Genomic DNA, 56126 nt, shown 5'->3' with positions numbered 1-56126 from the left:
GCGCGCTGTCGCGCAGCACTGCGTTGAAGCGTTCGCCGGCCTCGCCATGCCTCGCTACCATCGCGGAAGGATCGTGGCCGGCCAGCGTCGGGATGACCTGGCCATTATTGCGCCCGGATGCACCCCAGCCGGGTTCGGCCGCTTCCAGGACGGTGACGCCGACTCCGCTCTCGCGCAGATGGATCGCGGTCGAAAGCCCGGTGAAGCCGGCGCCGATCACCACGACATCGCTCTCGATTGCGCCTTCAAGCGTCCCGAGCACAGGGCCGGCTTGAGCCGTCGCAGCCCAGAGCGAGGGCGGCCAGGTGACGGGGGAGGGGGCAGTCATCGGCGACGTCTTTCGGCTGGGCATGAATGAGTGAGGACCCGCATGGCGGGCCAGCCTTATCCTTGCCGCCATGTCCGCCGAGCTGCAAGCAGGCTATTCCCAGCCGTTCATCCGAGGGAGAACAGTTTTCTATATTTCTTGGCTGAAACGAACTGATTCTACCAAATTTTGGCTTCTCCGCTCGTCTCCTTGAAAAGACTATTCTCCCGACGCTATGTCTGCCGTGCAGCGGGGGCTGCTGGAAACGTCATCCCGAAACGGTTGCGCCCTAACTTCCGTTCGGATGAACTCTCCTCCCGTTGGGTTCTGGTCAAAAGGGGCGTCATGCCGCTGAAGCACATTCTCGGTCTCGATCATGTCGTGGTGACGGTTCGCGATCTCGACGCGTCGGCCCGGCAATGGCAGAGCCTCGGCTTCACTGTCTCGCCGCGCGGCACGCATTCGCCCATTCTCGGCAGCGGCAACTACACGATCATGTTCGGCGACGACTATGTCGAGCTGCTCGGCATCCTGGCCGAGACCGAGCACAACAAGCCGACCCGCGACTTTCTTCGGGAGCGCGAGGGCATCGAGCGGGCGGCCTTCACCACCGATGACGCAGCCGCCGGCGCGGCCGAGCTCAAGAGCCGCGGGCTCGAGCCGCTCGGCCCGGTGCATTTCGGCCGCCCGGTTGACCTGCCCAATGGCGGCAAGGGCGAGGCCAAATTCAACGTCTTCCGCTGGCCGCTCGACGAGACTCCCGGCAGCCTGCGCATCTTCGCCTGTCAGCACCTGACCCGTGATACGGTCTGGATTCCCGAGCTGCAGAGCCATGCCAACGGCGCAAGTCGCATCATCCGCGTCGAGGTGCTCGCCGCCGATCCCAAGGCCGCTGCCGAACATCTGAGCCGGCTGATCGACGAGCCGGTGAAGCAGCAGGACGATGCCTGGCTGGTGCCGTCAGGCGGCAAGCGCGCCGATTTCCTGTTCTACGATGCCGCCGGCCTCGCCCAGCGCTATCCCGAAGCAGTGCGGGTCGGCGCCGGACCCGCCGGAGCGGTGGCGATCGTGCTGGCGAGCGCGGATCTCGATGGCGCTGCCAAGGCGCTCGGCTCCGTCGGCATCCGCCATGGCGCGACGCTCAGCGTCCCCGCCGCCTCGGCCAATGGCCTGATCGTGAGCTTCCTGCCGCAATAGGCCGGTTTCACCCTTTCGCGAACGGCCCCGTCGCATTGACGGGGCCTCATGACGACCGCATCGTGCCTGATATGCACGCCGGCCCAGGAGATCATCCATGGATATGACCCGCCGCGCCGCGCTGAAGACCAGCGCCGCCATCGCCTCCAGCGTGCTGTTCCCGATGCGCTCTTTCGCCCAGGAAACGCCGCGCAAGGGCGGTGTCTTCACCGTCCATTACGGCGCCGAGCAGCGCCAGCTGAACCCGAGCCTGCAGGCCTCGACCGGCGTCTACATCATCGGCGGCAAGATCCAGGAGCAACTGGTCGACCTCGACGCCAAGGGCCAGCCCGTCGGCGTGCTCGCCGAAAGCTGGGAAGCCGCCCCCGACGGCAAGACCATCACCTTCAAGCTCCGCCCCGGCGTGACCTGGCATGACGGCAAGCCCTTCACCTCCGCCGACGTGCAGTTCACGGCGATGGAGATGTGGAAGAAGATCCTGAACTACGGCACCACGCTGCAGCTCTTCCTCACCGCGGTCGATACGCCCGACCCGCTGACGGCAGTGTTCCGCTACGAGCGCCCGATGCCGCTCAACCTCCTGCTGCGGGCGCTGCCGGACCTCGGCTATGTCTCGCCGCGTCATCTCTACGAAGGCAAGGGCGACATCCGTCAGAACCCGGTCAATCTCGCGCCGGTCGGCACCGGCCCGTTCAAGTTCGTGCAATACGAGCGCGGCCAACACGTCATCGCCGAGCGCAACCCGAATTACTGGCGCCAGAACGCGCCGTATCTCGACCGGATCGTCTGGCGCGTGGTGACCGACCGCGCCGCGGCGGCCGCCCAGATGGAGGCCGGGCAGATCCATTACAGCCCGTTCTCGGGCCTGACGATCTCTGACTCGGCTCGCCTCGGCAAGGATCCGCGCTTCATCGTCTCGACCAAGGGCAATGAGGGCAACGCCCGCACCAACACGATCGAGTTCAATTTCCGCCGCAAGGAGCTCGCCGATATCCGCGTCAGGCGTGCCATCGCGCACGCGCTCGACATTCCGTTCTTCATCGAGAACTTCCTCGGCGACTTCGCCAAGCGCGGCACCGGGCCGGTCCCCTCGGTTTCGACCGATTTCTATCCGGCCGACAACGGCCCGCAGTACCCGTTCGACAAGAAGCTGGCCGCCAAGCTGCTCGACGAGGCCGGCTTCAAGCCCAGCACTGGGGGAACGCGCTTCTCGCTGCGGCTGCTGCCGGCGCCCTGGGGCGAGGACATCACCCTCTTCGCCACCTTCATCCAGCAATCGCTCGCCGATGTCGGCATCAAGATCGAGATCGTCCGCACCGATGGCGGCGGCTATCTGAAGCAGGTCTATGACGACCACGCCTTCGATCTCGCCACCGGCTGGCACCAGTATCGCAACGATCCGGCCGTCTCGACCACGGTGTGGTACCGCTCCGGTCAGCCCAAGGGCGCGCCCTGGACCAATCAGTGGGACTGGACCGACCCGACCATCGACAAGATCATCGACGATGCGGCGACCGAGGTCGATGCGGCCAGGCGCAAGTCGCTCTATGGCGATTTCGTGCGGCGCGCCAATACGGAGCTGCCGATCTGGACGCCGATCGAGCAGATCTTCCTGACCGCGATCAGCGCCAAGGCCCGCAACCACTCCAACACGCCGCGCTGGGGCTCGTCCTCCTGGCACGATCTTTGGTTGGCGGAGTGATCCCTTCGCTCACCCCAGCAGCCGGATCCGGCCAGTACCCATGCGTGTCCTAGTCCTCGCGGGGCGGCGTCTAGCCGCCTCGATACCGACGCTGATCCTGATCCTGATCGGGGTCTTCCTGCTGCTCCAGCTCGCGCCAGGCGACACCGTCGATGCGATGATGGCGCAGATGGGTGGCGGCGATGCCGCGACCGCCAAGCAGCTGCGCGAATTCTACGGACTCGACCTCTCGGTCTGGGCCCAGCTCGGCAATTATCTCTGGCGGCTGGTCAGGCTCGATCTCGGCTTCTCCGCGATCTACGGCAAGCCGGTGGCGACGGTGATCGCCGAGCGGCTGCCGGCGACCATCCTTTTGATGACCGCCTCGCTCTCCTTCGCCTTCTTCTTCGGGCTGATCCTCGGCGTCGCCGCGGCGCGCGGCGTCAACAAATGGCCGGATACGCTGATCTCTACGCTCGGCCTGATGTTCTATGCGATGCCCACCTTCTGGTTCGGGCTGATGGCGATCGTCGTCTTCTCGATCTACCTGCAATGGCTGCCGGCCGGCGGTTTCGAGGACATCACTGTCAGCTACACAGGCTTACGGCGGACGCTCGACATCGCCCTGCACCTCGTCCTGCCGACGCTGACGCTCGGCCTGTTCTACATGGCGATCTATCTGCGCATCATGCGCGGCTCGATGCTCGAGGTGCTGAACCTCGACTTCGTCCGCACCGCGCGCTCGAAGGGCATGGACGAGACGCGCGTCGTGGTGCGGCATGTGCTGCGCAACGCGCTCCTGCCGATGGTGACGCTGATCGGCCTGCAGGCCGGCACGATGCTCGGCGGCTCGGTCGTGGTCGAAAGCGTGTTCTCCCTGCCGGGGCTCGGGCGCCTCGCCTATGAATCGGTGATCCAGCGCGACCTCAACACGCTGCTCGGCATCGTCTTCGTCTCGGCGCTCCTGGTGATCGCGGTCAACTTCATCGTCGACCTGCTCTATGCCCGGCTCGATCCGCGCATCACGGCGGGGAACTGAGCCATGGACCTGGTGAAGCTTTACTTCCGCAGTCCGGCTGCCGTCATCGGCCTGGTACTGCTCATCCTTGTGCTCGCCATGGCCGCGAGCGCCGACTGGTTCTATCCGCGCGATCCGCTGGCGCTCGCCGGGCGGCCGCTAATCTGGCCGTTCAGCAATCCGCGCTTCCTGCTCGGCACCGACAATTCCGGCCGCGACATCGCCGCCCAGATCTTCCATGGCGCGCGCATCTCGCTGCTGATCGGCGGCGTCGCGACGGTGATCTCGGTCATGATCGGCATTACGATCGGCGCCCTCGCCGGCTATTACGGCGCTTATGTCGATACCGCGCTGATGCGCGTCACCGAGGCGTTCCAGACCCTGCCGAACTTCCTGCTGCTGCTGGTGCTGGTCGCGGTTTTCGGCTCGACCATCACCACCGTGACGGTCGCCATCGGCATCGTCTCATGGCCGGCCTCGGCCCGACTGACGCGGGCCGAGTTCCTCTCGCTGCGCAACCGCGAGTTCGTGCAGGCCGGCCGCACGCTCGGCCTCAAGGATGCCAGGCTGATCTTCGGCGAAATCCTGCCGAACGCGCTGCCGCCGGTGATCGTCTATGCCAGCGTCGTGATGGCGATCGCGATCCTGCTCGAAAGCGCGCTCGCCTTCCTCAAGCTCTCCGACCCGAACGTCGCCTCCTGGGGCAATCTGATCGGCGCCGGCCGCGACGTGCTGCGCGTGCAATGGTATGTCTCGGCCATTCCCGGCATCGCCATCCTCGTCACCGTGCTCGCCGTTTCGCTGGTTGGGCAGGGGCTCAACGACGCCCTCAATCCGAGGCTGAAGAGCCGATGAGCCCGATCCTCGTCCTCGACGATGTCAGCGTGAAGCTGCCGGCTGGCGGCGACCGCTCGCATGCGATGGCGGAGGTCTCGCTCTCGCTCGCGGCGAACGAGATCCTCTGCGTCGTCGGCGAATCCGGCTCCGGCAAGTCGATGACCGCCAACGCCATCATGCGGCTCCTGCCCGGCGGCGTCACGATCGACGGCGGCCGCATCCTGTTTGAGGGACGTGATCTCTGCGGCCTCGGCGAGGCCGAAATGCGCAAGGTGCGCGGCGCCGGCATCGCCATGATCTTCCAGGAACCGATGACGGCGCTGAACCCGCTGCGCAGCATCGGCGACCAGATCGGCGAGATGTTCGAGCTGCATACGGAGCTGTCGGCGGCCGAGATCAAGGCCCGCACGCTCGCTTTGCTCGAGGAAGTCCGCATTCCCGATCCGGCGCTCGCCTTCAAGGCCTACCCGCACGAGCTCTCAGGCGGCCAGCGCCAGCGCGCGATGATCGCGATGGCGCTGGCGCTCGATCCCAAGGTGCTGATCGCCGACGAGCCGACGACAGCGCTCGACGTCACCACCCAGGCACAGATCCTCAAGCTCATCCGCGACCTGCAGCGCCGCAAGGGCACGGCCGTCCTGTTCATCACCCATGATTTCGGCGTGGTCGCCGAGATCGCCGACCGGGTTGCGGTGATGAGCAAGGGCCATGTCGTCGAACAGGGCGAGACCGCTGCCGTGCTCGGCAACCCGCAGCACGCCTATACCCGCCAGTTGATCGCCGCGGTGCCGCCGCTCAAGGCGCCGCCGGCGCGGGTGCTGTCCGACGAGCCGATCATGACGATCGCGCACGTCTCGAAGACCTATCGCACCGGCGGCTTCCTCGGACGCGGCCAGCGCGTCACCCATGCTGTCAAGGACGTCTCGCTGGTGCTGCCCAAAGGCGCGACGCTGGGCATCGTTGGCGAATCCGGCTCGGGCAAGTCGACATTGGCGCGCTGCCTGGTGCGCTTGATCGATCCCGAGAGCGGCGAAATCCACCTGAACGGCATCGACCTCGCCAGCCTCAGCCGCGAGGAGATGCGCTCGGCGACGCGCCATATCCAGATGGTGTTCCAGGACCCATTCGCCTCGCTGAACCCGCGCCGCAAGGCCGGCGAAGCGGTGGCGCAGGGGTTGATCGTGCACGGCATGGCGCGGCCTGACGCCTTGGCCCGAGCGAAAGAGCTGTTTGGGCTGGTCGGGCTCGACCCGGCTTCGACCGAACGCTATCCGCACGAATTCTCGGGCGGCCAGCGCCAGCGCATCGGCCTCGCTCGGGCGCTGGCGCTGGAGCCGGATGTCCTCGTCGCCGACGAGCCGGTTTCGGCGCTCGACGTCTCCGTGCAGGCGCAGGTCCTGAAGCTCCTGGCCGAGCTGCGCCAGCGCCTCGGCCTGTCTATCGTCTTCATCACCCATGATCTGCGTGTCGCGGCACAAGTCTGCGACCTCGTCGCGGTGATGAAGAGTGGCGAAGTGGTTGAGAGCGGCCCGATCGGCACGGTCTTCGGCGAGCCGCAGCACCCCTATACGAAAGCGCTGCTCGCCTCGATTCCAGGCCGCGAGTTCGGCGACGGGCAAAAGTTCGCCGAAGAGGCGATGACCTGATTCAGGAACGCTTGGTGGCCAAGCTTCCTGCTATCGCGATCTCGGCATCCACCCGCTACGCAAGGCGTGGGCCCAGTCGCCCCGGCCATTGGCTTCGGCACGCCGCGCCGCGCTGTCCCAGTCATAGGCGACGGCGTGATGCTCGACCTCGATCGCATTAGCCATCGTGACGACGGCGAGACGGGCATGCGGAGCGCCGCTTTCCGAGACATGAACGCTTGGCTCGGTGGCGTGATAGGCCGGGTTGCCGACGCTGCCGGGATTGACGGCAATGGGCCCGTTGCCGAGCCGCAGCAGGCGCGGCTGATGGCTGTGTCCGCACAGCACCACGGCATGACCGGTTGCGCCGAGGAGCGTCTCGACCGCCTGCGGGCGAGCTGCGACCAGGCGCCCGCCTTCGACCTCGTCGAGCAGATAGGTCTCGTCGTCGATCGGGCTGGCATGGAAGCAGCGCGCCTTGCCGATCTCGACCTCAAATGGAAGAGCCGCCAGCCAGTTGCGCGCCTCGGCGTCGAGGTCTCGCCAGGCGAAGCTGTCGGACGCGCCGAGCCCCTCCGGAGAGGCCGCGCCCAGCGCCCTGTCATGGTTGCCACGGACGTGGCTCATCGTGCTGGCGCGCAGCAACCGCACAGTCTCTGCCGGCCAGAGCGGGCCCGAGGCGCAGTCGCCGAGATTGACCACCGCATCGACGGCCAACCCGGCGAGTCTGGAGAGCACGGCCTCCAAAGCCGGCAAATTGCCGTGTACATCGGCGATGACGCCTAGCCGCATGTCGCTGGTCCCGAATCTGGAGCTGGCTCCATCGCCAGCCTATCCCGTGATGACGCGTCCCGGGGCTCGCGCCAAGCTCCGGGATGCCGTTCGGGAGCTAGCTTGCCGTCACGCGTTCCAAGGCGTCGACCATGTTTTGACGTTTGTGAAGGACTTCATGGCTTCGACGACGCCTTCCTTGTAGCCGAGGCCGGAATCCTTGATGCCGCCGAAGGGGGACATCTCGATGCGGTAGCCCGGGACCTCCCAGAGGTTGACGGTGCCGACCTCCAGTTCCGCGACGAAGCGCTGGAGGTAGTCGAAGCGGTTGGTGCAGATGCCCGAGGACAGGCCGTAGGCGGTCGAGTTCGAGATCCGGATGACCTCGGCGATGTCGTCGGGCACCCGGATGATCGGGATGACCGGGCCGAAGGTCTCTTCGTGGACGAGCTCGCAATCATAGGGGATGTGGTCGACCACGGTCGGGTGGAACAGCGCGCCCTCCGCCCGCTTGCCGTGGAGCACCTTTGCGCCCTTGGCGACGGCGTCGTCGACCCTGGCCTGGAAGAGCGCGGCCGAGCGGGCGTTGATGACGGTGCCGACATCGGTGGCCGGATCCATCGGATCGCCGCAGGTCAGCTTTTTGGCCTTCTCGACGACGAGCTTGGCGAAGGCCTCGGCGACGCTCTCGACCACCAGGATGCGCTTGACCGCGGTGCAGCGCTGGCCGGAGTTCTTGGTCGCGCCGGTGACGGCAAGCTCGGCCGCCTTGTCGAGATCGGCATCCTCCATCACGATCAGCGGGTCGTTGCCGCCGAGCTCGAGCACGATGCGCTTGTAGCCGGCGGTCGCTGCGATGTGCTTGCCGACCCGGACCGAGCCGGTGAAGGTCACGAGATCCGCATCGGGATCGGTGATCATCGCATCGCCCATGGTCGAGGGGTTGCCGGTGACGACCGAGAGCATCTCCGGCGGCAGGCCGGCCTCGTAGAGCACGTCGGCCAGCGCCAGCGCGGTCAGCGGCGTCAGCTCGGTCGGCTTGAGGACGAGGCGGTTATTGGTCGCGATCGCCGGCGCCAGCTTGTGGCTGACCATGTTGAGCGGGTGGTTGAACGGGGTGATCGCCGAGATCACCCCGAGCAGCGGCTGGCGCGTGGTGAAGATCTTGCGGGCCTTGCCGTTCGGCGAGATGTCGCAGGAGAACATCTCGCCATCGTCCTTGATGGTGAGCTGCGCCGCGAACGACCAGACGTCGTAGGCGCGGCTGGCCTCGTAGAGCGAATCCTTCCAGCACAGACCGGCCTCGGCGGTGATCAGCCGGGCGAAGTCTTCCTTGCGCGCGAACAGCAGCTCGGCCGTCTTCTGGAGGATCTTCTGGCGCTCATAGCGGGTCAGCACCGGCTTGAACGCTTTGGCCCTGGCGAAGGCCTCGCGGACATGCTCGGGCCGGGCGGCGGGAACGAGGCCGACCACGCTGCCGTCATAGGGGTTCTTGACCTCGACCATGTCGTCGGTCGTGGTGAGCTTGCCGGCGATGCGCATCGTCTCGCGGCGCAGGGGCGGCTTCACAGTCGCGTTCACGGCGGTACTCCTCAAGCCAGGACGCAGTTCAGGGCGACGTCGAAGACGTCGAAATTGCGCAAGATCCGCCCTTCGGGGACCGAGATCGGCCGGTTGGCGATCATCGGCACGCGCTGCTCGGTGATGCCGCCATGCGAGCGCAAGGGCTCGGTCAGGCCGGAGAGATCGTGCCGGTCCGGCGAGGTGCCGATCACCTTCTGCCGCGTCGAGATCACGACGACATCGCCGATCCGGTCGGCCGGCAGCTCGAAGCGCTCGCAGGCCTCGGCCGCGGTCACCGCCAGCGCGATGCCGTCAAGGCCGGAGATGCGGGCGGCGACCTCTTGCTGGCTGGCGCCATCAGGCAGATAGACCGTGGCGAAGGAGCCGAGCGCGCCATGGTGGACGACGTAAGGGTCGGTGATCGGCAAGATCACCCGCATCGTGCCCTTGCCATACCAGTCGTCCATCAGGCTCTGCAGATAGACGACATCCGGCTCGCCGTTCGGCAAATGCTTGTCGTTCATGCCGTGGTCGGCGGTGATCACCAGCGTACAGCCCAGCGCATCGAGTTTGCCGACATACCCGTCGAACATGGCGTAGAACGAGTCCGCCATCTCCGAACCCGGCGCCGCCTTGTGCTGCACATAGTCGGTGGTCGAGAGATACATCAGGTCGGGCTTGAAGGTCTCGAGCAGCTTGACGCCGGCAGCGAAGACGAACTCGGAGAGATCGGCCGAATAGACCGAGGGCACCGGCATGCCGACGAAATCGACGACGTTCTGGATGCCGTTCTCAGCCATATCGGCCTTGTCGGCCTTCTCCGAGGAGAAGGCGATCGCGGTGCCTGACGAGAAGTCGAGGCCCTTGCCGAGCAGGGTCCTGAGCTTGTCCTTGGCGGTGACCATCGCGACCTTGAGACCGGCCTTCTGGAACTCGGCGAGGATGGTCGGGGCGCGCAGGAAGCGGGCATCGTTCATCATCACCTCCTCCTTCGCCTCGCGGTCGTAGAAGAAGTTGCCGGCGATGCCATGCACCGCCGGCGGGCGGCCGGTGATGATCGAGAGGTTGTTCGGGTTGGTGAAGCTCGGGATCACCGAATAGGCGTAGGTGCTGGCCCCCGTCCGCATGATCCTGTCGAGGTTCGGCGTCAGCCCCTTGGCGCTCGCCGCCTCGACATAAGCCGGCTCCGACCCGTCCATGCAGATCACCACCACCGGCCGAACCGGACGACGATAACCACGCCCATTGGCAACAACCGCACCACCAATCTTCGTATGAACCGTCATCATAGAGTTCCTTGTGGCGAGGCCGATGAGAGGATCAGCGGATCAGCGCCCGGACACGGGACGAAACCAGATCGGCGATCAGCACCATCGCGAGGATGACGAGAATGCAGGTCGCGGTGTCCTGGTACTTGAAGAGCTTCATCGAGGAGACCAGCTCGAAGCCGATGCCGCCGGCGCCGACCATGCCGAGCACCGTCGCCTGGCGGACATTGGTCTCGAGCCGGTAGAAGATTGTCCCGAGCCAGGTCGGCAGGACCTGCGGCAGCACGCCGAAGAAGAAGGTCTTGAACGGACCGACACCAGCCGAGCGGAAGGCCTCGAGCGGCCCCTCGTCGATGTCCTCCATCGCCTCGGCGAAGAACTTGCCGAGCATGCCGGCACCATGGATGGCGAGCGCCAGCACGCCGGCGAAGGGGCCGAGCCCGATGGCAGCGACGAAGATCAGCGCCAGGATGATCTCGTTGATGCCGCGCATGCAGTTGAGCACCTGCCGCGTCGCGTGGAAGATGACCGGATTCGGGCTGAGGTTCCGCGCCGCGAAGAAGCAGACGGGCAGGGCGATCACGACGCCGAGCAGGGTACCCCAGACCGCGACCTGCAGGCTTTCCAGCGCCGGCTTCCACAGCCGCTCGAGGAATTCGGGGTTCGGCGGCATCATCCGGACGAGGAAGTCCCACATATAGGGGAGGCCGTTCCAGAGATTGCTGGCGTTGATCTGGGAGCCGATCGCGGCCCACCACAGGAAGACCAGCGTGCCGAGTGCGATGGCGCTGACGCCCCACCAGCCGAAGCGGCCTTGCGGCGGACGCAGGACGAGTTGCAGAGTTCCGAACGACATTGGTTTTGCTCCCCGTCAGGCGGTTGCGGTGGCGATGATCGGCGCCAGCACGGGCTGGCTGGCCGGGCGCGGCTTGAGCACGCGGCTGATGCCGGGGTCCTCGAGGCCGGGATAGATCTGGTGGACGATCTCGGAGGTGAGGTGATCAGGCGTATCGTCGAAGACGACGCGGCCGCCACTTAAGCCCACGATGCGCTCGCCGAACTCGACGGCATAGTCGACCTGATGGAGGTTGCAGATCACGGCGATCCCTTCCTCCTTGCAGATCGCCTTGAGGTAGCCGAGCACGATGCGCGAGGTCTTCGGATCGAGGCTCGCCACCGGCTCGTCGCAGAGGATCACCGCCGGCTGTTGTGCCAATGCCCGGGCGATGCCGACGCGCTGCTGCTCGCCGCCGGAAAGCTGATCGCCGCGCGAGTTCGCCTTGTGGGGCAGCTCGACCCGCGCCAGGCACTCCATGGCGATCTCGACGTCGCGCCTGGGGAAGAGCTGCAGCATGCTCAGGAAGGACGACAGGCCGGCCATGCGGCCGACGAGCACGTTCTTCAGCACCGACAGGCGCTTCACCAGATTGTGGTGCTGGAAGATCATCGCGACAGGCCGTTCGCCGCGCGCTTTGCTCTTCGTGTCGAACACCTTGCCGTCGATCAGCGTCCGCCCTGCATCGGGCTGCGCCAGCCCGTTGATGCAGCGCAGCAGCGTCGACTTGCCGGCCCCGCTCGGGCCGAGCACGACGAGGAACTCGCCGGCTCTGACGCTGAGGTCGATGCCTTGCAGGACGGGGCGTCCGGCATAGGACTTCTTCAGGCCTTCGATCTTGATCATCGGAAATCCTCCGCCGGTCGCGTGCCGCGACTACTTCATCTTGGTCAGGTCGAGCTTCAGCACCTTCGCCGTCTCCCGAATGATGTCGTAGGCTTGGTCGTTGGTCTCGACGAAGCGGTTGAGCTTGCCCTGGTCGGCCCAGGTGATGTCCCGGATGTTGAGGAAGGCCGATTTGATGTTGGCCTTCAGATCCTCGGGCAGGTTCTTGCGCCAGCAGGTCGGCGATTCCGGGATCGGGTCCGACTCCCAGACGACGTGGATGTCGGCGCGATCAACGAGCTTCTTCTGCACCGCCGCGTCGAAGATGCGGTCGGCGATCGTCGCGGCGTCGACGCGCTTGTTGGCGACGGCGAGCGCATTGGCGTCATGCGAACCGGTGAAGAGGACCCGGCCAAAATCCTTCTCGGGATCGAAGCCGAGCTTCATCAGCCCGGCCTTCGGAAAGAGATGGCCGGAGGTCGAAGACGGATCGACGAAAGCGAAGGTGCGACCCTTCAGGTCCTTCCAATCGTTGATGCCGCTATCCTTCCGCGCAATGATCTGGCTGCGATAGAAGCTGCGGCTCGACTTGGCCGTCTCGGCGGTCGCGAATGCCTCGATGGCCGCAACCGTGGTGCCGAGCACATAGGAGAATGGGCCAAGATAGGCAACGTCGACGTGGTTCGAGCGCATTGCCTCGATCACGCCGTTATAGTCAGAGGCGACGAAGCCCTGGACCTGAATCCCGAGATTCTTCTGGAGCGCGGCGAGAAGCTGCGCGCTCGATTCCAGCATCGCCCGCGAATCCTCCGACGGGATCAGCCCGACGCGGATCAGCTTGGTCTGGGCCCGGACCAGGGCCGGCGTCGCCAGCAGCGCGCCTGCGGCCAGTGAGCTTTTCAGAATCGTCCGACGCGAAATGGTCATGTCATCCTCCCAAGATGATCCGGCGATCTTTTGATCTGCCGGTGAGCCGGTGTGGGCGTCGTTGCCCGTCTTGATCTCAGGCGGCCATCGCCGCCTGTCTTCCAATGAAGTTGCGCCCGCGTTCGCCTTCGAGCGCCTTGCCGACGAGACGGTCCCATTCAGCGGCCGAGACGCCATACGCCGCGGGGTCGGTTGCGACGCCGAGGTCCCTGAGAAAGGCGCCGAGCCGCTCGGCCCCCCGCTTCGAGATCGGGGCCGAAGACGCGGCGTAGCGCCGCGTCGCATTGCGGCTGCGCACCCATCGCCCAGCGCATCACGATCGGCAGGGAGAAAGAGCAGGCGATGCCGTGGATCGTGCCGCTCTTCAGCGTGATGTCGTAGGAGATGTTATGGGCGAGCGCCGTCTTGGTATTGGAGAAGGCGAGGCCCGCCAGCAGGCTGGCGCGCATCTGCCGGGCCCGGAGCTCGACATCGCCCGGCCGCTCCAGCAGGCGCGGCAACGTATCGATGATCTCTCTGGCAGCCTCGACCGCATAATTAGCCGAAACCGGGTTGCCGTTGACGTTCCAGATGCTTTCGAGCGCATGGGACAAGGCGTCGAGCCCGGTCGCCAGCGTGAGACCACGCGGCGCGCCGATCGTCAGGGCAGGGTCGAGGACCGCCGTCTCCGGATAGAGCCTGGGATGGGCGAGCGAGTACTTGCTGCCATTGACCGAATCCCAGACCGTCGCCCAGGAGGTGACTTCGCTGCCGGTGCCGGCCGTGGTCGGCACGGCGATGATCGGGATGATCGTCCCCTCGTCGAGCGGCCTCTTCTCGACGAGATGCCGGCGCACCGTCTCGAAGTCGCCGTCGCTGGCCGCCAGGACCTTTGCGGCATCGATCATCGAGCCGCCACCGAGTGCGACGATGACCTCCGGCGGCTCGGTCACCGCGGCGCCGAACTGCCGGCAGGATTCGACCAGATCTGCGCAGTCCGGATTGGTCTCGATATTGTTGATCGTGACGACCGGAGCGCCAGCGGCCTTTGCCAGGCGCTCGGATAACTCCCGGAAGATCGGCTGATCATAGGTGACCAGGGCCCAGCGGCGCTTGCCGATCAGGCCGGCGACCTCGTCGAGAACGCCAGTCCCGAACCGGATCTTGACGGGATTCCAGTACGCCCAGTTCATGCGTTTCACCCTCGCAATGCGCCTTACCGGCTCTATTGGGAGGGATGCTCACAGAGCTCGATCACGATAACAAATTGATTTTTTGATCCAAATGGATAGCAATTATCTATGCGTTATACTCAGCTCAGATCGTTCCATCACGTCGCAAGCGCGGGCGGTTTCAACGCCGCTGCCGACGCCTTCAACATCAGCCAGCCGACCTTGACGGCGCAGGTCGGCGCGCTGGAGGAGGAGTTCGGCGTCGAGCTCTTCGTCAAGCGCGGCCGGCGGCGCGAGTTGAGCGACACCGGGCGCCAGTTTCTCGCGATCACCACCCGCCTCTTCGCCGAGGAGGCCGAAGCGCTCGCCTTCCTGACGGAGTCGCGCGAGCTGCGGACCGGCCGGCTCTCGATCGGCGCGGTCGGGCCGGTTCACGTCACCGAGATGCTCGCGGCCTTCAACCTGGCCTATCCGAACATCGAACTAGCCGTGAAGATCGGCAACTCGACCGAGGTGCTCGATGACCTTGCCGCCTACAGATGCGATGTTGCGATCCTCGCCTATATAGATGAGGACGACAGGCTCCTGACCATTCCCTATCGCCGCCATCCGGTGGCGATCTTCGTGCGGCGCGATCATCGCTTCGCCGGACGTCGCAGCATCCGGCTCCCGGAGCTCGAAGGCGAGCCGATGATCGTGCGCGAACAGGGCTCGACGACGCGGCGCGCTTTGGAGAGCTCTCTGGCCGAGACCGGCACCAAACCCAGGCTGGTCATGGAAATCGGCAGCCGCGAAGCCATCCGCGAGGCGGTGATCCGCGGGCTCGGGATCAGCTATGTCTCAGAGGCCGAGTTCGTTCCGGACGAGACCTTGAAGCTGATCCCGATCGATGGGGCCGAGGTCTATACCTATGCGCATGTGGTGGTGATGAAGCAGCGGGAGACCAGCCGGATCATCAAGGCCTTTCTCGAGGTCGTTCATCGCACGCGCGATGCTTTCGAGGCCGGCACATGAGGATCGTGACATAGCGGCCGGGCATCCTTGGACGCTGGCCGAGCCGGCGGCGGCTGGGACCAGGTGCCGGGTTTAGGAAAATCCAAATCACCACAGCAAGAATTCGTATTTTTACGACGCTGATGCCGCCGGTAGACCAAGGCCGGGGTGGGAATTCCTCGCAGGGAATTCCGCCGGATTCGGCAAGAGGCGAATAATGTCAGTTGAGCAGATCGACACGCTCGTCGTCGGTGGCGGCCAGGCGGGGGGTCGCGATGAGCGAGCATCTCGGCCGGGCCGGCGTGCCCCATGTCGTGCTCGAGAGGAGCCGCATCGCCGAACGCTGGCGCTCCGAGCGCTGGGACTCGCTGGCCGCGAACGGGCCGGCCTGGCACGACCGCTTTCCGGGCCTCGAATTTTCCGATGTGGATGGGGAGGTCGGCCCCAACGACTTCCCGTCGAAGGAAACGGTTGCCGACTATTTCGTCGCCTATGCCGAGAGGATCGCGGCTCCGATCCGCTGCGGCGTCGAGGTCCGGCATGTCGAGCGGCTTGCTGGCCGGCCGGGCTTCCGTGTCGAGACATCGGCAGGGACGATGGAGGCCAACCGGATCGTGGTCGCGACCGGGCCCTTCCAGTGCCCGATCGTCCCCGCGCTGGTTCCGCCGGAAGCCGGCGCGCTGCAGATGCATTCCACCGCTTACCGCAATCCCAGCCAGCTTCCGGAGGGTGCGGTCCTGGTCGTCGGATCGGGCTCCTCGGGAACACAGATCGCCGAGGAATTGCTGGACTCAGGGCGGCGGGTCTATCTGTCCGTCGGCCCGCATGATCGTCCGCCGCGGGCCTATCGCGGCCGCGACTTCTGCTGGTGGCTGGGCGTTCTCGGCAAGTGGGATGCCGCTGCGCGGGAGCCGGGCACGGAGCATGTCACGATCGCGGTGAGCGGGGCGAATGGCGGTCACACGATCGACTTCAGGCGCCTGGCGGCGCGGGGACTGCTCCTCGTCGGGCGGACGCAAGCTTGCGAGAACGGCGTGGTCAGCTTTGCCCCCGACCTCGTCGAGAATCTCCGGCGCGGCGATGCGAATCTTCACGCCTTGCTGGATGAGGCCGATGCCTACATCGCCCGCAACGGCCTCGACCTGCCGGAAGAACCGGAGGCGCGCACTATCGTCGCGGATTCCGATTGCGTGGCAAATCCCATCGCCTCGCTCGATCTGGCCAAGGCTGGGATCGGCACGATCATCTGGGCGACGGGTTTCACCGCGGACTACAGCTGGATGAAGGTCGACGCCTTCGATGCCAATGGTCGCCCGCAGCACCAGCGCGGCGTCTCGTCCGAGCCCGGCATCTACTTCCTGGGCCTGCCCTGGCAGTCGCGGCGCGGCTCGACCTTCATCTGGGGCGTCTGGCACGACGCCAGGTATCTTGCGGACCAGATCACGATCCAGCGCAGCTACTCAGCCTATCACGATGCCATGCGGCGCGAACTCGAGAGCGCATGACTGTCGAACAGGAACTCGAGTTCGGCGCGCGGGCCCCGGGGCCGCTCGCGTCGAGCATGGTCTGACCAAGGAGGCCGAGATGGCACATACCCGCATCCGCAAGTTCAACACCAAGGACACCTATCCGGAGCAGAAGCTCGACAACGACCTGGCCCAGGCCGTCGTGACCCGGGGCGGCCGGATCGTCTGGCTGCGCGGCCAGTGCCCGCAGAACCTCGACGACGCCGTCAACCTCGACAGCCATGATCCGGTCGAGCAGACCCACAAGGTCATGCAGAACATCAAGCAGCTGATCGAGGAAGCCGGCGGCGAGATGGCTCATCTGGTCAAGGTCGTCGTCTACCTGACGGATGTGCGCCACCGCGAGGCCGTGTACCGCACCATGGGCGAGTACCTCAAAGGCGTGCATCCGGTTTCGACCGGGCTCGTAGTGCAGGCACTGGCCCGGCCGGAATGGCTGGTCGAGATCGACGGCACGGCCGTCATTCCGGATTGAGCCGATGACCTTCTCCCTCGTCGCCCGCTGCGCCCGGACCGGCATGTTCGGCGTCGCGATCTCGTCCTCCTCGCCGGCGGTCGCGGCCCGCTGCTCCTATGCGCGCGCTGGCGTCGGTGCGGTCGCGTCGCAGAATGTCACGGACCCGACCCTGGGTCCGTTGACGCTCGACCTGATGGAAGAGGGCCGGAGCGCGGCGGAAGCCATCGCCGAGATCCAGAAGCGCGGCCGGTTCATCGAATACCGGCAGGTGCTGGCGGTCGACCGGAACGGGCTGACGGCGATCCATTCCGGGCCGAACTCGCTGGGAATCTGGACATCGGCGCAGGCGCAGGACGTCGCATCTGGAGGCAATCTCCTCGCGAATGACGGCGTTCCCCAGGCGATCGTCGACGGCTTCCTCGCAAGCTTCGGTCATCTCGGCGACCGGCTGATCGCCGCGATGCGTGCAGGCCTCGCCGCAGGCGGCGAGGCGGGGCCGGTCCGCTCGGCAGGCCTCAAGATCGTCGACAAGGTCAGCTGGCCCGTCGCCGACCTGCGCTGCGACTGGACGGAAGACTGCCCGATCGAGACGATCGCGACGGCCTGGGACGTCTACAAGCCGCAGCTCGATGCCTATATCCAGCGCGCGCTCGATCCGCGCGCGGCGCCGTCCTACGGCGTTCCCGGAGACGAGTGAGAGGGCAACAGCCGTCTACGGGTCGATCCTCGTGCGCTCGGTCATGGCGGGGGCGACCATGCCGGGGATGTAGGAGCGCGAGATGCGCGCCTGGCAGTGCGCCTGGAATGCCGCGATCAGCCTGGACTTGGCCAATGTGCGCAGCGTCGCGACCCCGATCGTCATCGGACGATGCTGCCCCGCCAGCCGGATCGAGACCAGCTTGCGGCCGTCGAGTGCCTGGTCGGAGCGCGGGCGGACATTGAACAGCGCATAGCCGGCGCCGTTGGCCACCATTGCCCGCACGACGTCGGGATAGGCTGATCGCGCCGCGATCGTTGGCGTGATGCCGGCGGACATGAACAGGGCGACGAAATACTCCCGGCTCAGCGGCAGGTCGAGCAGCACCAGCGGCTGGTCGGACAGCTCGTCCAGCGTCACGGCGCTCTGGCTCGCGAGCGGATGCGTCTCGGCGACGACGATATAGGGCGGCAGGCTGACGAGCTGCGAGAACTCGATGTCCTCGGGAATCTGCAGGTCATAGGTCAGGGCGAGATCGATCTCGGAGCGTCGCAGCCCCCTGAGCAAGTCCTCCTGATGGCCCTCGATATGCAGGATCTTCGTGTCGGGAAAAGCAGAGACGAAGCCCTGGGACAATTCCGGGACGAGCATCGGAGCCAGCGTCACCATGCAGCCCAGGGAGAGCGTGCCGCGCACCAGGCCGCTGGTCTCGTCGGCGACGGTGTAGAGGCTCTCGGCCTGGGCGACGACGCGCTTGGCCTCGGCGAGGAGTGCCCGGCCGACCGGCGTCAGCGACAGCCCCTGGGCGTGATGGCGAATGAAGAGCTGGGCTTTCAGCTCGCGTTCGAGATGCGAGATCGCCGTCGAGATCGAGGGCTGGGAAATGTGGATTCGTTCGGAGGCGAGGGTGATGCTGCCCGTTTCGCCGGCCGCGATGAAATATTCCAACTGACGTAGGGAAAAGCGCATGCGGCAGCATAAAGCACGCGGATAGCCCGCGGCAAAGCGTGGTCATGCCGGAGCCGCACAGCTTGAGCGCCTCAGGCCGCGATCCTGTCGAGCAGCCGCTCCATGAACCGGTCGCAGGCGGCGAGCTGGTCGAGCGTGATGAATTCGTCGGGCTTGTGACCCTGATCCATCGAGCCCGGGCCGCAGACCAGCGCCGGCACGCCGAGGCGGCTGGAGAACAGGCCGCCCTCCGTTCCGAACGCGACCTTGTGCGTCGCCCCGTCGTCGAGCAGCGCAGCGACGAAGCGGACCGCCTCGGATTCGGCCGGCGTCGCAAGGCCCGGATAGTCGTTCAGGCGCTCGATCCTGATCGCCGCCTCGGGATGCGTCGTCTGCCGAGCGGCCGCCAGCGCCGCCGCCTCGTCCATCAGGCCATTGAGGATCGCGGCCGGATCGTCGGCGGCGATGTTGCGGATCTCGAAATCGACGGTGCAGAGCGAGGGCACGATGTTCAGTGCCGTGCCGCCCGCGATCACGCCGGCATGGAGCGTCGTGTAGGGAATGTCGTAGTCGTCGTCGCGCGCTCCGTTCTGCGCCAGTTCGTCTTGCCGCTGCCGCAAGGTCGCGACGAAATCGCAGGCCAGATGGATGGCGTTGAGCGCTTTCGGGGCCAGTGCGGAATGGCCGGAGACGCCGCAGCAGATGGCCCGGGCGGCGAGCTTGCCCTTGTGTCCGGTCGCGATGCGCATCTGCGTGGGTTCGCCGATGACCGCGAGCCGCGCCGCAAAGCCCCGGGCGGCAAGGAGGTCGATCAGCGAGCGGACGCCGACGCAGCCGATCTCCTCGTCATGACTCAAGGCGAGGTGCAGCGGCGTTTCAAGCTCGCGCGACGCGGCCCGCGCGGCCAGCGCCAGTGCCGAGGCGACGAAGCCCTTCATGTCGGCCGTGCCGCGCCCGAAGGCGCGGCCGTCGGCGACCCGGAGTTGGAACGGGTCGGAGCTCCAGGGCTGGCCCTCCACCGGCACCACATCGGTGTGGCCGGAGAGCATGATGCCCGGCCGGTCGCGCGGGCCGATGGTCGCGAAGAGATTGGCCTTGTGCCCGCCCTCTGCCTCGACGAGCTCACTCTCGATGCCGTGCCCGGCGAGGAAAGCACGCACGAAATCGATCAGCGGGCGGTTGGGATCCCTGCTGACGGTTGAGAAGGACACCAGCTTTTCGAGGATCGCCAGCGTGTTCATGTCGGCAGCATCGCGGCGGACATCAGAGGTAGAGATGGCGAACCGCGTCGCTGCCCAGAAGCTCGGCTGCGGTGCCGGAGGCGACGACACGGCCCTTGACCAGCATGATGCCGCGATTGGCGATCGATAGCGCCGTCTCGGCGTTCTGCTCGATCAGGACGACAGTCGTGCCGCGGCGGTTCACCTCGGCGACCGTGTCGAAGTACTCGTCGATCAGCTTGGGCGAGAGGCCGAGCGAGGGCTCGTCCATGATCACGAGCTTCGGCTTGCCGACGAGCGCGCGCGCCAGCGCCACCATCGCCTGCTCGCCGCCGGAAAGCGTGCCGGCGCGCTGGCCGATGCGGTCGCGCACCCGCGGGAAGAGCGTCAGCATCTCGTCCAGCCGGTCGGCGAAATCCGCCTTCAGGCCCTGCGCCTCGTAGCCGAGGCGGATGTTGTCGCGCACCGTGATATCGGCGAAGAGGCGCCGCCCTTCCGGCACGAAGCCGATGCCAAGCCCGCTCAGCGCCTCGGTACGCAGACTCGAGAGCTCCCGGCCCATGATCTCGATGCGCCCCTTCGCCAGGGGCAGGAGCGCCGAGATCGCGCGGAAGGTCGTGGTCTTGCCGGCGCCGTTGGGGCCGAGGATGCAGACCAGCTCGCCTTCGCCGACATGGAAGGAGACGTCGCGCAGCATCGCGACGACGCCGTAATTGGTGTCGACCTTGTCAAGCTTGAGCATTCTGCGCCGCCTTTCTGCCGAGATAGGCTTCCTGCACCCGCGGAATGAGACGCACCTCCTCATAGGAGCCCTCGGCCAGCTTCTGGCCGTAGTCGAGCACGAGCACGCGGTGCGGCAACGAGGCGACGAGGCGCATGTCATGCTCGATGATCATGATCGCGAGTTCCGGCCGCTCGGCGCAGAGCGCGCGGATGTCGTCCATCAGCGCGTCGGTGTCGGCGTCGTCCATGCCGGAGGACGGCTCGTCGAGCAGCAGCACCTTGGGCTCGCTCGCCAGCGCGCGGGCGATCTCGAGGCGCCTGCGGTCGGCCTGCGGCAGCTCGGCGGCAGGGCGATGGCGCTGCTCGTAGAGCCCGCGCGAGACGGCCTTCAGAAGCCCTTCGGCGATGGCGGCCGCCTCGGCGAGCTCGGCCTCGGCCTTGGACCGCCGCAGGATCGCGTCGAATATCCCGGTCTTCATATGGGTGTGCCGGCCGATGATCACGTTGTCGAGCACCGACAGGTCGCCGAACAGCCGGCTCGACTGGAAGGTACGGGCAATGCCCTTGCCGACGATGCGATGCGCCGGCTGGCCGTTGAGCCGTTCGCCGGAAAGACGCACCTCGCCGGAGGAAGGGACATAAATGCCGGTGATGATGTTGAGCAGCGTCGACTTGCCGGCGCCGTTGGGACCGATGATGCCGAGGATCTCGCCCTTGCGCAGGGTGAAGTCGACCTCGGCCATGGCGACAAGGCCGCCGAAGCGCATCGTCAGGCCGGAGCCTTCGAGGATGACGGGAGCGGACATGAGCTCAGCCTCCGTAGCGCCGCAGCCGCTGCGGGAAGATGCCCTGCGGGCGGATCATCAGGAAGGCGATCACGGTCACGCCGAAGAACAGGATGCGGTAATCGGAAAAGGCGCGCAGCTTCTCGGGCAGCATCGTCAGCAGGAAGGCACCGACGATGACGCCGAGCGTGTTGTCCATGCCGCCGGCGATCACCATCGTCATGATCGTCACCGAGACGAGAAAGGTGAAATTGTCCGGCGAGATGAAGCCGACATAGAAGGCGTAGATCGTGCCGGCGAAGCCTGCGAGGAAGGCGTCGACCACGAAGGCGAGGACCTTGTACCAGGTCGCGTTGATGCCCTGGCAGCGCGCCGCCAGCTCGTCTGCCCGCAGCGCGTTCCAGGCGAGCCCGATCCGCGAATGATGCAGCCTTGCGGCAAATAGGATCGAGACCCCGACGAGCGCGGCCGAGAGATAGTAGAAATTGGCCTGCGACGGCAGCGAGTGGCCGAAGATGACGAGCGGCGAGGCGAAGGAATGCCCGAACAGCTCCGGCGCCGGAATGCCGACCAATCCGTTCGGGCCGCCGGTGAATTCGAGATTGTTGAGGAGCTGGTGGACCACGACGCCGAAGGCGATGGTGACCAGCGCCAGATAGCTGTCGCGCGTGCGCATCGAGGGCACGCCGAGCACGAAGCCGAAGATCGTCGCGACCACCGCCGCCGCCGGCAGCGCCAGCCAAAAGCTGACATCCCAGTTCAGGGCCAATAGCGCCGAGGCATAGGCACCGATGCCATAGGAGGCGCCGGTCGCGAAGTTCGGGATGTTGGCGCTGCCGAGCTGGAAGTTCAGCGCCAGCGCCAGCACCGCATAGAGCTGCGCGATGATCAGCAGGTGCAACGCATAGGTGCTCTTCTCCAGCAGGAAGGGGAACAGCAGCACGATCGCGATGCCGAGTAGCGTCGCAAAGCGGCTCTGGGCCGAGAATGCGCCTTCGATCCTGGCTTCGACCGTGGGCAGGCGTTGCAGCCCGACCAGCACGATGGCGAAGAAGCCGAGCAGCCCGACGACCACGCGCCAGTCTTCGGCGAGCAGGAACTGCCTGAGGAAGGCGGCGCTGCCGATCTCTGTGAGCGCAACGATGGAGAGAGCGGTGGCGGCGCCGGAGGTTCCGCGCGTCGCTGTCACGGACACGGACATCGGCTCAGACCTTTTCCACGATTGTGCGGCCGAGCAGGCCGGCCGGCCGGAAGACGAGGACGCAGATGACGAGCAGGAACACGAAGACCAGCCGGTACGAGGCGCCGTTCGGGACCGTGGCCTGCACCAGTGTGTCGAGACCCGCGATGAGCAGGCTGCCGATGATCGCGCCCGGCATGGAGCCGAGCCCGCCGACCACCGCGGCCGAAAAGCCGATCAGGCCGACATCGACGCTGAAGTCGAAGCGGACGATGCCGGCATAGCCCGCGAAGAACAGGCCGCCGATGGCGCCGATGGCCGAGGCGATGAAGAAGGTGATCTGGAAGATCCGCGCCGGCGAGATCGAGATAAGGCGCGCCGCATCCCGGTCCTGCGACACGGCCTTGATGTGCAGGCCGAGCCGTGTCCGCTCGAGCATGTAGAACAGCAGGCCGACCGAGAGAACCGAGACCAAGATCGCGACGAGATTGAAGGCCGGGATGGTGACGCCGAGCACCTCGATGCTGCCCGGCACGAGCCTCGGTACGGCATGGGGGTTCGACCCTTGCGGGTAAAGATGGCGGATCAGCTCGCGCAGGACGATGCCGAGCGCGACGGTGGCGACCAGCGCCATCATCGCGGGCGCATTCTGGAAGCGCTTGATCACGAGATAGTAGAGCACCACACCGAGCAGGCCGGTGACGATGACGGCCAGCAACACCGAAAGCACGATGGCCACCACTGCAGGCGAGCCGCCGACGGATGCGCTCACTGTCTGCACGGCCGCAAGCGCCAGGAACGGGGCCAGCAGCGACACGTCGCCATGCGAGAAATGGATGATGTTGAGGACACCGAAAAGCAGGCTGAATCCGACCGCGACCAGTGCATAGATCGAGCCGAGAGTGATCCAGTTCAGGAGCTGCTGAACCAGTTGCTCTGTCATTCACGTCCCCTCGCGTTTGCGCAGCCCCAGCCGGGACGTGCCGCAACTGATTTTCGCTGTGCACCAGAACCGAAGCCGGCAAGAGTCGCAATTTCGGAATCCCTGCTTTGCTTGTCTTGAGGCAAGTCAGACTCGCCCGTCATTCGCCGGGCTGTGAGGCTCCGGCGGCCTGCTTCGGCAAAACCGAAGCTCTGGGCGCAAAATATCCGATTTGCTTCGGCTTTCCTGAAGGGCAGATGGTCGAGCCACGATGTCGTCGGTGACGCTCACGGCGCCGGACACATCCAATTCCTTGAGGAGGGGATCATGCCTTTCAACCCGAATACCGGAGAGAAGTCCCTGGGCGCGTTCATCCGCGTGGCCATCGTGGGGACGGCGCTCGCCTTCGCCTCGACCACCGCCATGGCGCAGGAAACGATCAAGCTTGGCTTCATCGGCCCGCTGAGCGGCGGCAACGCCCAGCAGGGCCTGTCGGCCCGCAACGGCTTCCAGCTCGCCATCGACCAGGCCAATGCGTCCGGCCTGCCGTTCAAGATCGAGCCGGTGATCCTCGATGACGCCGCCAACCCGCAGACCGGCGTCTCGGCCGCGATCAAGCTCACCAACGACCCGCAGGTCATCGCCGCGACAGGCCACTGGAACAGCGGCGTCGCGCTGGCGACGATCCCGGTGTTCCAGCGCGCCGGCGTGCCCTTCATCGTCTGGGGTGCGATCTCGCCGAAGATCACCGAGCGCAATAACCCGATGGTCTCGCGCGTCGCGACGACGCTGGTGAACACCAACGAGCCGCTGGCCAAATGGGCGGCCGAGAAGGTCGGCAAGAAGATCGCGATCGTCTCCGATACCAGCGACTACGGCGCCGCCAATACCCAGAACTTCGAGAAGTTCTACAAGGCTGCCGGCGGCAGCATCATCGCCACGGAGGCTGCTCCCGTCGGCACCACGGACTTCCGCGCGCTGCTGACGAAGATCAAGGCCGCATCCCCCGATGCGATCTATTTCGGCGGCGTCGTGACGGAAGCCGGGCTGGTGCGCCAGCAGATGGTCGAGCTCGGCATGAAGCAGCCGATGATCGGCGTCGACGGCTTCCACGATCCGGCCTTCATCAAGATCGCCGCCGCCGCTGCCGAGGGCACGGTCGTCGGCATCGCCAAGGAGAAGGACAATGCGCAGGTCGCGAAGCTGAAGGACGACTATGCGGCCGCGAAGTTCGCCGAGCCTTCGACGACCTACACCAAGAACGCCTACGACACGGCGAACATCCTGATCGCCGCGATCAAGAAGGCTGGCACCAAGGACAAGGCCGCGATCGCGAAGGCCATCCGCGAAACCCAGCATGACGGCGCGCTCGGTCACACCAGCTTCGACGAGAACGGCCAGACCAAGCTGCCGGTCGAGCTCGAACTGCGCACGGTGAAGAACGGCGCCTGGGCGGCCTACTGATCCTGGCCGCAGCCGGGGCGTTTCCCAGGCCGCGCAGAATGATCATTGCCGACTTCGGAAAGGGCTCGCGGACAACGCGAGCCCTTTTCTTTGATCGCCCTAAGCCTGCTCAACCGGCGTTCGCGCCGGGTCGAAAAGCGCTGTATCTGATATGGCATTGTGAGATTCGGCAGATCCCCAGGCAGGTTTGATGATCCGGTTCGACGAAATCGGTGAGCGCCTGAAAGCCTACCGCCTGGGGCGGGGGCTTTTGGCCGAAGACGTTGCCGAGCGGCTCGGCATCTCGCGGGCGGCGGTCTACCGGATCGAAGGTGGCGGCGTCGTCAAGATCGAAACCCTGGAACGGCTTGCGGTCCTGCTGGAGACGACCGTCGCCTCGCTGCTCGGGGCCGGCGTTGAATATTATTCCAGCCCGATCAGCTATTTCGAGCGGATGCGGCAGATCGAGGAGCAGGCGGACCAGGTCATCGCCCACTTCCCGCCGCTGTCCTATCTGCTGACCTCGGACGATTACTCCGGTTATTTGCGGCAGACCCTCATCGAAGCGCTTCCGTCTCACATAACGGAGCGCGAGCAGGCCATCGGGGAAATCGACGCGATCATTGCGATCCTCGATGATCGCAAGCGGGCGCGTAAACGGCGCCGGCTGAGTGTCGTCAATTTCGTCAATGTCCTCGAGATCGAGCGCTGGCTCAAGCTCGGCGTCGTCGGCCGGTTCAACCTGCCCGATAGCGAGCTGACCCGGCGACGCCTCGCTGCACGAACCGAGATCGAGCACCTGATCGGCTTGATCGAGAGCGAGCCGATGGGGGTCCAGATCGGTCTGATCGAGGAGACGCTGCCGAACATCACGTTCCAGCTGTTCCGCACCTCGGAGAAAACGCTGCTTGGACTGAGCCCGTTTCGCCTGGGCGGCGAGTTGCCGAATATCCGATCGGGCATCGCGATGCTGACCGCGGACGAGGAACCAGTGCGCCTCTACGAGGAGATTGCCAACGATCTCTGGCGGCGCGCCTTGAAGGGCAGCGAGGCCGGAGCGGTGCTGCGGGCCGCTATCGAGCGCTCGGGGATCGCGCGGCCGGCGCGACATCAAACGTCAGAGATCGCCTGACGGCGACTGGCTAAGGACCGCACTAGCACGCGATCGAGCTCGCGAACCGCCCGGTCATTCTCTTTGTCGCAAAATTGAGATCAGTATTGCAATTGAGATTTTGTCGTGGCATGAGGTAATCGAGCGATGGCGTTGGGCTTGCCCAGCGCGCACAGGATTTTCCGTGGCCGAGCCTGATCCCTCGGCCGCCAAGAGACGCATTCAAGCGTCCTGAACAGTGGGCGGACGCCCAAACTCCAATGGTTTTGACCGGGCCGGCAGCGGCGCGCGGAATGCGCGCGCCGATCTATTTGCGTTTCAGCACGCAACGAAAAAAGCAAAACGGGGGAATTCGCCGTGAGTGACAATCAGGCAGCCATGACCGGCTCCATCGCCATCTCCTCTCCGGCCGAGGTCGACAGCAAGGCCCGCAAGGCGCTGTGGGGCGCCGCCATCGGCTATGCCATGGACGGCTTCGACCTGCTGATCCTCGGCTTCATGCTTCGGACGATCTCGGCCGACCTGCAGCTCACCCAGGGCCAGGCCGCCTCGCTCGTCACCGCCACGCTGATCGGCGCCGTGCTCGGTGGCATCGGCTTCGGCATGCTCTCGGACCGCATCGGCCGCGTCCGCGTGCTGACCTGGACGATCGTCCTCTTCGCCGTCTTCACTGGCATGTGCGCGCTGGCGCAGGGCTATTGGGACCTCCTGATCTACCGCACCATCGCCGGCCTTGGACTCGGCGGCGAATTCGGCATCGGCATGGCCCTGGTCGCGGAGGCCTGGCCGGCCTCGAAGCGGGCGCGCGCCTCGTCCTATGTCGGCCTCGGCTGGCAGGTCGGCGTGTTGGCGGCGGCGATCGCCACCCCGATCCTGCTGCCGACGATCGGCTGGCGCGGCATGTTCGCCATCGGCATCCTGCCGGCGGTGGCGGCCTACTTCATCCGCCACTCGCTGCACGAACCGGAGGTCTTCGTCGCCCGCTCCAAGGATCGGCCGAAGGAGTCGGCGCTGCGCCTGCTGGTCAAGGATTGGAACACGACCAAGCTGAGCCTCGGCATGGTCGTCCTCTGCTCGGTCCAGAACTTCGGCTATTACGGCGTGATGATCTGGTTGCCGAACTATCTGGCGACCCGTTTCGGCTTCGCCCTGACGCAGTCTGCGGTGTGGACTTCGGTCACCATCGCCGGCATGGCGGTCGGCATCTACGCCTTCGGCCATATCGCTGACCGCATCGGGCGCCGCCCCGCCTTCTTCGGCTACATGCTCGGCGCCGCGGTGATGGTCATCGTCTATTCGCGGCTGACCGACCCGTTCCAGCTCCTGGTCGCGGGCGCGGTAATGGGCTTCTTCGTCAACGGCATGCTCGGCGGCTATGGCGCGCTGATCAGCGAGCTCTTCCCGACGACGGCGCGGGCGACGGCACAGAACGTCCTGTTCAACATCGGGCGCGGCGTCGGCGGCTTCCGGTCCGCTCGTCGTCGGGACGATCGCGGCGGCCTACAGCTTCGAGATGGCGATCGCGCTGCTGGCGACGCTCTATCTGCTCGATATCCTGGCCATGTGGTTCCTGATTCCGGAGCGACGCGGCGCCGAGCTCGCCTGACGGCAAGGGCATCGTCATGTCGATCCAGCTCGATCAGTCTCAGGCCGCGCGATCCGGCGCGGCCATGGGCGGCAGCGCCTGTTCTGCCGCACCGTGGAAGGCGAGCATCGTCGCCGAGCTCGCCGAGGTCGTCCGCAACGACGCGGTCAACGCCGAATATCGGCACCTCGTGGTCAATTGCAGTGAGGAGGCCGCCGCTGCCCAGCCGGGGCAGTTCTTCCAGCTGCTCTGCCCGCAGCCGGCAGGCGAGCAGCCCTTCCTGCGCCGGCCGATGAGCCTCTACGGCGCCGATCCCGCCAAGCGCCGGGTCGAGTTCCTCTACAAGGTGACGGGTGCCGGCACGCGCGGGCTCGACACGCTGCGGCCGGGCGACCGGCTCGACATCATGGGGCCGCTCGGCGTCGGCTTCACACTGGATCCGAGCTGGCGCCACATCGTCGCCGTCGGGCGCGGGGCGGGGCTGGCGACGCTCGCCCCGCTTGCCAAGGCCGCGAAGGCCAACGGTACGCAGGTGACGGCGGTCTTCAGCGCAAGACGGCCCGAGCTGCTCGTCTCCGTCGACCTCTTCCATCGCCATGGTGCCGACGTCATCGCCGTCACCGATTCCGAGCAGACCAGCGGCCCTGCCAATGTCGAACGCATCCTGCGCCGTCTCATCGCCGACGGCCGCTGCGATGGCTTCTTCACCTGCGGCTCGAGCCGCCTGATGCGGGTGCAGCAGCGTCTCGCGCGCGAGTTCGGCCTGCCCGGCCAGGTGGCGATGGAGCAGCAAATGGCCTGCGGAATCGGGCTTTGCTACTGCTGTGTGCGCGACTTCAACGTCAATGGCGAGATCGTCAACCGGCGCGTCTGCTGGGACGGCCCGGTCTTCGACCTGATGGAGGCGCTGCCATGAGCGTGACGTCCGATGTCGATCTCTCCGTCGCAATTGGCGGGCTCACCCTGCGCAATCCGGTGATGCCGGCGTCCGGCACCTTCGCCGAGGGGCTGGAGAAGGTGATGGACTTCAACCGGCTCGGCGCCTTCGTCACCAAGACGATCACGCGAGAACTACGCGCCGGAAATCCGCTGCCGCGTGTGGTCGAGCGGCCGGGCGGGTTGATCAACGCCATTGGCATCCCGTCGAAGGGTGTGCGCTACTTCGTTGAGGAGACGATGCCGCACTATGCGGCCTATGACACGCCTCTGGTGGTCAGCATCTCGGCACCGACGGCCGAAGGCTTCGCCAGCCTTGCGGCGGAACTCTCGATCCCCGGCGTCGCCGCGATCGAGGCCAACATCTCCTGCCCGAACATCGAGGAGGACGGCAAGGCCTTCGCGATGCGGGCGCAATCGACCGAGAAGGTGACACGCCTGCTGCGAGAGGCGACCGACCTGCCGCTCTGGGTCAAGCTCACGCCGAACACCGGCGACGTGCCCGAAGTGGCGCGCGCTGCAGAGGCCGCAGGTGCGGATGCGATCGTGGTCGCCAACACCATCCTGTCGATGGCGATCGACCTGAAGAGCTTCAAGCCCTGCCTCGGCAACATCATGGGCGGTTTGTCGGGGCCCGCGATCAAGCCGATCGTGCTGCGCCAGGTCTTCCAATGCGCCAAGGCGGTGAAGATCCCGGTGATCGGTTGCGGCGGCATCTCCACCGCCGAGGACGCGGTCGAGTACATGCTTGCCGGCGCCAGCGCGGTGCAGGTCGGCACCGCGACCTTCCTGCAGCCGGCGGCGATGACAACGATCATCGACGGGCTCAGGAGCTTTTGCCTGCATCACGAGATCGCGCGCGTCACCGATCTGATCGGCGGCGTCGTGATCGAGGAGGCCGACGAGCCCGATCTCGCCTGGCTGGATCCGATCTCGTGAGCACGCAGCCTGCCGAGATGCGCAACGTCTTCAGTGGAGATGAGCGCGACCGCGCCCTTTCCGAAGCGCTGTTCGACGCCCTGCGCGAGGCGACGAGCGACGGCGTCGGCATCACCCGTGAAGCCTATAGCGAGCGCGAGTCGCTGGCGCTCGACATCGTCGCGACGAAGGCGCGCGAGCTGGAGCTTGGCGACGGAGCGGGATGCCGGCGCAAACCTGGTCGTCGCGTTGGAGGGCAGCGAGCCGGAGCTGCCCTTCCTTGCCTGCGGCTCGCACCTCGATTCCGTGCCGCAAGGCGGGAATTTTGATGGCGCGGCCGGTGTCATCGCCGGCCTTGCCATCCTCGCCCGTTTCAAGGACGAAGGCTTCGTTCCGCGCCGGACCATCAAGGTCTACGGTCTGCGCGGCGAGGAGAGCGCCCGCTTCGGCAAGGCCTATATGGGCTCCAGCGCCTTGTTCGGGAAACTCTCGGCCGCCGATCTGTCGGTGCGCGACCATGCGAGCGGGCAGAGCCTGGCGGAATGCATGGCCTCCGTCGGCGTCGACATGGTCCGCGTCGAGAAAGGCGAGCCGCTGCTCGACCCCGCCACCGTCGCGGTCTGGATCGAATTGCATATCGAACAGGGGCCGGTTCTGGTCGCCCGGGATCTGCCGATTGGCATCGTCACCGGCATCAGGGGCAATATCCGTCATCGCGAGGTCGAATGCCTCGGCGAGGCCGGCCATTCCGGCGCGGTGCCGCGCTGGCTCCGTCGCGATGCGGTCTTCGCCACGGCGGAGCTGATCACCCATCTCGACCGGCACTGGCGCACGCTGCTGGAGCGCGGTCGCGACGTCGTCATAACGGCGGGCGTGCTCGGCACCGATCCGCGGGAGCACGCCATCGCGCGTATTCCCGGCACGGTACGCTTCTCCTTCGAGATACGCAGCCAGAACCGCGAGACGCTGGAGGCCTTCTACGACCTCTTCCTCTCGGAATGCGGCCTGATCGGCGAGGAGCGAGGGGTTGAGTTCCGCGTCGACCGCCGGCTCGAATCCGCTCCTGCCGTGATGGACGCCGGCTGGATCACACGGCTCAAGACCGCCGCCCGCGATCTCGGCCTGCCCGATGAGGACATCCCGAGCGGGGCTGGACATGATGCGGCTGTTTTCGCCAATGCCGGCATCCCCAGCGCGATGATCTTCGTGCGCAACCAGCACGGATCGCATAATCCGCATGAGGCGATGGCGATCGATGATTTCCTCGCCGGGGTCGCGGTGATGCGCGATGCCATCAAGGAGGCTGTGCGATGACGGCGAACGAGACCGGCCGCGAGGTTGCTGAGCTCCTGTTCAGGGCCGGCGCCATCCATGTCAGCCGCCAGCAGCCCTTTATTCTGGCCGCCGGCTGGGCGAGCCCCGTCTATGTCGATGTCCGCCTGCTGCTTGGCGATCCCACCTTGCGCCAGGCGATTACCGAACTCGCCGCCCGCTATGCCGGCGCGGCCTTTCCGGCAGACAGCTTTGACGCCATCGCCGGCGCCGAGACGGCCGGCATCCCCTTTGCCGCCTGGCTCGCCGACAGGCTGGCCCTGAAGCTGCGCTATGTCCGCAAGCGCCCGCTCGGCATCGGGCGCAACGCCCAGGTGGAGGGTGGATCGGTCGAGGGCTTGCGCGTGTTGCTGATGGACGACCTGACGACCGATGGCGGCAGCAAGCTCAACTTCGCCCGCGGCCTGCGGGCGGCAGGGGCTGAGGTCGAGCATGTGATGACGATCTTCTATCACGATGTCTTTCCAGGCGCCGGCGCCCGGCTGCAGGAGGCCGGCCTGACCCTCCACGCTCTGGCGAACTGGAGCGACGTGCTGCGCACTGATGCCAGCCAGGATCTTGCGCCGGCGGATCGCGCCGAGATCGAACGTTTCCTCGCCGACCCGGTGGCCTGGTCGACCCGTCATGGCGGCCGCGCCGGCTTGTCGCCGCGGCTCTGAGCCGGGAACCACTATGACGCTGAAATCGCGAATGGCCGCCGCCATGCGCGATGGCGCGCATGCCCCGCGCGAGTTGGGCAACAGGCTCTGTCACAGCCCCATCCCGGCTGCGCCAGGCGACCTAACGTAATGTCACCACCACCTCCTCGAGCCGCGCCGAAAGGCGGGCTGGGCCTCGGGGCGATGGCTGGATTTCCGGTGAGAAGGCGGGCGTCCCTGCGAGGCGCGGCTGACAGACCACCCGCGACGGCGGAACCGGATGCAGCTGAGGGGGTTTGCTGACGGGTGCCGCTTCAACGCGACGCCGATCGACCTATCGAAGACTACCGCGCTCGCGCGATCGGAGACCGCCTATGCCTGCTGCCTTGCCTGTCGTCGCTCAGATCAGGCGGCTTGTGGAGGACCTGCAGCGATGGCCCTTTCCAAAAACGGCACGCCGGATTTCCTCGCTGACCGAGCGAGCAGGAGCCGACTGCCCGCGTCTTGCGCCCTATCTAGGGGACGTCGATCTCGCCGCCCGCCGGCTACTCGCAGATGGCAGCGGCATGACCCGGCTTTCCTTGGCCGCGCCGTCGGCATGTTGGAGATGATCGCAGGTCGGCAAGCCGAGACGATCACACAAGCAGACAACCCAGCCCCGGCCGCGACAATTCCTGGCGCGACGGCGAGATGATGGAGCAACAGCCGATGTCCGACGCAGAAACAGTTCTCGACGAACGGGTCGCGCTTGTCCGGCGCAACATATCGGATCTGATGCAGCAGGCAGCGGCCGTATCGGGTGCCGCCGCGGAAGAGAATCTGGCCGCTCGGCTGAACGACCAGCAAGAACTACTCGACAGGCTGCTGCTCGAACGCGAAGCGCTTGGCGGGCGAGGCGCTCAGCCCACTGCGGGCAAATGAACTGGATCGCATGGGCCGGGGGCGCTGCCGCCGTTTGCTCGATGGTGAGCTTCGTTCCCCAAGCCTGGCGAATCCTGAAGACGCGCGACACGAGTTCGATCTCGCCGGTGATGTACAGCTTGACGACCATAGGATTCGGGCTGTGGACCGCCTATGGCATCGGCCTTGGCGAATGGCCGCTCATCGTGACCAATAGTGTCTGCTTTGTTCTCGCAGCCTTTATCCTGGTGATGACGCTGCTTCCGCAACGAACCAAAGACCGTGTCGCCGAGGCTGTTGGCGATGCTCCCGACTAGCCGGCTAGATCTGGCGGGCTCGTCGGCGTCAGGGTCGACAAGGCGGTCGTAAAGCTCGAGGATCAAAGCGCCTCGATCGGCGCCCCGCCGCGATAGCGCTCGTGGCAAAGCTCCGCTGCGCCGACCGATGACGCGTTCCGAGGTCAGGTCGAAAAGGTCACCGCGGATATCGCCTGATGCGATTGCGCCGGTTGCCAGTGCCTGGGCGATCTCACCCGCCTCACTCGTGGCGCCCGCTCGCGTATCGACAAAAATGCTGGCTTGCCGCAATGCGTCGTCGTCCGCCTCGCGCGTAAACGCGCCGACAAGATCGAGATGGCAGCCAGGCCGGAGCCATTTCCCGCGGACGAGCGGCTCTTCGCTAAGCGTGGCGCAGGAAACGATATCGCGGCGACCGCCTCGTCGTCGAGATGGAGCATCGCCCGGCCTCACACAGCCAATCGGAAGGCCGGCAGCGGGTAGCGCCGTGCCTCGTCGGGCGGCAGCAGCTCCAACCTCGCCCCGCTCGTGATCGACGCCGCATCGGCGCCGATGATCCGGCCGAGGAGGCTCGCGCCTTCGTCCAGCGCGATCTCGGCGAGGATGATCGGAACCTCCTCGTTGAACGAGGGATGGTTGGGGCGGGTGATGAGCGAGAAGGACACGATCCGGCCGCGCCCCGTCACCTCCGTCCAGACGAGGTCGGCCGAGCCGGTATAGGGGCAGATCGGCCGGGGATAGAAGAACAGGGGGCCGCCGTCGCGGCTCTGCTGGAGCAGCAGCCGGCCCTCGCGCCAGCCGGCCAGGAAGGGCGCATTGTCCTCGTCTTCATAGGGTTGCGGATAGGCGATCTCAGCGCTCATGACACGGCCTCCAGGATGATGCTGCTGGCGGAAAGACCATGGCCGTAGCCGACCATGCCATAGCCTGCGACGAGGCCACGTCTGGCGTTGGCAACCTGCCGGTTGCCGGCTTCGCCGCGCAATTGCCGCACCGCTTCGGTGACGCTCAGCAGGCCGCCCGCGATGCCGGCCTGCCCGCAGGACAGCTGGCCACCACCCGTGTTCAAGGGCAGGCTGCCGTCCCAGGAGAAGCTGTTGGCGGCCAGGAAGGCGCTTACTTCGCCCTTCTTGCAGAAGCCGAGATCCTCGAGCTGGATCGCCACCATGATCGGGTAATCGTCATAGAGCTGGACGAAATCCATGTCCTTGGGGCCGAAACCCGCCTTGTCGTAGAGCTTTCCCGCAAAGGTCTCCCAGCCGCCGCGCAGCGGAGCGATCTCCATCGGCGGATGGTTGTGGCGTTCGAAGCCCGAGAGGATGCGGACAGCCTTTCCCGCCGGTGCGCGGTCCAGCGTGGTGACGACCACGGCCTCGGCGCCGGCGCAGGGCAGTACGCAATCATAAAGGCAGATCGGATCCGCGATGACGCGGGCGTTCATGTAGTCGTCGATCGTCATCGGGCCGCGCAGCAGCGCGTGCTCGTTGCGCTGTGCACTGCGGCGCTGGTCGACGGAGATGCGGCCGAGATCCTCGCGGCGCGTACCATAGGTCTCCGCATGCTTGCGCTGGATGATGCCGAACAGGCCGTTGGCCCCGCCGAAGCCGAGCGGCGTGCCGTAATTGCGCAGGCCCCGGCTGAAATTGTCCATCAGCTTGAAATGGCCGCCGACATCGTAATTGTCGCCGGCAATGCACAGGACGGTCGTGGCCTGGCCACTCTCGATGGCGTGCCTGGCGTTGATGATGCTGGCGACCGGGCCGGCACTCCCGGCCGTGCCCAGATAGGCCCACGACACGGAGATGCCGAGCTGCTCTGCCGCCGTCACCGTGTTGTCCGGTGGCAGTTCGAAGGAACAGATCGCGAGACCGTCGACATCCTTGAAGGCGAGGCCGGCCGAAGCCAGCGCCTTGCCCCCTGCTTCCGCGAGGAAGGAAAAGAGCGAGCGTGTTGTCCGCTTCTCGTAGGCGGTGTGGCCGTAGCCGGCGATTCCGATACTGCTTGTCATGACCGCCTCAGATGATGTGGTTGCGTCGGAGGTCTTCGATCTCGGCCTGCGAAAGGCCGAGCCAGTCACCGAAGACCTCGTCATTGGATGCGCCGGGATCGCGCCCCGACCAGCGGATGTCGCCCGGCGTCTCGCTGAGTTTCGGTACCGGCGCTGGCATGCGCATCGGTCCCAACGTGTCGTCGACAAGCGTGCGGACGGCTTCGCGCGCGGCAACATGGGCGTCGCTCAACACATCGGCGATATCGTGGATCTTGCCGGCTACGACCTTGTTTGCGACGAGCTTCTCCAGAGCGAGCGCCGTGGGCTGCGTCTTCAGCCAGGCCGCGACTTCGTCATCGATCGCAACGCGATGCGTGACGCGGTCGGCCATGGTTGCGAAGCGCGGATCGTGCTTGAGATCCGGGCGTCCCATCGCATCGACGAGACCTTCGTAGATGCGCTGGGAGCCGCAGCTGATCGCAATCGCGCCACCATCGGCCGTGGCGTAGACGTTGCGCGGAACGTCCTCCTCCATCTGGTTTCCGAGCAAGGGCTTCTTCTGGCCGGTCTGGTCGTAGCGCACGATCACGGATTCGATGATGCGCAGCAGCGGCTCGTAGAGCGCGACGTCGACCACCTGACCGCGGCCGCTGCTCTCGCGTCGATGGATTGCCGCCATAGCACCGAAAGCCCCGAAGACGCCGGCGAGATAATCGCCCATCGGGAATGCCGAGACGGTCGGCCCCTTGTCGGGATGGCCGGTGAAGGATGCCAGGCCGGAAAAGGCCTCGGCGATGGTGGCATAGCCGCCCTGTTCCCGGTTGGGTCCGGTCTGCCCCCAGCCGCTGACGCGTACCCAGACGATACGCGGAAAGCGCTTCGACAGCTCAGCGGGATCAAAACCCCAGCGCTCGAGCGTGCCCGGGCGGAAGTTCTCGATGACGATGTCGCTTTCGCCGATCAGTCGCAGCGCGATCTCACGCGCTTCCGGTCTTGAGATATCGAGGGTGATGACGTGCTTGTTGCGCGCCATCGTCTTCCACCACAATGCCACACCGTCCTTGTGCGGCGGCCATTCGCGCAGGGCGTCCGGCTTGCCCGGCTTCTCCACCTTGATGACGCGGGCGCCGAAATCCCCCAGCATCGAGCCGACGAATGGGCCGGCCAGCATTGAGCCGAGTTCGAGAACCTTGAGGTCCGACAGGGCACCTTCAGGCATAGTTCGGGCGTGCGCTTCCATGATGGCTCGCTTTCTGCAGGGATGAGAAGCGGCGGTTGCCGCCTATTTCGAGGGTGTCGCGACCCGGTCGATGCCGACGAAGATATCGAGCAACACCACCGCTACGATGGCGACGTAGATCGTTCCGGCGGAGATCGCCGCAACCATGGGGTCGATGGCGTACTGGACGTAGTTGAAGAGCTTGACCGGGATGGGCATCAGCGTCGCAGTCGCATTGAAAATGCTCAGCTCGACGTTGATCCAGGAGATGATGAGCGCAAACAGAGCGCCAGCGACGAGCCCTGGCTTGATGATCGGCAGTGTCACCAGGAAAAAGGTCGAGAAGGCGGAGGCACCGAGATCGAGGCTCGCTTCCTCCAGCGTCTGGTCGAAGCGGGCGAGCGAGGCCAGCACCGTCCGCAGGATGTAGGGAACGACGATGACGACATGGCCTACGAGCAGCGCGGTGTAGCTGCGCGCGAAGCCGAGCATGCTGGCATATTGCAGAAGCGCGGCACCGATCACGATCGTCGGCAGGATCAGGGGCGCCAGGAAGATCGCGTTGATGATCTTGACGCCGGGCAGGTTGCTTCGCGTGATCGCCAGAGCCGCCGGTATCCCAAGCAGGACTGCAATCACTGTGGAAGCAACCGCGAGCGACACGCTGAGCCCGATCGCATCCAGATAGGAGGTGTCGGCGAGGAAGCGCTGATACCAGCGCAGGGTGAAGCCCACCGGGGGAAAGGTCAGATACTCGGTCTCCGTGAAGGAGACCGCGACGATGATCGCGAGCGGGATCGTCAGGAACGCCAAGCCCGCCCAGACGAAAATCAGCAGGAAAACACGGCCGATTCGTTCCGAGAGCGTCATCATGCGCGCACTGCCTGGCGGCCAGTTGGCTGCCGTTCGATGAAGAACAGATAAAGTGCGATCAATACGAGCGTGACGACGAGCAACCCGACCGCGAGCGCAGCTCCGAAGTTGAAGTCGAAGAGCGAGCCGTATTGCTCGAAGATCGACATCGCCATCACGACGGTGCGACCGCCGCTCATGATGCTCGGAACGACATAGGCGCTGACGGCGAGGGTGAAGACGATCAGCGATCCCGCGACCACGCCCGGCAAGCTGAGCGGGAAGGTGACCTTGACGAAGGTGACAAACCGGCTCGCTCCCAAATCCAGTCCGGCTTCCACCAGCGATTTGTCGATGGTCTGGAGGACCCCGGCGACTGTCAGCACCATGAAGGGCACGAGGATGTAGGTCAGCCCGATGATGATGCTGAGTTCCGTGAACAGGATCGGGATCGGCCTGTCGGTGAGGCCGAATGCCATCAGCGTCGTGTTCACCAGCCCCTGGCGCCCGAGCAGGATCATCCAGCCGAAGGAGCGCACGATGTTGCTCGTGAACAGCGGCATGAGGACCAGAACGTAGCAGATGCGCCTGGCCCCGCGGCTGCGGACCACGTTCACGATGTAATAGGCGATGGGATAGCCGATCGCGAAGGAGACCAGCGTCGCGATCAGCGAGAGCTTGAAAGTCACGTAGAGGACGCCGGGATAGTAGCTGTCGCCGAGAATGCGGGTGTAGTTAGCCAGGCTCCAGACGCCATCCTTGGTCTGGAAGCTCGCGATCACGACGACAAAGAAGGGCACGAGGAAGAAGGCTGCCATGAAGGCCAGCGGTAGGCCGATCAAAAGGGCGGCCCAGCCATTGCGGATTCTCATCGCACAGCCCCTCTCGGTCTATGGTGGGCGGCGAGCGCGCTCATTTCGTCAGCACTCGACCACTGTCACGATGCCAGGACAGCACCACGTCGTCGCCGACCGTGATCGGTGTATCTCCAGCGAGCGATGCCTGCTGAGCGACGATCTCTTGCCCCTCGGCCGTGACGGCGTAGATTCGAACGATCCCACCGGCAAAGACGATCTCCCTGACGCGCGCTGACGTCGAGATCAGGTTTCCAGAAGGGGCGGGCGGGTGTTGGACGCTGACGGCTTCCGGACGCAAAAGATAAGTCGCCGGCGTGCCGGGCCTGGCATCGTGATGCGCCGCAATCGAGAGCGCCCCCACGGACAGCGAGCCATCCGTCGCGACGGTCGCGGCCAGCAGGTTGGCGTCCCCGATGAAGTCGGCGACATAGCGCTCGGCGGGCGCGTGATAGATGTCGCGGCCCGAGCCGATCTGGGCGATGCGGCCGGCATCCATCACGGCGATGCGGTCGGCCATCACCAAGGCTTCCTCCTGGTCGTGCGTGACGAAGATGAAGGTGATGCCGAGTTTCTGCTGCAAGGCCTTGAGTTCGATCTGCATCTGCTTGCGCAGCTTGAGATCGAGCGCGCCGAGTGGCTCGTCGAGCAGCAGGACCTTGGGCCGGTTTGCGATGGCGCGAGCCAGGGCGACGCGCTGCTGTTGCCCGCCCGAGAGCTGCGACGGGAAGCGCCCAGCATAGGCGGCCATGCCTACGGTCGAGAGGCAATCCTCGATGATCGAGGAAACCTCGCGGGCGGCCTTGCCCGCGCGCCGCGGGCCGAAGCCCACATTCTGGGCGACGGTCAGATGCGGGAAGAGCGCGTAATTCTGGAAGACCGTATTCACGGGCCGACGGTTGGGCGGCAGGCGCTTCATCGACCGGCCATCGATCATGATGTCGCCATCGCTGAACTCGACGAAGCCGGCGATGGTGCGCAACAGGGTCGTCTTTCCACAGCCGCTGGGGCCCAGCAAGGCCAGGAATTCGCCTTCCGCCACATCCAGCGAGATGTCGTTCAGCACCACGAGATCGCTGTAGCGTTTCGTCAGGTGCTCGACTCTGATGTAGCTGTTGTTCATCGATGTTCCGGGCCGCTCGCGCGCCATCTCAAGCTACGGGGATCGGCATGTTCATCAGCGGAACATGCTGCTGGCAGCCATACATGTCGCCCTCGCCAGCCGATCCCTGCGCGCGGGGGCGTTTGATCGTGATCTTGATGGCGTTCGCCATGTCGATCTCGAAAAAGGAGGAAATATCCGAGACTGAAAGGCCGTACGCCTTCGCGACCGTTTCGGGAGTGATCGCGCCGGAGGAGCGGATCACCTCGTAGTTCGCCTTCTCCTTGCACAGGATGTCGAAGGTGATGCGATAGGGACCGGCGTTCTTGCTGCGGACGATGTCCGCGATTTCGCGGAGGGGACGGGCGCTCATCTCACAGCTCCTCGATGCTGACGGGGAAAAGCTCAGTCGGCGAATCCACCTTCATCAGGTGATAGGCGCTGAACTCGTAGACGGGGCCGACGTCGAGGTCGGACGGCGAATAGGGGAAGGCCAGATTGCCCGACGGATTGATGATGCCCTCGTAGTGATGGTGCAGCATTGCTCCGCTGAGCTGATGGCAGGCTGCGTGGGCAAGCTCCTGGCTGGCCGCGGTAACCTCGATCACAAGCCCGACCTCGCGTTGCAAGGCCTTGTCCCGTTCCAGCTCCTTCATCACGCCGTCGCGCCCGTAGACATGGAATTGGATAGCGATCGGAGATGGCGCAAAGTAATCCATCGCCTTGTATTTGAGCTGGTCCAGAATACCGTCGAGTGCAGCGATCGTTGTGGGACAACGAATGCCTGCGATCGAGATGGAACGGTAGCCTGCCAGCCGCGCACCTTCCAGCTTGACGTAATAATCTTCAGTTTCTGTCAGTTTCGCGCCTTTGACACGGACCTGCCTGTCGCCGAGCTGCTCGAACGAGCAGGCAGTCAGGTCGATCTCGTGGCCGGGGCCCCCCTGCTTGAAGGGGTTCTCGCGCTCATAGAGCGAATGCGCGGAGACTGACTTGACCGAGGCGCGCCGACCGGTGCTGCCGGGCTCGAGCACGAAGCTGTCTTCGTGAATGGTTCCGAGCATCACGTCCATGGCGAAGGGCTCGGCGGAGAACGCGCCGCATTCCAGGATTTTGCCCATATGGATCGCCAGCGCGGGATCGGCGCCTTTCCAGATCGGATAAGCGGCGATCACCGAGTCATCGCAGGCGCGGCCGGCGATGATGACGTTTGCACCGGCGTCGAGCGCTTCGCAGATCGGCTCGTGCCCCATCTGGGCCACAAGGGTGACCGTCTGGTCGAGCGCTTCCTGCGTCAGTGGATGCCCGGCCTCGAAGTCGATCACCTCGCCCGCTGCGACCGCGCGCTTGGCCCGCTCGATCGGGATATCGGAGCGAATGGTCGCAAGCTTGAGCTTTAAGCCAGTCTCTTTGGCGATCTCGCGAACCAGAGCGGCAGTCCGATCGACCTGAACCCCGGAACCGGCTCCGCCCACGCTACCGACGATGACGGGGATGCCAGCCTTCTGCCCCGCGCGGATCAAGGCCGTCAGCTCTCGCTTTATGCTGACATCCGAGACCAGCGGCTTGCCTGAGCCAAGGTAGTGAGGCCCGGGATCGGTCGAGCCGGCATCGACTGCAATGACCGCGGGATTAAGGGACATGCCCCGCGCCAGGGCTTCATCACCGAAGCCGTAGCCCAGAGTTCCCGTGGGGGTGAGCACGGTAATGGCAGACATCTTTGACATCGATCTTTCGCTCGGCCGGAACTGTCGAATTCGCCGATTTGTGGCGAAATCATCGGCTTCTATTGAGCGAGCGACCTCCGCAGCGGTCAAATTGCTTCTGGCGGGTCAGCCATAACCGCTGGATATGCCCCAGCGGAGATGCCCGGACTATCGCGTTGCTCGACGTCAGATCTCGTCGCCGATTGCAGCCGACATCGCCGCAATCTTCGTCGTCAAATTCGATCGGACATGCTCCGTGAGCGCCTTCGTTGCGAGGGAAGGTTCGCGGAAGCTCGGCATCACGACCCACACGTTGAAATTCACCGCCGGACGAAACGGCCTGACGACCAACTGATCTCTTGTGAACCCTTCCGTGCTGAGCGGGTCCACGATCGAGACGCCCACGCCAGCCGCGACAAACGAACAGCACGCTTCGGTGAGCTGGACCTTGATGACGATGTTTCGCTCGGAGCCACTTTCGGCGAACACCCGGTCGATTTCCAATTGTGCCCGGTCTTCGTCGACCATGCCGATAAATCGCTCGCCATGCAGGTCGCGGGCATGGATCACCTCGCGCGATGCCAGGGGATGGTCAGGCGCCATCGCACAGACGGCCCTCATCGAGCACAATATCTCGAAGTTCACACCAGCGCGGTCCGGGGCGAACATCCCGAAGCCCAGATCGAACCCTTGCGTGGCGACAGCCTCCACAAGGAGCCAGGAATTCCGGCTGGACATCTCGATCCGCAGACCGGGTCTGGTTGTCAGAAAACCGCCCAGGATAGGAGGCAGGACTCTCGCCGCCAGCGATGGATAGGAAACGAGGTTGATCTCGCCGTAATCGAACTGCTTGATCGCTCGTGCCCGTGCGGAAACGGATTCCACGCTCAGAAAAACCCGTTCGACCTCGGAATAGAGCATCTGCCCTTCCGATGTGGGCACAACCCCGTTTTTCTGCCGATGAAACAGCGAGAAGCCGCATTTTCGCTCGAGCAGGAAGATCAATTTGCTGACGGCAGGCTGCGACAGGCTGAGCTTCTCCGCCGCTCTGGTGAAGCTGCCCAATTCCATGATGGTTTTGAAGGCTTCGAGCTGTCGGATGTTCATAGCGAAAAGTTATCTCAGAGCCTTCGATTTCAATTTGATGCCGAACTCAAGCCGAGTCCTCATACCTCTCTCAGGGGAAATAAGCCAAACGGCGAAGGAGAGGCCATGACGCATTTCAAGGCAAAGCTGCTTGCGGGCACGATTGCGTTCGCCGCGCTTGGCGGCCTGGCAACCGTTGCCGCTGCGGAGGATTCCATCACGGTCGCCACCTATGGCGGGGAATGGGGCGCTGCCATGCAGGCTTGCATCATCGATCCTTTCACGCGCGACACCGGCGTGCGCGTCACGCCCGAGCCCGGGGTCTCGGGTGTGACGCTCAGCAAGCTTCGCCAACAGAAGGAAGCCCCATCGCTGGATGCCGTCTGGATCGACGGCGGCGTGTCCGAAATCGCGGCTGCCGATGGCGTGCTTGCAGCGGTCGATCCCGCGAAAGTCACTGCCGTGGCTGGGATGGTGCCCGAGGGCGTCTACAAAGGCGCCGACGGCAAGATTTTCGCGCTGAGCACGGGCTTCTACTCGCTTGGGCTTGCCTACAACACCCGCGACATCAAGCAGGCACCGGCCTCCTGGCTCGACCTGTGGAAGCCTGAATTCGCCGGCGCGGTCACGTTCCCGAGCCCATCGAATGCCATGGGCGTGCCCTTCATCGTTCATCTCGCCGGGCTGCTCGGCGGCAATGCGGATAACGTCGCCCCGGCTTTCGAGAAGCTTAAACAGCTCAAGGTTTCCGCCTATTTCGACACTGCAGGAGCGGGAACCAATTTGTTCCAGAGCGGCGAGGCCATCATCGGCGCACACTATGCCAGCTCGGCCTATGCGATGCGCGACCAGAAGCTTCCGATCGAATTCGTCGTGCCGAAAGAAGGAGCGATCGGTGGCGATATCCGTCTGCATCTGGTCGCCAACAGCAAGAAGCAGGCTCTGGCGGAGAAGTTCATGAACTACGCGATCGGCAAGGCGCCGGCGCAATGCATGGCGGAGAAAATCTACGTCGGACCGGCAACGTCCGGGGTGGACCTGACAGACAATGCCAAGCAGCGCATGCCATGGGGCCCCAACGGCTCCATCAAGAGCCTTGCGCTGCCCGATTGGAACAAGATCAACACAAACCGAGCAGCTATCATCGAGGCCTTCAACAAGACGGTGGTCGCCAAGAAATAGTCGGGAGGGGCGCCAGAACCTTCAAGCGTCGAGGTAAAGGCGGGCGACCTGATCGCCCGCCTTCAACAGTCCCTGCCAAGCTCGTCTGCGAAACGCTGCAGTTGTGCCAGGGCATGCTCGACGAAGCGATCAACCAGGTTGAACGAGCGCGCCGCCTTCGGCCGAATGAGCCAGATGTCGAATTCCACCGCCGGCTCGAATGGTCTGGCCGTGATGCGTGCGTCGGTATTGTTGTAAGCGCTGATCGGGTCGACGACCGCGATGCCCGCCCCAGCGGCGACGAACGAGAAAGCTGTCTCCGACTGGCCCACTTCGAGCCGCAACCTGCGTGAGATTTTTCGCTCCTCAAAGAGCCGGTCGATCATGAAGCGGGAATGGTCTTGCGGGCCCAGCGAGATGAAGTCTTCTTCGACAAGATCTTCTGCCCGGACGCACGTGCCTCCTGCAAGCCGATGTCCGCTCGGCATGATGCAGAGGCCGCGCAGCCGATGCAGACGGGTGCTCTCAACCTCGGGACGGTCACCGGGAAGAATGCTGAATCCAACATCGACATGCTGAGTAGCTACAGCATCGATCAAGCTGCGCGAGCGCATGCTTTCAAACCGGAAGCGTGTGTCGGGCCGGCTTTCGCAAAAAGACCAGATGATCTCCGGCAGAACGCGGCGCGCGATGGCGGGAAAGGCCGCGATGCTGAGCGCACCCCAGGATTGGTCGCGCAGCGCTGTCGCCACCCGGGCGATCTGGCCGACGCCAACGAACATGCGCTCGACCTCGGAGAACAGCGCCTGTGCCTCCCGGGTTGGTGCCAGCTTATTGCCTTGCCGCTCGAAGAGGCGAAAACCGCAATGGCGTTCGAAATGGGCGATGAGCTGGCTGACGGCCGGCTGTGAGATGCTCAATCTCTCCCCGGCGCGCGTCACGCTGCCAGTCGTCATGACGGCACGGAAAGCCTCGATTTGGCGGACATTCATGCGAGCAGCATAAGTTTGAGTTATTCTGTGACGATAATTTTCTATTAGATTATTATATTCTGCAAGAGGATGATCACCTCAAGGACGCGCGAGGATGTCTGCAGGGCATTCCGGGCAAGCGTCCGGACAATGGGGATCGTCATGTTCGAAATCGCTCAGCTACGTGTCCGCTCCATGGTGTTCGCTGCAGCCGGCATGGTCCGCGGTGCGCGCCTCCTGACCGGCGCCTCGCTCCTGGCGCTAGGCCTCGCAGCTTCGCTCGGAGCTGCGCAGGCCGACCAGCTCGACCGCGTGAAGCAGCGCGGCAAGCTCATCGTCGGCATTCGCAACGACTACGTGCCCTTCGGCTACCTGGATCCCAAGGGGCAGAACACCGGCTTCGAGGTCGATCTGGCACGGGCCGTCGCCAAGGATGTCCTGGGTTCCGAGACGGCGATCGAGTTCGTGCCCGTGGTCGCCTCCAACCGGATCGAGTTCCTCAATGCCGGCCGCATCGACGTGATCTTCGCGACGCTCGGCGTCAATGCCGATCGCGGCAAGGTCATCGATTTCACGCAGCACTATTATTCCATGGCTGGCATCGTGCTGCTCGCGCCGAAGGAAGCGACCTACAAGAGCTGGGACGACATCCGCGGTAAGAAGATCTGCGGCAGCCAGGGCAATCTCTATAACCGGACGCTGAGCGAGAAGATGGGGGCTGAGCTGGCGCTGTTCACCGGCACCGCCGAGATCTTCAGCGCTTTCCAGGGCGGCCGTTGCGACGCCATCGCCTATGACGGCCCAAACCTGAACATGAAGGTCACGGAGGACGGCTGGAAGGACAAGTACAAGATCGCGCTCCAGACCTTCGAATATGTTCCGATCGCCGGCGGCGTGCGCAAGAACGAGCCCGGCTTTCTCAAGGCGGTCGATGCGGCCATCATCAAGGCCGAGGCGAGCGGGCTCATGGTCGAGGGCGAGAAGAAGTACAGCCTCGGTGAGAGCGAATACGTCCAGAAGCGGTCTGCCGAAGCCAAGAAGGCGCAGTAGCGCGAGCGCGGAACGAACCAGGCGCAAGCAGGATCGGATCGATCATGTACGCGAAGGTCGAGCCCCCCGGCGAACGCCGTGTCATCGACGACGGCGCCGGCCTGGCCGGTCTCGACGCCGCCGTGCGGCGCGTGCTGCCGCCGGCGCTCTACCACTATGTCGCCGGCGCCTCTGACGACGAGGCGACGCATGCCCGCAACCTGCGCGCCTTCGGCCACTATGCGTTCCTGCCGAAGGTTCTCGTCGATGTCTCCCGGCGGTCGCTCGCGGCTTCGCTGTTCGGAGTCGATAGAAAACTGCCCTTCGGCATCGCGCCGATGGGCTTCAGCCGACTCATCGCGCCCGACGGCGATATCGCCCTCGCGCGTGCCGCCGCGGATGCCAAGATTCCCTTCATTCTCAGCGGCGCCTCGCTGACGCGAATGGAGGAGGTCAGGGCCGCCGGCGCCACGAGCTGGTTTCAGGCCTATGTGCCCGGAGACATGGATCGCATCGCGGCGCTGGTCGATCGTGTCGAGGCTGCCGGCTTCGATACGCTGGTGATCACCGCCGATACCGCCGTGCATCCCAAGCATGAGCGCGCCGCACGCCATGGCTTCCGCTCGCCAGTGAGGCCGAGCCTGGGTCTCGCCTGGCAGGGACTGTCGCGCCCGGGTTGGCTCCGGCGCGTCCTGCTGCGCGATCGCCTGGCTGCCCTGAGGTTCCGCTTCGAGAACATGGATGCCGGCCAGGGCCCACAGGTCTTTTCCGCGACCCTGACCCGCGACATCGGCAGGCGGGATGCTCTCTCCCTGGCAGCATGTCGAAGCCGTGCGCAGGCGCTGGAAGGGCAAGCTCGTCATCAAGGGCATCATGGCGGCCGAGGATGCGGCAACCGCCGCGCAAGTCGGGGTGGACGGCATCATCGTCTCCAATCATGGCGGCCGGCAGATCGACTGCGCCGCGAGCTCGCTCACGGCATTGGAACGGATCGCCGAGCGCGGCCTGTCGCCGGTCCTGATGTATGACGGAGGCATCCGGCGCGGGGCGGACGTGCTGAAAGCCCTGAAGCTCGGCGCGGACTTCGTTTTCCTTGGGCGGCCGATGCTGATGGCGGCTGCCATCGGCGGCCAGCGCGGCGTAGCCGATGCCATTGCGCTGCTCGCACAGGAGATCGACATCGCGATGGCCCTGCTCGGCATCGACCGGCTTGCCGGCCTTGCCGACGTCGCGCTGCTGCGGGACCTGAGAGCCGCATCATGAGCCTCGACTACAGCTGGCTTAGCGATGGTCTCTACCAGACATGGCTGCTGCGCGGCCTGGGGACGACGGTTCTGATGAGTCTGCTCGGCATCGCGCTGATGCTGGTCATCGGCGTGGCGGGTGCTCTGTGCCTGCATTTCCGCCTGCCCGTGCTGGAAACCCTGATCACCGTCCTGGTCGAATTCTTCCGCAACACGCCTCCGCTGGTGCAGCTCTTCTTCCTGTACTTCATGCTGTCGGAAGTCGGTCTCAAGCTCACGGACCCGACGAGCGGCCGCAGCGTACCCCTGTTTTCGGGCTTCACCTGCGTGGTGCTCTCGCTGGGGCTCTACAACGGCGCGATTGCGGTCGAGATCATCCGCTCCGGACTGCTCGCAGTGCCGTCCCAGACAGTGGAGGGCGCGCGCTCTCTGGGCTACACGCGCTTCCAGGCTTTCCGGTACGTTGAGCTGCCGATCGGCTTCAGGCTGTCGATGCCGGCGATGACGAACAACGTGGTCAGCCTGATCAAGACCTCATCGCAGGCGGCGCTCGTCGCGGTGCCGGACATCATGTACGGCGCGACGCAGATCTCGCTCGAGACCTTCCGCAACCTCGAGGTCATGCTGCTGATCTGGATCCTCTACGTCGCCCTGGCGAGCCTCGCCGTCGTCGTCCTGCGCCGGCTCGGCGAGGCCCTCCGCATTCCCGGATATGGAGTGCAGGCGTCATGAGCAGCGAGTGGCGCGCCTTCCTGCTCGGCATCATCGGTGTTCCAGCCATGCTCGCGGGGCTGCTCGTCGCCGTCTATGGCGCCGAAACCGAGATCATCTTGACGAAGATCTGGCTGCGGACGCCGCTGCTGCTGTCCGGCTCGGCGGACTTCAGCAGCTATAGCGGCGGCTTCGCGGCCAACATCATCATCAGCCTCTGGGCGATGGCGATCGCCCTTGCCGTGGGCGTCGTCCTCGGCATCGGCTTGATCGCCCGCGGCGCCCTTGTCCGCGTCCCATCCGAAATCCTGATGAACGTGCTGCGCAACTCGCCCTGGCTGGTGGTGCTCTACGCGATGCTCTACCTGCTGCCCTTCGAGGTCACCGTCTTCGGCGTCACGGTTTTCCTGTCGCCGATGGTGAAGTCGATCGTCGGGCTCGCCCTGCCGGTCACGGCCAATATCGCTGAAGTGTTCCGCGGCGGCGTCGAGGCCATTGCGAGCGGACAGTGGGAATCGGCGCGCTCGCTCGGCTACCGCCGGCTGCAGATCCTTCGGCACATCGTGGTGCCCCAAGCACTGCCGCTGATGACGCCCAATCTCATGACCATCTATGCAATGTTGTTCATCGGCACGAGCCTCGTCGTGGTCACCGGAACCTCCGACGTCCTTTCCGTCGCACGCACGGTCATCGGCAGCGACGGCGATCACATCGCCACAGCCGTCTACATCATCGTGCTGCTGCTCTTCTTCCTGTTCAGCTTCCCGATCGCGATCCTGACACGCTGGCTCGAACGGCGCGTGAGAGCGAGGTGACCATGACGAATGCCGTTCCGAAACCCTTCATCGAGCTCAGCGACGTCCACAAGTCGTTCGGGGCGTTTCCCGTGCTCAACGGCGTCTCGCTCTGCGTCCGGGATGGCGGCGTGGTCTGCATCATCGGCCCCTCCGGCTCGGGCAAGTCGACGATCCTGCGCTGCATCAACGGGCTGACGCCGATCAACCAGGGCCGCATCCGCGTCGGCGAATTCCAGGTCGAGAAACTGCGGACCGATCGTGAATTCATCCCTTTGCGCCACCAGGTCGCGATGGTCTTCCAGCAGTACAACCTGTTTCCGCATCGGACCGTTCTGCAGAACCTGACGATGGCACCCGTCCAGGTGCTCGGCGAAAAACCGGCTGAGGTGACCGAGCGCGCCCGTTCGCTGCTCGCCAAGGTTCGGCTGACCGGCAAGGAAAACGCTTATCCGGGCGAACTTTCGGGCGGCCAGCAGCAGCGTGTCGCGATCGCGCGGGCGCTGGCCATGCAGCCTCGCGTCATCCTCTTCGACGAGGTCACCGCCGCTCTCGATCCGGAAATGGTCAGCGAGGTGCTGAGCGTCATCCGCGATCTCGCGCGCGAAGGCATGACCTGCGTGCTGGTGACGCACGAGATGCGCTTCGCGCAGGAGGTCGCCGACGAGGTGTTCTTCACCGACCGCGGCGTCATCGTCGAGCACGCAGCGCCCGCAACGCTCTTCAAGACTCCCTCCGACCCCCGCCTGAAAGACTTCCTCGACAAGGTTCTCTGAACACCCGCGACCAGGATCGATTGCAATGACGACCCTCAACGTATTGGTTCCCGATGCGCATTTGCGCGATCTCGACGTCGAGCGCGGCGTCTCGGGCGACAGGCTCGACTACACCGTCTTCGACGAGACCGACCCGGCCGCCATCCCGGACGAGATCTGGCGCAACTGCGATGCCATCCTTGTCTGGCATCGCATGAAGATTACAGCCGACGTCGTCGCCAAGCTCGACCGCTGCCGGCTGATCGTGCGGGTGGGTGTCGGCTTCGACAATGTCGACGGTGCCGCCTGCCGCGCGCGCGGCATCCCTCTCTCCAACGTCCCGAACTACGGCACAACCGAAGTTGCCGACCATGCGCTCGCGATGCTGCTGTACCTCGTTCGCGGCCTCGGAAGCTACGAGGCGCGCCTGAAGGCCGATCCGGTTGCCGGCTTCGTCGCCGAAAACGTGCCGGTCGTGCGCCGCATCCGCGGGGCGACGTTCGGTGCGATCGGCATGGGACGCATCGGTACCGCGATTGCCCGGCGTGCCGCCGCTTTCGACATGAAGGTCATCTATGTCGACCCGTACCAACCAGAGGGGCATGATCTCGGACTGGGGATCGAGCGCGTCCGTGCGCAGGAGGAGCTGCTGCGCCGGGCCGATATCGTCAGCCTGCATGTCCCGCTCTCCGACGCCACGCGCAACCTGATGGGCACCGCCCAGTTCGCCGCCATGAAGCCGGGCAGCATCTTCATCAACATCGCCCGCGGCGGCCTCGTCGACGTCGATGCGCTGCATGACGCGCTGAAGAGTGGCCATGTCGCTGCGGCCGGCCTCGACGTGCTGCCCAAGGAACCTCCCGTGCCGACGCCAGCGCTGATCGAGGCCTGGCGCAGCAATGCGTCCTGGCTCGCCGGGCGCTTCGTCGTCACACCGCATGCCGCCTTCTATTCGGAAGCCGGCTACCGCGACATGCGCACCTTTTCCGCCGAGATCCTGCTCGAATTCCTGTTCGAGGGACGGCTGCGGAACCACGTCAATCCCGGCTGGGACGCCAAGGCGGCGTAAGCGGGCTCGGTCTTCACAAGCACGGATACAGCACATGGCATTCCAGCAGAGCGATATCGCCTTCCCGGCGCTGAGTGCAGCGCAGATCGAGGCTTGGCGGGCCATACCCCCCGCCGTCGCGTCAGATTGCATGAATCGCACGCAGGTCATGAAGGCGGCGATCAAGCCGATTTCTCCGGACACGATCTTGTGCGGCCAAGCCCGCACCGTAACGACGATGGTCGGTGATTGCGGCCCGATATGCGCGCTGATCAGCAGCGCCAAGCCCGGAGAAATCATCGTCGTTGACGCGGGTGGTGTGGAAGACACTGCAGTCTGGGGTGGCGTCATGACCGAAGAGGCGGTTCAGCGCCGACTCGGAGGCGCGGTTGTGGATGGTGCCATCCGCGACGTGTCAGACATGAGAAAAGCAGGATTCGCGATGTTCTGCCGGGCAATCGTGCCTCGCGGCCCGCATCATGGTTTCGGCGGCACGATCGACGGGCTCGCATCCATTGCCGGTGTACCCGTGCGCTCTGGGGATATCGTTCTCGCTAACGATGATGGTGTGGTCGTCGTACCGCTTGAAAGATCCGAAGAAGTGTTGGCGGCTGCCCAGGCTCACCTTCTTAAAGAGGAAGGCTGGATCCGAGACATCCGCGCCGGGCGCAGAATACCGGAGATGTTTTCAATCCCGGCCGCCAAATAAGCAGACCGCAAACGACCTACGACAGGATCGACATCAGACCGATCCAGGCCGATCGGGCCTTACCGAAAACTCGCTGTTCGCATGGACAATCATCGGTTGTCGGCTTAGTCATATTCTGGCATAATGTATGCCAGTTTACGGCCACGCTTGGCGCGGCGTGAGAGCGGGAGGGACTGGATCGTGAGAATCCATGAGTTCCAGGCGAAGCATCTGCTGGCCCGCTACGGGCTGATCGTGCCGGAGGGTGGTGTCGCGATCACCGCCCGGGAGGCCGGCGAGATCGCGCATCGTCTCGGCGGCCCTGTGGTGGTCAAGGCGCAGATCCATGCTGGCGGCAGGGCGCGCGCCGGCGGAATCCAGCGGGTGGAGAGCCCTGCGGCCGCTGAGGCTGCCGGCGCGGAATTGCTCGGCAAGGCGCTCGTGACTGCCCAAACGGGGCCGGCGGGCCAGATCGCCAGGCGCGTCCTCGTCGAGAGGGCGCTGCCGGCGCGGCGCGAGCTGCATCTCGCTTTGCTGGTCGATTCCACCTCGGGCGAGGTGATGCTGATTGGCAGCGAACGGGGCGGCGCCGATATCGAGGAGCAGGCGGCGCGCGGCGAGCTCCAGATCCGCGAGCTCAGGCTCGGCACCGGCGGCGAGGCGCGGGCGCAGGAGGTGGCAGCCTTCGTTGCAACGCTCGGTCTGGAGGGCGCGCTGCACGAGCAAGGCTGCGCGCTTGTGGATGGCCTGCGGCGAGCCTTTGTCGAGCTCGACGCCAGCCTGATCGAGCTCAATCCGCTTGGGATCACCGAAGACGGGAGGTTGGCCGCGCTCGACGCCAAGATGACGCTCGACGACAACGCCCTGTTCCGGCATCCAGAGCTCGCGGCGCTGCGCGACGAGGACGACACCAGCGCCGCCGAATTGCAGGCCCAGCGCCATCAGCTCAACTATGTCCAGCTCGACGGCGATATCGGCATGGTGGCGAATGGCGCAGGCTTAGGTCTCGCCACGCTTGACATGGTCGTCGCCGCCAAGGGCCGGCCAGCCAATTTCATGGACATCCGGACCACCGCCAAGAGCCTCGACATCGCCCATGGCTTCGGGCTGCTGCTCGACAATCCGGCGACGCTCGCCATCCTGATCAATGTGCATGGCGGCGGCATGCAGGCCTGCGACACCATCGCCGAGGGGCTCGGCATCGCCTTGCGCCGCACCGGCCGCTCGTTGCCGCTGGTCGTGCGCCTTGCCGGCAACAACGCCGATTTCGGGCGCTCGCGCCTGCAGAACTTCGGCTGCGCGGTGATCGACTGCCCGGACATGTGGACTGCGGCCACGAAGGCGGTCGCGCTGGCGCAGAAGGGAGCCTGAGCCATGGCCGTCTTTCTGAATCGCGAGACCCGCGTTCTCTGCCAGGGCATGACCGGCTGGGCCGGCACTTATCATGTCGCGCGGATGATGGAATATGGCACGCAGGTCGTCGGCGGCGTGACGCCGGGCAAGGGCGGTCGCTCGCATCTGAACCTGCCGGTCTATGAGCGCGTGGCGGAAGCGCGGCGCGAGACCGGCGCCAATGCCAGCATCGTCTTCGTGCCGCCGGCCAATGCCGCGGCTGCCATGATCGAGGCGATCGAAGCCGAGATGCCGCTGGTGGTGACCGTCACCGAGCGCGTGCCGACGCTGGACATGGTCAGGGTACGCGCCGCGCTGAAGGGCGGGCGCACCACGCTGGTCGGCGCCAATTCGCAGGGCATCCTCGTGCCCGGCATCGGCAAGCTCGGCGTCATGGCGACCGGCAGCGAGCGCCCCGGCGGGGTCGGCATCATCTCGCGCTCGGCCTCGTTGACGAGCGAGGTGGTGGCGCAGGTCACCGCGGCGGGGCTCGGCCAGTCGGCGACGATCGGCGTCGGCGGCGATCCGATCCATGGCATCGGCATGCGCGAATGCCTCGAGCTCCTGCTCGACGACGCGGATACCGAAGGCGTGGTGCTGATTGGCGAGATCGGCGGCACGGAGGAAGAGGAGGTCGCCGCCTACCTCGCCGGCACTCCGGCGTCGAAGCCCGTCGTCGCACTGATCGTCGGCCGCGAGGCGCCGCTGGAGCGCCGCATGGGCCATGCCGGCGCGCTCACCCTGCGCGGCAAGGGCGATGCGGCGGGCAAGATCAGGGCGCTGGAAGCCGCCGGCGTTCGGATCGCCCCGAGCGCTCATCTCGTTGGCGAGACCATCAGGCAGGCGCTCGCCGAGCGTGGGTAGCGCACTTCTTCCCCTGCGGGAGAAGGGCGGGAGCGCCTCACTCCCGCTTCGGCAACCGGCCGCCGATCGAGCGGGTGATCTCGTCGGCGGCGCGGCGCACCATCGGGCCGTAGTCATCGAGCTTGCGCGGCGTCACGCGCACGGTAGGCCCCGACACCGAAACGCCCGCGATTGCTTCGGCATGCTCATTGAAGATCGGCGCGGCGACGCAACGCATGCCGAGGGTGCGTTCCTCGTCGTCGAGAGCCCAGCCGTTCCGACGCCCCTGCGCGAGCTCGCGCAGGAACTCGCCGAGATCGGTGATCGTGTGTTCGGTGAAGCGTTCGAGGCGCCTGAGCGCGCAGATCTGGCGCACGCGGTGCTCGGGCAACTCAGCCAGCAGCGCCTTGCCGACACCCGAGGCGTGCATCGCGCCGCGGCTGCCTGCCCGGAAGAAGGCGCGCAGCGTGTCATGGCTCTCGACCTGCGAGATGAACACCACCTCGCCATTGTCCTCGATGCCGAGATTGACGGTCTCGCCGGTCGCCTCCATCAGCCCATGCATGGTGGCGCGCCCCATGCTCGCGACGCGGCGGTTGCGCAGGAAGGCCGATCCGGTCTTGAAGGCGCCGACGCCGACCAGCCAGATGCCGCGCTCCATGTCGTGCTGGACGTAAGCGCGGTTCTCCAGCGTCAGCAGGATGCGATGTGCTGTCGAGGCCGAAACGTCCGAGCGGCGACTGAGCTCGCTGAGCGTCAGCCCGTCCTCTTCGGCCAAGATCTCCAGCAGCGCCAGCCCACGATCGAGCGCCTGTACCGCCCCGCCGGCGATCGCGGCCTTCAGCGAGCGCGGCCGCCCGCGTCCCTTGCGTTGCTCGATCAGGCTCATGCGCATCCTCCACCAGCGGGATGGTAGCAGAGGATGGACGTTGTGTCTGGTGAATTTAATGCGGAGTGATTTTCCAAAATCCAGATCGAGCTCGATTCGGATAATATCAAGCTATTGATTTTAAGTATGAAATTATAATTCAGATCAAAATGAAAAAACATTCTGAAATAAATTGACCGAGGCTCGCGTCTGGAATTTGGTATGCCAGTACACGGTTTTCTCACGGGAGAACGGGCCATGCCGAAAATGAGAGCCGTCGAGGCCGCGATCAGGGTTCTGGAGCGGGAAGGCGTGACACAGGCCTTCGGCGTGCCGGGTGCGGCGATCAACCCGCTCTATGCGGCGCTGAAGAGCCGGCAAAGCATCCACCATATCCTGGCGCGCCATGTCGAGGGCGCCTCGCATATGGCGGAGGGCTATACCCGCGCCAAGGCAGGCAATATCGGCGTCTGCATCGGCACTTCCGGCCCGGCCGGAACCGACATGATCACCGCGCTCTACTCGGCCATTGCCGATTCAATCCCGATCCTGTGCATCACCGGCCAGGCGCCACGCGCCCGCCTCTACAAGGAGGATTTCCAGGCCGTCGACATCGAGGCCATCGCCAAGCCGGTGACCAAATGGGCGGTGACGGTGCGCGAGCCGGCGCTGGTGCCGCGCGTGTTCCAGCAGGCCTTCCACATCATGCGCTCGGGCCGTCCCGGACCGGTGCTGATCGACCTGCCGGTCGATGTCCAGATGGCCGAGATCGAATTCGACGACGAGACCTATGAGCCGCTGCCGGTCTACAAACCCGCCGCCTCGCGCCGCCAGATCGAGAAGGCGATGGCGATGCTGGACGCGGCCGAGCGGCCGCTGATCGTCGCCGGCGGCGGCATCATCAACGCCGATGCCGCGGAGCTGCTGGTCGAGTTCGCCGAGCTCACCGGCGTCCCGGTGGTGCCGACACTGATGGGCTGGGGTGCGATCCCCGACGACCATCCGCTGATGGCGGGCATGGTCGGGCTGCAGACCAGTCACCGCTACGGTAATGCGACGATGCTCGCTTCCGACTTCGTGCTCGGCATCGGCAATCGCTGGGCCAACCGGCATACCGGCTCGATCGAGACCTACACCAAAGGCCGCAAATTCGTTCACGTCGATATCGAGCCGACCCAGATCGGTCGCGTTTTCGACCCGGATTTCGGCATCGTCTCGGACGCGAAGGCCGCGCTGGAGCTCTTCGTCGCCGTGGCCCGCGAGCGGGAAGGCAAGGGGTTGCTGAAGAACCGGACAGGCTGGGCCCAGGACTGCCGCGACCGGCGTGCGACCATGCTGCGCAAGAGCCATTTCGACACCGTGCCGCTGAAGCCGCAGCGGGTCTACGAGGAGATGAACGAGGCCTTCGGACGCGATGTCTGCTACGTCTCGACCATCGGCCTGTCGCAGATCGCCGGCGCCCAGTTCCTGCACGTCCATAACCCGCGCCACTGGATCAATTGCGGCCAGGCCGGACCGCTCGGCTGGACCCTTCCAGCGGCGCTCGGTGTGCGCGCCGCCGATCCGGAGCGCGAGATCGTGGCGCTGTCGGGCGATTACGACTTCCAGTTCCTGATCGAGGAGCTGGCCGTCGGGGCGCAGTTCAAGCTGCCCTACATCCACATCGTCGTGAACAACTCCTATCTCGGCCTGATCCGCCAGGCCCAGCGCGGCTTCGACATGGATTTCCAGGTCGGGCTCGCCTTCGAGAACATCAACGCGCCTGATCTCGACGGCTACGGCGTCGACCATGTCGCGGTGGCCGAGGGGCTCGGCTGCAAGGCGATCCGGGTGAAGAGCCCGAACGAGTTCAAGGCTGCCTTCGCCCAGGCCAGGGCCTGGCTCGCGGAATACCGCGTTCCGGTGGTGATGGAGTTCATCCTGGAGCGCGTCACCAACATCGCCATGGGCACCGAGATCGACAATGTCGTCGAGTTCGAGGAGGTGCTCGATCTGCCGGTGCCAGCGCCGGAAGCCGTGTTGCAGCCGGCGCAGTAAGCCCGACCAGCCCTACGCCATCAGGGGAGAGCCTCATGCCTCGCTTCGCCGCCAATCTGACGATGCTGTTCAACGAACTGCCCTTCCTGGAGCGCTTCCAGGCGGCGGCCGAAGCCGGCTTCCAGGGCGTCGAGTACCTGTTTCCCTATGGCTACGACAAATACGAGTTGGCGGGCCGGCTGAACCGCTGGAATCTGACGCAGGTGCTGCACAATCTGCCGGCTGGCGACTGGGCGGCCGGGGAGCGTGGCATCGCGATCCTGCCCGACCGGATCAGCGAGTTCCAACGTGGCCTGTTCGATGCGATCGACTATGCCGTCAAGCTGGGCTGCCGGCAGGTCAACTGCCTCGCGGGCATTGCGCCCCAAGGCGTCGAGCGGGCCAGGCTTCACGAGACGCTGGTCAACAATCTGCGCTTTGCCGCCCATGAGCTGTCGCAGGAAGGCATCGCGCTGCTGGTCGAGCCGATCAACACCCGCGACATGCCCAGCTTCTTCCTGAACAGCACGGCGCAGGCGCTGAGCCTGCTCGACGACGTCGATTCAACCAACCTCTTCATCCAGTACGACGTCTATCACATGCAGGTCATGGAAGGGGATCTCGCCCGCACGATCGAGGCCAATCTCGACCGGATCGCTCATATCCAGATCGCCGACAATCCGGGCCGCAACGAGCCCGGCACGGGCGAGATCAACTTCCCCTTCCTGTACCGGCATCTCGACGCCATCGGCTACGCCGGCTGGGTCGGCTGCGAATACAAGCCCGCCCGCAGCACCCGCGACGGCCTGACCTGGCTGCCGGGGCACCCGCAGGCGGCGTGACGGGAGACGGTCGAACGGAGGCTACGAAAAGCATGGCGAGTATCGGCTTCATCGGCCTCGGCATCATGGGCCGCCCCATGGCGGAATACCTGATCGCGGGCGGCCATACGCTGCACGTCTCGAGCCATCACAAGGCGCCGGATGCCGAGCTGCAGGCCAAGGCGGTCACGGTCCACCCGACGCCGAAGGCGGTCGCGGAGGCGAGCGAGATCGTCATCCTGATGCTGCCGGACACGCCGCAGGTCGAGGATGTCCTGTTCGGCACCAATGGCGTCGCGCTCGGCCTGAACAAGGGCAGCATCGTCGTCGACATGAGCTCGATCTCGCCGATGGCGACCAA

Annotated in this window: 55 protein-coding genes and 3 pseudogenes (2 of these 58 only partly in view); 32 read left to right on the top strand and 26 right to left on the bottom strand. The window is 65.3% G+C overall.

What is annotated here, in order from left to right:
* A protein-coding gene (locus QO058_RS10675) for an NAD(P)/FAD-dependent oxidoreductase (RefSeq protein WP_284171987.1) crosses the window boundary here: on the bottom strand, nt 1-328 show its 5' portion. Its footprint begins 1001 nt before the window's first position; the window shows 328 of its 1329 coding nt (coding positions 1-328); its start codon is at nt 326-328; the stop codon falls past the left edge of the window.
* Nucleotides 329-652: 324 nt separating this feature from the next.
* On the opposite strand from QO058_RS10675, the gene QO058_RS10670 reads away from it, so the two are divergent.
* The 5 genes from QO058_RS10670 to QO058_RS10650 all read left to right on the top strand — a co-directional run bounded on the left by QO058_RS10670 (nt 653) and on the right by QO058_RS10650 (nt 6686).
* Nucleotides 653-1504 carry a VOC family protein gene (locus QO058_RS10670; protein ID WP_284171986.1) on the top strand — a complete coding sequence of 284 codons (852 nt, stop codon included), beginning with the start codon at nt 653-655 and terminating at the stop codon, nt 1502-1504.
* 97 nt (nt 1505-1601) lie between these two features.
* Complete coding sequence (locus QO058_RS10665; protein ID WP_284171985.1) at nt 1602-3206, top strand: ABC transporter substrate-binding protein; 1605 nt, start codon at nt 1602-1604, stop codon at nt 3204-3206.
* 40 nt (nt 3207-3246) lie between these two features.
* Nucleotides 3247-4224, top strand: a complete 978-nt coding sequence (locus QO058_RS10660; RefSeq protein WP_284171984.1) for an ABC transporter permease — start codon at nt 3247-3249, stop codon at nt 4222-4224.
* 3 nt (nt 4225-4227) lie between these two features.
* Nucleotides 4228-5058: an ABC transporter permease gene (locus QO058_RS10655; protein ID WP_284171983.1), complete on the top strand. Its 831-nt coding sequence runs from the start codon at nt 4228-4230 to the stop codon at nt 5056-5058.
* Nucleotides 5055-6686, top strand: a complete 1632-nt coding sequence (locus tag QO058_RS10650) for an ABC transporter ATP-binding protein (RefSeq protein WP_284171982.1) — start codon at nt 5055-5057, stop codon at nt 6684-6686. The genes QO058_RS10655 and QO058_RS10650 overlap by 4 nt, the downstream gene beginning before the upstream one ends.
* Nucleotides 6687-6716: 30 nt before the next feature.
* Here QO058_RS10650 and QO058_RS10645 read toward each other — a convergent pair whose 3' ends face one another.
* From QO058_RS10645 to QO058_RS10615, 7 genes are all read right to left on the bottom strand, one after another.
* Nucleotides 6717-7457: a metallophosphoesterase family protein gene (locus QO058_RS10645; RefSeq protein WP_284171981.1), complete on the bottom strand. Its 741-nt coding sequence runs from the start codon at nt 7455-7457 to the stop codon at nt 6717-6719.
* 108 nt (nt 7458-7565) lie between these two features.
* The gene (gene phnY / locus QO058_RS10640; protein ID WP_284172865.1) at nt 7566-8978 is read right to left on the bottom strand and encodes a phosphonoacetaldehyde dehydrogenase; all 1413 of its coding nucleotides are present in this window, start codon (nt 8976-8978) and stop codon (nt 7566-7568) included.
* 50 nt (nt 8979-9028) lie between these two features.
* Nucleotides 9029-10285 (bottom strand): phosphonoacetate hydrolase, encoded by a 1257-nt coding sequence (gene phnA / locus QO058_RS10635; protein ID WP_284169735.1) that lies wholly within the window; start codon nt 10283-10285, stop codon nt 9029-9031.
* 34 nt (nt 10286-10319) lie between these two features.
* Nucleotides 10320-11123 (bottom strand): phosphonate ABC transporter, permease protein PhnE, encoded by an 804-nt coding sequence (phnE, locus tag QO058_RS10630; protein WP_284171980.1) that lies wholly within the window; start codon nt 11121-11123, stop codon nt 10320-10322.
* Nucleotides 11124-11138: 15 nt separating this feature from the next.
* The gene (gene phnC, locus QO058_RS10625) at nt 11139-11948 is read right to left on the bottom strand and encodes a phosphonate ABC transporter ATP-binding protein (RefSeq protein ID WP_284171979.1); all 810 of its coding nucleotides are present in this window, start codon (nt 11946-11948) and stop codon (nt 11139-11141) included.
* Between the two features lie 30 nt (nt 11949-11978).
* Complete coding sequence (phnD, locus tag QO058_RS10620) at nt 11979-12854, bottom strand: phosphonate ABC transporter substrate-binding protein (RefSeq protein WP_284171978.1); 876 nt, start codon at nt 12852-12854, stop codon at nt 11979-11981.
* Between the two features lie 158 nt (nt 12855-13012).
* Nucleotides 13013-14026: a phosphonoacetaldehyde reductase gene (locus QO058_RS10615; protein WP_284171977.1), complete on the bottom strand. Its 1014-nt coding sequence runs from the start codon at nt 14024-14026 to the stop codon at nt 13013-13015.
* Nucleotides 14027-14134: 108 nt separating this feature from the next.
* On the opposite strand from QO058_RS10615, the gene QO058_RS10610 reads away from it, so the two are divergent.
* The 4 genes and pseudogenes from QO058_RS10610 to QO058_RS10595 all read left to right on the top strand — a co-directional run bounded on the left by QO058_RS10610 (nt 14135) and on the right by QO058_RS10595 (nt 17678).
* The gene (locus QO058_RS10610; protein WP_284171976.1) at nt 14135-15019 is read left to right on the top strand and encodes a LysR substrate-binding domain-containing protein; all 885 of its coding nucleotides are present in this window, start codon (nt 14135-14137) and stop codon (nt 15017-15019) included.
* A gap of 196 nt (nt 15020-15215) precedes the next feature.
* Nucleotides 15216-16503 (top strand): annotated as a pseudogene (locus tag QO058_RS10605) (flavin-containing monooxygenase).
* A gap of 79 nt (nt 16504-16582) precedes the next feature.
* On the top strand, nt 16583-16999 hold the full coding sequence (locus QO058_RS10600; protein WP_110490447.1) for a RidA family protein: 417 nt from the start codon (nt 16583-16585) through the stop codon (nt 16997-16999).
* A gap of 4 nt (nt 17000-17003) precedes the next feature.
* Nucleotides 17004-17678 (top strand): DUF1028 domain-containing protein, encoded by a 675-nt coding sequence (locus tag QO058_RS10595; RefSeq protein ID WP_284171975.1) that lies wholly within the window; start codon nt 17004-17006, stop codon nt 17676-17678.
* A 15-nt stretch (nt 17679-17693) separates the two neighbouring features.
* Here QO058_RS10595 and QO058_RS10590 read toward each other — a convergent pair whose 3' ends face one another.
* From QO058_RS10590 to QO058_RS10565, 6 genes are all read right to left on the bottom strand, one after another.
* Nucleotides 17694-18647 (bottom strand): LysR family transcriptional regulator, encoded by a 954-nt coding sequence (locus QO058_RS10590; protein ID WP_284171974.1) that lies wholly within the window; start codon nt 18645-18647, stop codon nt 17694-17696.
* A 71-nt stretch (nt 18648-18718) separates the two neighbouring features.
* Entirely contained in the window at nt 18719-19867 is a 1149-nt protein-coding gene (argE, locus tag QO058_RS10585) for an acetylornithine deacetylase (protein ID WP_284171973.1), read from the bottom strand.
* A gap of 22 nt (nt 19868-19889) precedes the next feature.
* Nucleotides 19890-20588, bottom strand: a complete 699-nt coding sequence (locus QO058_RS10580; RefSeq protein WP_284171972.1) for an ABC transporter ATP-binding protein — start codon at nt 20586-20588, stop codon at nt 19890-19892.
* Nucleotides 20575-21375 (bottom strand): ABC transporter ATP-binding protein, encoded by an 801-nt coding sequence (locus tag QO058_RS10575; RefSeq protein ID WP_284171971.1) that lies wholly within the window; start codon nt 21373-21375, stop codon nt 20575-20577. The genes QO058_RS10580 and QO058_RS10575 overlap by 14 nt, the downstream gene beginning before the upstream one ends.
* Before the next feature lie 4 nt (nt 21376-21379).
* On the bottom strand, nt 21380-22549 hold the full coding sequence (locus tag QO058_RS10570) for a branched-chain amino acid ABC transporter permease (RefSeq protein ID WP_432212034.1): 1170 nt from the start codon (nt 22547-22549) through the stop codon (nt 21380-21382).
* A gap of 10 nt (nt 22550-22559) precedes the next feature.
* The gene (locus tag QO058_RS10565) at nt 22560-23477 is read right to left on the bottom strand and encodes a branched-chain amino acid ABC transporter permease (protein ID WP_284171969.1); all 918 of its coding nucleotides are present in this window, start codon (nt 23475-23477) and stop codon (nt 22560-22562) included.
* A 306-nt stretch (nt 23478-23783) separates the two neighbouring features.
* Between QO058_RS10565 and QO058_RS10560 the strand changes: the two genes are divergently transcribed.
* From QO058_RS10560 to QO058_RS10520, 9 genes are all read left to right on the top strand, one after another.
* Complete coding sequence (locus QO058_RS10560; protein ID WP_284171968.1) at nt 23784-24920, top strand: branched-chain amino acid ABC transporter substrate-binding protein; 1137 nt, start codon at nt 23784-23786, stop codon at nt 24918-24920.
* A 190-nt stretch (nt 24921-25110) separates the two neighbouring features.
* The gene (locus QO058_RS10555) at nt 25111-26031 is read left to right on the top strand and encodes a helix-turn-helix domain-containing protein (protein WP_284171967.1); all 921 of its coding nucleotides are present in this window, start codon (nt 25111-25113) and stop codon (nt 26029-26031) included.
* 336 nt (nt 26032-26367) lie between these two features.
* Nucleotides 26368-27891 (top strand): MFS transporter, encoded by a 1524-nt coding sequence (locus QO058_RS10550; protein ID WP_284171966.1) that lies wholly within the window; start codon nt 26368-26370, stop codon nt 27889-27891.
* Nucleotides 27888-28511 carry an iron-sulfur cluster-binding protein gene (locus QO058_RS10545; RefSeq protein WP_284171965.1) on the top strand — a complete coding sequence of 208 codons (624 nt, stop codon included), beginning with the start codon at nt 27888-27890 and terminating at the stop codon, nt 28509-28511. Before QO058_RS10550 ends, QO058_RS10545 begins: the two co-directional genes overlap by 4 nt.
* The gene (locus QO058_RS10540; protein WP_284171964.1) at nt 28508-29470 is read left to right on the top strand and encodes a dihydroorotate dehydrogenase; all 963 of its coding nucleotides are present in this window, start codon (nt 28508-28510) and stop codon (nt 29468-29470) included. Before QO058_RS10545 ends, QO058_RS10540 begins: the two co-directional genes overlap by 4 nt.
* 186 nt (nt 29471-29656) lie before the next feature.
* On the top strand, nt 29657-30763 hold the full coding sequence (locus QO058_RS10535; RefSeq protein WP_284171963.1) for a Zn-dependent hydrolase: 1107 nt from the start codon (nt 29657-29659) through the stop codon (nt 30761-30763).
* Nucleotides 30760-31440, top strand: coding sequence for an orotate phosphoribosyltransferase (locus QO058_RS10530; protein ID WP_284171962.1), 681 nt, complete (start codon nt 30760-30762; stop codon nt 31438-31440). The genes QO058_RS10535 and QO058_RS10530 overlap by 4 nt, the downstream gene beginning before the upstream one ends.
* A gap of 687 nt (nt 31441-32127) precedes the next feature.
* Nucleotides 32128-32340, top strand: a complete 213-nt coding sequence (locus QO058_RS10525) for a hypothetical protein (RefSeq protein ID WP_284171961.1) — start codon at nt 32128-32130, stop codon at nt 32338-32340.
* Complete coding sequence (locus QO058_RS10520; protein WP_284171960.1) at nt 32337-32636, top strand: SemiSWEET family sugar transporter; 300 nt, start codon at nt 32337-32339, stop codon at nt 32634-32636. The genes QO058_RS10525 and QO058_RS10520 overlap by 4 nt, the downstream gene beginning before the upstream one ends.
* Before the next feature lie 126 nt (nt 32637-32762).
* On the opposite strand, the pseudogene QO058_RS10515 reads toward QO058_RS10520, so the two are convergent.
* The 10 genes and pseudogenes from QO058_RS10515 to QO058_RS10470 all read right to left on the bottom strand — a co-directional run.
* Nucleotides 32763-33068: pseudogene (locus QO058_RS10515) on the bottom strand (hypothetical protein); the annotation flags it as partial.
* Nucleotides 33065-33478, bottom strand: a complete 414-nt coding sequence (locus QO058_RS10510; RefSeq protein WP_284171959.1) for a Zn-ribbon domain-containing OB-fold protein — start codon at nt 33476-33478, stop codon at nt 33065-33067. The pseudogene QO058_RS10515 and the gene QO058_RS10510, both read right to left, overlap by 4 nt.
* Entirely contained in the window at nt 33475-34623 is a 1149-nt protein-coding gene (locus QO058_RS10505; protein WP_284171958.1) for a thiolase family protein, read from the bottom strand. The genes QO058_RS10510 and QO058_RS10505 overlap by 4 nt, the downstream gene beginning before the upstream one ends.
* A gap of 7 nt (nt 34624-34630) precedes the next feature.
* Nucleotides 34631-35845, bottom strand: coding sequence for a CaiB/BaiF CoA transferase family protein (locus QO058_RS10500; RefSeq protein ID WP_284171957.1), 1215 nt, complete (start codon nt 35843-35845; stop codon nt 34631-34633).
* Nucleotides 35846-35887: 42 nt separating this feature from the next.
* Complete coding sequence (locus QO058_RS10495) at nt 35888-36697, bottom strand: ABC transporter permease (RefSeq protein ID WP_284171956.1); 810 nt, start codon at nt 36695-36697, stop codon at nt 35888-35890.
* Nucleotides 36694-37548: an ABC transporter permease gene (locus QO058_RS10490; RefSeq protein WP_284171955.1), complete on the bottom strand. Its 855-nt coding sequence runs from the start codon at nt 37546-37548 to the stop codon at nt 36694-36696. The genes QO058_RS10495 and QO058_RS10490 overlap by 4 nt, the downstream gene beginning before the upstream one ends.
* 40 nt (nt 37549-37588) lie before the next feature.
* Nucleotides 37589-38653 carry an ABC transporter ATP-binding protein gene (locus tag QO058_RS10485; protein ID WP_284171953.1) on the bottom strand — a complete coding sequence of 355 codons (1065 nt, stop codon included), beginning with the start codon at nt 38651-38653 and terminating at the stop codon, nt 37589-37591.
* A 28-nt stretch (nt 38654-38681) separates the two neighbouring features.
* A complete protein-coding gene (locus QO058_RS10480) occupies nt 38682-39005 on the bottom strand; it encodes a DUF4387 domain-containing protein (RefSeq protein WP_284171952.1) in 324 nt (107 codons plus the stop codon).
* 1 nt (nt 39006) lies between these two features.
* A complete protein-coding gene (locus tag QO058_RS10475) occupies nt 39007-40350 on the bottom strand; it encodes an acyclic terpene utilization AtuA family protein (RefSeq protein ID WP_284171951.1) in 1344 nt (447 codons plus the stop codon).
* A 174-nt stretch (nt 40351-40524) separates the two neighbouring features.
* Entirely contained in the window at nt 40525-41445 is a 921-nt protein-coding gene (locus QO058_RS10470) for a LysR family transcriptional regulator (protein ID WP_284171950.1), read from the bottom strand.
* Between the two features lie 105 nt (nt 41446-41550).
* On the opposite strand from QO058_RS10470, the gene QO058_RS10465 reads away from it, so the two are divergent.
* The gene (locus QO058_RS10465) at nt 41551-42606 is read left to right on the top strand and encodes an ABC transporter substrate-binding protein (protein WP_284171949.1); all 1056 of its coding nucleotides are present in this window, start codon (nt 41551-41553) and stop codon (nt 42604-42606) included.
* 62 nt (nt 42607-42668) lie between these two features.
* Here the strand turns inward: QO058_RS10465 and QO058_RS10460 are convergent, their stop codons facing one another.
* A complete protein-coding gene (locus QO058_RS10460) occupies nt 42669-43577 on the bottom strand; it encodes a LysR substrate-binding domain-containing protein (RefSeq protein ID WP_284171948.1) in 909 nt (302 codons plus the stop codon).
* Between the two features lie 141 nt (nt 43578-43718).
* Between QO058_RS10460 and QO058_RS10455 the strand changes: the two genes are divergently transcribed.
* The 10 genes and pseudogenes from QO058_RS10455 (at nt 43719) to sucD (ending at nt 52081) form a co-directional block, all read left to right on the top strand.
* Nucleotides 43719-44606, top strand: coding sequence for a transporter substrate-binding domain-containing protein (locus tag QO058_RS10455; RefSeq protein ID WP_284171947.1), 888 nt, complete (start codon nt 43719-43721; stop codon nt 44604-44606).
* Nucleotides 44607-44650: 44 nt separating this feature from the next.
* Nucleotides 44651-45259: pseudogene (locus QO058_RS10450) on the top strand (alpha-hydroxy acid oxidase); the annotation flags it as partial.
* Between the two features lie 127 nt (nt 45260-45386).
* Nucleotides 45387-45848, top strand: coding sequence for an alpha-hydroxy acid oxidase (locus QO058_RS10445; RefSeq protein ID WP_347976275.1), 462 nt, complete (start codon nt 45387-45389; stop codon nt 45846-45848).
* The gene (locus QO058_RS10440; protein ID WP_284171945.1) at nt 45845-46561 is read left to right on the top strand and encodes an amino acid ABC transporter permease; all 717 of its coding nucleotides are present in this window, start codon (nt 45845-45847) and stop codon (nt 46559-46561) included. The genes QO058_RS10445 and QO058_RS10440 overlap by 4 nt, the downstream gene beginning before the upstream one ends.
* Nucleotides 46558-47355, top strand: coding sequence for an ABC transporter permease subunit (locus QO058_RS10435; RefSeq protein WP_284171944.1), 798 nt, complete (start codon nt 46558-46560; stop codon nt 47353-47355). The genes QO058_RS10440 and QO058_RS10435 overlap by 4 nt, the downstream gene beginning before the upstream one ends.
* Nucleotides 47356-47357: 2 nt before the next feature.
* Nucleotides 47358-48110: an amino acid ABC transporter ATP-binding protein gene (locus QO058_RS10430; protein ID WP_284171943.1), complete on the top strand. Its 753-nt coding sequence runs from the start codon at nt 47358-47360 to the stop codon at nt 48108-48110.
* Nucleotides 48111-48135: 25 nt separating this feature from the next.
* Nucleotides 48136-49158 carry a C-terminal binding protein gene (locus QO058_RS10425; protein WP_284171942.1) on the top strand — a complete coding sequence of 341 codons (1023 nt, stop codon included), beginning with the start codon at nt 48136-48138 and terminating at the stop codon, nt 49156-49158.
* 34 nt (nt 49159-49192) lie between these two features.
* Entirely contained in the window at nt 49193-49846 is a 654-nt protein-coding gene (locus QO058_RS10420) for an RraA family protein (protein ID WP_284171941.1), read from the top strand.
* A gap of 180 nt (nt 49847-50026) precedes the next feature.
* Nucleotides 50027-51196, top strand: coding sequence for an ADP-forming succinate--CoA ligase subunit beta (sucC, locus tag QO058_RS10415; RefSeq protein WP_284171940.1), 1170 nt, complete (start codon nt 50027-50029; stop codon nt 51194-51196).
* Between the two features lie 3 nt (nt 51197-51199).
* Nucleotides 51200-52081 (top strand): succinate--CoA ligase subunit alpha, encoded by an 882-nt coding sequence (gene sucD / locus QO058_RS10410; RefSeq protein ID WP_284171939.1) that lies wholly within the window; start codon nt 51200-51202, stop codon nt 52079-52081.
* A gap of 37 nt (nt 52082-52118) precedes the next feature.
* Here sucD and bhcR read toward each other — a convergent pair whose 3' ends face one another.
* On the bottom strand, nt 52119-52949 hold the full coding sequence (bhcR, locus tag QO058_RS10405) for an HTH-type transcriptional regulator BhcR (RefSeq protein ID WP_284171938.1): 831 nt from the start codon (nt 52947-52949) through the stop codon (nt 52119-52121).
* Nucleotides 52950-53186: 237 nt separating this feature from the next.
* Here bhcR and gcl point away from each other — a divergent pair, with 237 nt between their 5' ends.
* The 3 genes in view from gcl to glxR are tightly spaced (at most 35 nt apart) and all read left to right on the top strand, a layout consistent with a single transcriptional unit that may run on beyond the window.
* Nucleotides 53187-54965 (top strand): glyoxylate carboligase, encoded by a 1779-nt coding sequence (gene gcl / locus QO058_RS10400; RefSeq protein WP_284171937.1) that lies wholly within the window; start codon nt 53187-53189, stop codon nt 54963-54965.
* 35 nt (nt 54966-55000) lie between these two features.
* Complete coding sequence (gene hyi / locus QO058_RS10395) at nt 55001-55786, top strand: hydroxypyruvate isomerase (protein ID WP_284171936.1); 786 nt, start codon at nt 55001-55003, stop codon at nt 55784-55786.
* A 32-nt stretch (nt 55787-55818) separates the two neighbouring features.
* Nucleotides 55819-56126 carry the 5' end (the start) of a 2-hydroxy-3-oxopropionate reductase gene (glxR, locus tag QO058_RS10390; protein WP_284171935.1) on the top strand. The gene runs 583 nt beyond the window's last position, so 308 of the gene's 891 nt are visible here — the first part of the coding sequence; it begins with the start codon at nt 55819-55821; the stop codon falls past the right edge of the window.

The sequence above is a fragment of the Bosea vestrisii genome (assembly GCF_030144325.1).
GTDB classification, from domain to species: Bacteria; Pseudomonadota; Alphaproteobacteria; order Rhizobiales; family Beijerinckiaceae; genus Allobosea; species Allobosea vestrisii_A.
The sequence above is the reverse complement of the archived record's forward strand: the minus strand, read 5'-3'. Positions and strand labels throughout refer to the sequence as shown.

Coding starts and splice junctions, on each gene's coding strand:
- QO058_RS10670 (WP_284171986.1), top strand. CDS start 653: ATGCCGCTGAAGCACATTCTCGGTCTCGATCATGTCGTGGTGACGGTT.
- QO058_RS10665 (WP_284171985.1), top strand. CDS start 1,602: ATGGATATGACCCGCCGCGCCGCGCTGAAGACCAGCGCCGCCATCGCC.
- QO058_RS10660 (WP_284171984.1), top strand. CDS start 3,247: ATGCGTGTCCTAGTCCTCGCGGGGCGGCGTCTAGCCGCCTCGATACCG.
- QO058_RS10655 (WP_284171983.1), top strand. CDS start 4,228: ATGGACCTGGTGAAGCTTTACTTCCGCAGTCCGGCTGCCGTCATCGGC.
- QO058_RS10650 (WP_284171982.1), top strand. CDS start 5,055: ATGAGCCCGATCCTCGTCCTCGACGATGTCAGCGTGAAGCTGCCGGCT.
- QO058_RS10645 (WP_284171981.1), bottom strand. CDS start 7,457: ATGCGGCTAGGCGTCATCGCCGATGTACACGGCAATTTGCCGGCTTTG.
- phnY (WP_284172865.1), bottom strand. CDS start 8,978: ATGCGCATCGCCGGCAAGCTCACCACGACCGACGACATGGTCGAGGTC.
- phnA (WP_284169735.1), bottom strand. CDS start 10,285: ATGACGGTTCATACGAAGATTGGTGGTGCGGTTGTTGCCAATGGGCGT.
- phnE (WP_284171980.1), bottom strand. CDS start 11,123: ATGTCGTTCGGAACTCTGCAACTCGTCCTGCGTCCGCCGCAAGGCCGC.
- phnC (WP_284171979.1), bottom strand. CDS start 11,948: ATGATCAAGATCGAAGGCCTGAAGAAGTCCTATGCCGGACGCCCCGTC.
- phnD (WP_284171978.1), bottom strand. CDS start 12,854: ATGACCATTTCGCGTCGGACGATTCTGAAAAGCTCACTGGCCGCAGGC.
- QO058_RS10615 (WP_284171977.1), bottom strand. CDS start 14,026: ATGAACTGGGCGTACTGGAATCCCGTCAAGATCCGGTTCGGGACTGGC.
- QO058_RS10610 (WP_284171976.1), top strand. CDS start 14,135: ATGCGTTATACTCAGCTCAGATCGTTCCATCACGTCGCAAGCGCGGGC.
- QO058_RS10600 (WP_110490447.1), top strand. CDS start 16,583: ATGGCACATACCCGCATCCGCAAGTTCAACACCAAGGACACCTATCCG.
- QO058_RS10595 (WP_284171975.1), top strand. CDS start 17,004: ATGACCTTCTCCCTCGTCGCCCGCTGCGCCCGGACCGGCATGTTCGGC.
- QO058_RS10590 (WP_284171974.1), bottom strand. CDS start 18,647: ATGCGCTTTTCCCTACGTCAGTTGGAATATTTCATCGCGGCCGGCGAA.
- argE (WP_284171973.1), bottom strand. CDS start 19,867: ATGAACACGCTGGCGATCCTCGAAAAGCTGGTGTCCTTCTCAACCGTC.
- QO058_RS10580 (WP_284171972.1), bottom strand. CDS start 20,588: ATGCTCAAGCTTGACAAGGTCGACACCAATTACGGCGTCGTCGCGATG.
- QO058_RS10575 (WP_284171971.1), bottom strand. CDS start 21,375: ATGTCCGCTCCCGTCATCCTCGAAGGCTCCGGCCTGACGATGCGCTTC.
- QO058_RS10565 (WP_284171969.1), bottom strand. CDS start 23,477: ATGACAGAGCAACTGGTTCAGCAGCTCCTGAACTGGATCACTCTCGGC.
- QO058_RS10560 (WP_284171968.1), top strand. CDS start 23,784: ATGCCTTTCAACCCGAATACCGGAGAGAAGTCCCTGGGCGCGTTCATC.
- QO058_RS10555 (WP_284171967.1), top strand. CDS start 25,111: ATGATCCGGTTCGACGAAATCGGTGAGCGCCTGAAAGCCTACCGCCTG.
- QO058_RS10545 (WP_284171965.1), top strand. CDS start 27,888: ATGAGCCTCTACGGCGCCGATCCCGCCAAGCGCCGGGTCGAGTTCCTC.
- QO058_RS10540 (WP_284171964.1), top strand. CDS start 28,508: ATGAGCGTGACGTCCGATGTCGATCTCTCCGTCGCAATTGGCGGGCTC.
- QO058_RS10530 (WP_284171962.1), top strand. CDS start 30,760: ATGACGGCGAACGAGACCGGCCGCGAGGTTGCTGAGCTCCTGTTCAGG.
- QO058_RS10525 (WP_284171961.1), top strand. CDS start 32,128: ATGTCCGACGCAGAAACAGTTCTCGACGAACGGGTCGCGCTTGTCCGG.
- QO058_RS10520 (WP_284171960.1), top strand. CDS start 32,337: ATGAACTGGATCGCATGGGCCGGGGGCGCTGCCGCCGTTTGCTCGATG.
- QO058_RS10510 (WP_284171959.1), bottom strand. CDS start 33,478: ATGAGCGCTGAGATCGCCTATCCGCAACCCTATGAAGACGAGGACAAT.
- QO058_RS10505 (WP_284171958.1), bottom strand. CDS start 34,623: ATGACAAGCAGTATCGGAATCGCCGGCTACGGCCACACCGCCTACGAG.
- QO058_RS10500 (WP_284171957.1), bottom strand. CDS start 35,845: ATGGAAGCGCACGCCCGAACTATGCCTGAAGGTGCCCTGTCGGACCTC.
- QO058_RS10495 (WP_284171956.1), bottom strand. CDS start 36,697: ATGATGACGCTCTCGGAACGAATCGGCCGTGTTTTCCTGCTGATTTTC.
- QO058_RS10490 (WP_284171955.1), bottom strand. CDS start 37,548: ATGAGAATCCGCAATGGCTGGGCCGCCCTTTTGATCGGCCTACCGCTG.
- QO058_RS10485 (WP_284171953.1), bottom strand. CDS start 38,653: ATGAACAACAGCTACATCAGAGTCGAGCACCTGACGAAACGCTACAGC.
- QO058_RS10480 (WP_284171952.1), bottom strand. CDS start 39,005: ATGAGCGCCCGTCCCCTCCGCGAAATCGCGGACATCGTCCGCAGCAAG.
- QO058_RS10475 (WP_284171951.1), bottom strand. CDS start 40,350: ATGTCTGCCATTACCGTGCTCACCCCCACGGGAACTCTGGGCTACGGC.
- QO058_RS10470 (WP_284171950.1), bottom strand. CDS start 41,445: ATGAACATCCGACAGCTCGAAGCCTTCAAAACCATCATGGAATTGGGC.
- QO058_RS10465 (WP_284171949.1), top strand. CDS start 41,551: ATGACGCATTTCAAGGCAAAGCTGCTTGCGGGCACGATTGCGTTCGCC.
- QO058_RS10460 (WP_284171948.1), bottom strand. CDS start 43,577: ATGAATGTCCGCCAAATCGAGGCTTTCCGTGCCGTCATGACGACTGGC.
- QO058_RS10455 (WP_284171947.1), top strand. CDS start 43,719: ATGTTCGAAATCGCTCAGCTACGTGTCCGCTCCATGGTGTTCGCTGCA.
- QO058_RS10445 (WP_347976275.1), top strand. CDS start 45,387: ATGCTCTCTCCCTGGCAGCATGTCGAAGCCGTGCGCAGGCGCTGGAAG.
- QO058_RS10440 (WP_284171945.1), top strand. CDS start 45,845: ATGAGCCTCGACTACAGCTGGCTTAGCGATGGTCTCTACCAGACATGG.
- QO058_RS10435 (WP_284171944.1), top strand. CDS start 46,558: ATGAGCAGCGAGTGGCGCGCCTTCCTGCTCGGCATCATCGGTGTTCCA.
- QO058_RS10430 (WP_284171943.1), top strand. CDS start 47,358: ATGACGAATGCCGTTCCGAAACCCTTCATCGAGCTCAGCGACGTCCAC.
- QO058_RS10425 (WP_284171942.1), top strand. CDS start 48,136: ATGACGACCCTCAACGTATTGGTTCCCGATGCGCATTTGCGCGATCTC.
- QO058_RS10420 (WP_284171941.1), top strand. CDS start 49,193: ATGGCATTCCAGCAGAGCGATATCGCCTTCCCGGCGCTGAGTGCAGCG.
- sucD (WP_284171939.1), top strand. CDS start 51,200: ATGGCCGTCTTTCTGAATCGCGAGACCCGCGTTCTCTGCCAGGGCATG.
- bhcR (WP_284171938.1), bottom strand. CDS start 52,949: ATGAGCCTGATCGAGCAACGCAAGGGACGCGGGCGGCCGCGCTCGCTG.
- gcl (WP_284171937.1), top strand. CDS start 53,187: ATGCCGAAAATGAGAGCCGTCGAGGCCGCGATCAGGGTTCTGGAGCGG.
- hyi (WP_284171936.1), top strand. CDS start 55,001: ATGCCTCGCTTCGCCGCCAATCTGACGATGCTGTTCAACGAACTGCCC.